Source organism: Streptacidiphilus carbonis (assembly GCF_000787775.1).
In the GTDB taxonomy this organism is placed as follows: Bacteria; Actinomycetota; Actinomycetes; order Streptomycetales; family Streptomycetaceae; genus Streptacidiphilus; species Streptacidiphilus carbonis.
Window position 1 is genome coordinate 1 of sequence record NZ_BBPM01000007.1, and the last position, 57671, is coordinate 57671.

General features: G+C 70.9%; 49 protein-coding genes, 1 tRNA gene and 2 pseudogenes (1 of these 52 running past the window's edge). 31 read left to right on the top strand and 21 right to left on the bottom strand.

Annotated features, from left to right (window positions below; all coding sequences use genetic code 11):
• From TR46_RS42115 to TR46_RS07365, 3 genes and pseudogenes are all read left to right on the top strand, one after another.
• A pseudogene (locus TR46_RS42115) lies at nt 1-800 on the top strand (hypothetical protein); the annotation flags it as partial.
• Nucleotides 797-1744: a sortase gene (locus tag TR46_RS07360; RefSeq protein WP_052432604.1), complete on the top strand. Its 948-nt coding sequence runs from the start codon at nt 797-799 to the stop codon at nt 1742-1744. The pseudogene TR46_RS42115 and the gene TR46_RS07360, both read left to right, overlap by 4 nt.
• Before the next feature lie 35 nt (nt 1745-1779).
• Nucleotides 1780-2637, top strand: coding sequence for a phosphate ABC transporter ATP-binding protein (locus TR46_RS07365; protein ID WP_084718058.1), 858 nt, complete (start codon nt 1780-1782; stop codon nt 2635-2637).
• Between the two features lie 35 nt (nt 2638-2672).
• Here the strand turns inward: TR46_RS07365 and TR46_RS07370 are convergent, their stop codons facing one another.
• The 3 genes from TR46_RS07370 to TR46_RS37730 form a co-directional block, all read right to left on the bottom strand.
• Nucleotides 2673-3305 (bottom strand): TIGR03085 family metal-binding protein, encoded by a 633-nt coding sequence (locus tag TR46_RS07370; protein WP_042395722.1) that lies wholly within the window; start codon nt 3303-3305, stop codon nt 2673-2675.
• 81 nt (nt 3306-3386) lie between these two features.
• On the bottom strand, nt 3387-3956 hold the full coding sequence (locus tag TR46_RS07375) for a hypothetical protein (protein WP_042395725.1): 570 nt from the start codon (nt 3954-3956) through the stop codon (nt 3387-3389).
• A 28-nt stretch (nt 3957-3984) separates the two neighbouring features.
• Nucleotides 3985-4851 carry a hypothetical protein gene (locus tag TR46_RS37730; protein ID WP_052432605.1) on the bottom strand — a complete coding sequence of 289 codons (867 nt, stop codon included), beginning with the start codon at nt 4849-4851 and terminating at the stop codon, nt 3985-3987.
• A 152-nt stretch (nt 4852-5003) separates the two neighbouring features.
• Here TR46_RS37730 and hisI point away from each other — a divergent pair, with 152 nt between their 5' ends.
• The 12 genes from hisI (at nt 5004) to TR46_RS07435 (ending at nt 14356) form a co-directional block, all read left to right on the top strand.
• Nucleotides 5004-5396 (top strand): phosphoribosyl-AMP cyclohydrolase, encoded by a 393-nt coding sequence (gene hisI, locus TR46_RS07385; protein ID WP_042395728.1) that lies wholly within the window; start codon nt 5004-5006, stop codon nt 5394-5396.
• A gap of 28 nt (nt 5397-5424) precedes the next feature.
• On the top strand, nt 5425-7035 hold the full coding sequence (locus tag TR46_RS07390) for an anthranilate synthase component I (protein WP_084718060.1): 1611 nt from the start codon (nt 5425-5427) through the stop codon (nt 7033-7035).
• Nucleotides 7032-7721, top strand: a complete 690-nt coding sequence (locus TR46_RS07395) for a TIGR02234 family membrane protein (protein ID WP_042395732.1) — start codon at nt 7032-7034, stop codon at nt 7719-7721. Before TR46_RS07390 ends, TR46_RS07395 begins: the two co-directional genes overlap by 4 nt.
• Nucleotides 7722-7808: 87 nt before the next feature.
• Complete coding sequence (locus TR46_RS07400; protein WP_042395736.1) at nt 7809-8063, top strand: HGxxPAAW family protein; 255 nt, start codon at nt 7809-7811, stop codon at nt 8061-8063.
• Nucleotides 8064-8065: 2 nt separating this feature from the next.
• On the top strand, nt 8066-8509 hold the full coding sequence (locus TR46_RS07405; RefSeq protein ID WP_236655244.1) for a DUF2752 domain-containing protein: 444 nt from the start codon (nt 8066-8068) through the stop codon (nt 8507-8509).
• A gap of 133 nt (nt 8510-8642) precedes the next feature.
• Nucleotides 8643-9449, top strand: coding sequence for an indole-3-glycerol phosphate synthase TrpC (trpC, locus tag TR46_RS07410; protein ID WP_042395741.1), 807 nt, complete (start codon nt 8643-8645; stop codon nt 9447-9449).
• 22 nt (nt 9450-9471) lie between these two features.
• Nucleotides 9472-9729 (top strand): tryptophan biosynthesis modulator TrpM, encoded by a 258-nt coding sequence (trpM, locus tag TR46_RS45530; RefSeq protein WP_152626338.1) that lies wholly within the window; start codon nt 9472-9474, stop codon nt 9727-9729.
• Nucleotides 9730-9857: 128 nt separating this feature from the next.
• Complete coding sequence (gene trpB / locus TR46_RS07415; RefSeq protein ID WP_042395744.1) at nt 9858-11078, top strand: tryptophan synthase subunit beta; 1221 nt, start codon at nt 9858-9860, stop codon at nt 11076-11078.
• Nucleotides 11078-11884, top strand: coding sequence for a tryptophan synthase subunit alpha (gene trpA / locus TR46_RS07420; RefSeq protein WP_042395748.1), 807 nt, complete (start codon nt 11078-11080; stop codon nt 11882-11884). The genes trpB and trpA overlap by 1 nt, the downstream gene beginning before the upstream one ends.
• A 160-nt stretch (nt 11885-12044) precedes the next feature.
• Nucleotides 12045-12887: a DsbA family protein gene (locus TR46_RS37735; RefSeq protein WP_052432606.1), complete on the top strand. Its 843-nt coding sequence runs from the start codon at nt 12045-12047 to the stop codon at nt 12885-12887.
• Nucleotides 12888-12930: 43 nt separating this feature from the next.
• Nucleotides 12931-13446: a MauE/DoxX family redox-associated membrane protein gene (locus TR46_RS07430; RefSeq protein WP_236655245.1), complete on the top strand. Its 516-nt coding sequence runs from the start codon at nt 12931-12933 to the stop codon at nt 13444-13446.
• A gap of 58 nt (nt 13447-13504) precedes the next feature.
• Nucleotides 13505-14356, top strand: coding sequence for a DsbA family protein (locus TR46_RS07435; RefSeq protein WP_042395751.1), 852 nt, complete (start codon nt 13505-13507; stop codon nt 14354-14356).
• Between the two features lie 22 nt (nt 14357-14378).
• Here the strand turns inward: TR46_RS07435 and TR46_RS07440 are convergent, their stop codons facing one another.
• Together TR46_RS07440 and TR46_RS07445 are read right to left on the bottom strand one after the other, a co-directional pair.
• Nucleotides 14379-15038, bottom strand: coding sequence for a response regulator (locus TR46_RS07440; protein ID WP_042395753.1), 660 nt, complete (start codon nt 15036-15038; stop codon nt 14379-14381).
• Complete coding sequence (locus TR46_RS07445; RefSeq protein ID WP_236655246.1) at nt 15035-16216, bottom strand: sensor histidine kinase; 1182 nt, start codon at nt 16214-16216, stop codon at nt 15035-15037. Before TR46_RS07445 ends, TR46_RS07440 begins: the two co-directional genes overlap by 4 nt.
• 59 nt (nt 16217-16275) lie before the next feature.
• On the opposite strand from TR46_RS07445, the gene TR46_RS07450 reads away from it, so the two are divergent.
• The 7 genes from TR46_RS07450 (at nt 16276) to TR46_RS07480 (ending at nt 26665) form a co-directional block, all read left to right on the top strand.
• Nucleotides 16276-17439: an FtsX-like permease family protein gene (locus TR46_RS07450; RefSeq protein WP_236655247.1), complete on the top strand. Its 1164-nt coding sequence runs from the start codon at nt 16276-16278 to the stop codon at nt 17437-17439.
• Nucleotides 17436-18107 carry an ABC transporter ATP-binding protein gene (locus TR46_RS07455; RefSeq protein WP_042395760.1) on the top strand — a complete coding sequence of 224 codons (672 nt, stop codon included), beginning with the start codon at nt 17436-17438 and terminating at the stop codon, nt 18105-18107. Before TR46_RS07450 ends, TR46_RS07455 begins: the two co-directional genes overlap by 4 nt.
• A 41-nt stretch (nt 18108-18148) precedes the next feature.
• Nucleotides 18149-18700, top strand: coding sequence for a Uma2 family endonuclease (locus tag TR46_RS07460; protein ID WP_042395763.1), 552 nt, complete (start codon nt 18149-18151; stop codon nt 18698-18700).
• 48 nt (nt 18701-18748) lie between these two features.
• A complete protein-coding gene (locus TR46_RS07465) occupies nt 18749-19399 on the top strand; it encodes a nucleotidyltransferase domain-containing protein (RefSeq protein WP_042395766.1) in 651 nt (216 codons plus the stop codon).
• Nucleotides 19400-19553: 154 nt separating this feature from the next.
• Nucleotides 19554-20261: a VIT1/CCC1 transporter family protein gene (locus tag TR46_RS07470; RefSeq protein ID WP_042396132.1), complete on the top strand. Its 708-nt coding sequence runs from the start codon at nt 19554-19556 to the stop codon at nt 20259-20261.
• A 337-nt stretch (nt 20262-20598) separates the two neighbouring features.
• A complete protein-coding gene (gene gltB / locus TR46_RS07475) occupies nt 20599-25209 on the top strand; it encodes a glutamate synthase large subunit (RefSeq protein WP_042395770.1) in 4611 nt (1536 codons plus the stop codon).
• Nucleotides 25202-26665 carry a glutamate synthase subunit beta gene (locus tag TR46_RS07480; protein WP_042395773.1) on the top strand — a complete coding sequence of 488 codons (1464 nt, stop codon included), beginning with the start codon at nt 25202-25204 and terminating at the stop codon, nt 26663-26665. The genes gltB and TR46_RS07480 overlap by 8 nt, the downstream gene beginning before the upstream one ends.
• A gap of 184 nt (nt 26666-26849) precedes the next feature.
• Here TR46_RS07480 and TR46_RS07485 read toward each other — a convergent pair whose 3' ends face one another.
• The 3 genes from TR46_RS07485 to TR46_RS07495 all read right to left on the bottom strand — a co-directional run bounded on the left by TR46_RS07485 (nt 26850) and on the right by TR46_RS07495 (nt 31333).
• Complete coding sequence (locus TR46_RS07485) at nt 26850-28712, bottom strand: phospholipase C (RefSeq protein WP_042395776.1); 1863 nt, start codon at nt 28710-28712, stop codon at nt 26850-26852.
• A 156-nt stretch (nt 28713-28868) separates the two neighbouring features.
• Nucleotides 28869-30128 (bottom strand): iron uptake transporter deferrochelatase/peroxidase subunit, encoded by a 1260-nt coding sequence (gene efeB, locus TR46_RS07490; RefSeq protein ID WP_042395778.1) that lies wholly within the window; start codon nt 30126-30128, stop codon nt 28869-28871.
• Nucleotides 30128-31333 carry an EfeM/EfeO family lipoprotein gene (locus tag TR46_RS07495; RefSeq protein ID WP_052432624.1) on the bottom strand — a complete coding sequence of 402 codons (1206 nt, stop codon included), beginning with the start codon at nt 31331-31333 and terminating at the stop codon, nt 30128-30130. The genes efeB and TR46_RS07495 overlap by 1 nt, the downstream gene beginning before the upstream one ends.
• Nucleotides 31334-31567: 234 nt before the next feature.
• Here TR46_RS07495 and pyk point away from each other — a divergent pair, with 234 nt between their 5' ends.
• Entirely contained in the window at nt 31568-33013 is a 1446-nt protein-coding gene (gene pyk, locus TR46_RS07500; RefSeq protein WP_042395782.1) for a pyruvate kinase, read from the top strand.
• Nucleotides 33014-33108: 95 nt separating this feature from the next.
• On the opposite strand, the gene TR46_RS07505 is transcribed toward pyk, so the two are convergent.
• The 4 genes from TR46_RS07505 to TR46_RS07520 form a co-directional block, all read right to left on the bottom strand.
• The gene (locus TR46_RS07505) at nt 33109-34752 is read right to left on the bottom strand and encodes an APC family permease (protein ID WP_042395783.1); all 1644 of its coding nucleotides are present in this window, start codon (nt 34750-34752) and stop codon (nt 33109-33111) included.
• Between the two features lie 391 nt (nt 34753-35143).
• Entirely contained in the window at nt 35144-35929 is a 786-nt protein-coding gene (locus tag TR46_RS07510; RefSeq protein ID WP_042395785.1) for a hypothetical protein, read from the bottom strand.
• Nucleotides 35930-36080: 151 nt separating this feature from the next.
• Nucleotides 36081-36842 carry a helix-turn-helix domain-containing protein gene (locus TR46_RS07515; RefSeq protein WP_042395788.1) on the bottom strand — a complete coding sequence of 254 codons (762 nt, stop codon included), beginning with the start codon at nt 36840-36842 and terminating at the stop codon, nt 36081-36083.
• A gap of 109 nt (nt 36843-36951) precedes the next feature.
• Nucleotides 36952-37026: transfer RNA gene (locus TR46_RS07520), tRNA-Leu, on the bottom strand.
• 95 nt (nt 37027-37121) lie between these two features.
• Between TR46_RS07520 and TR46_RS07525 the strand changes: the two genes are divergently transcribed.
• Complete coding sequence (locus tag TR46_RS07525; protein ID WP_042395790.1) at nt 37122-37787, top strand: ANTAR domain-containing response regulator; 666 nt, start codon at nt 37122-37124, stop codon at nt 37785-37787.
• Between the two features lie 74 nt (nt 37788-37861).
• Here TR46_RS07525 and TR46_RS07530 read toward each other — a convergent pair whose 3' ends face one another.
• The 7 genes from TR46_RS07530 to TR46_RS07560 all read right to left on the bottom strand — a co-directional run bounded on the left by TR46_RS07530 (nt 37862) and on the right by TR46_RS07560 (nt 45148).
• Nucleotides 37862-38578, bottom strand: coding sequence for an ABC transporter ATP-binding protein (locus TR46_RS07530; protein WP_042395793.1), 717 nt, complete (start codon nt 38576-38578; stop codon nt 37862-37864).
• On the bottom strand, nt 38575-39504 hold the full coding sequence (locus TR46_RS07535) for an ABC transporter ATP-binding protein (protein WP_042396135.1): 930 nt from the start codon (nt 39502-39504) through the stop codon (nt 38575-38577). The genes TR46_RS07530 and TR46_RS07535 overlap by 4 nt, the downstream gene beginning before the upstream one ends.
• Nucleotides 39505-39509: 5 nt before the next feature.
• The gene (locus TR46_RS07540; RefSeq protein ID WP_042396138.1) at nt 39510-41273 is read right to left on the bottom strand and encodes a branched-chain amino acid ABC transporter permease; all 1764 of its coding nucleotides are present in this window, start codon (nt 41271-41273) and stop codon (nt 39510-39512) included.
• A gap of 5 nt (nt 41274-41278) precedes the next feature.
• Entirely contained in the window at nt 41279-42208 is a 930-nt protein-coding gene (locus TR46_RS07545; protein ID WP_042395795.1) for a branched-chain amino acid ABC transporter permease, read from the bottom strand.
• A gap of 156 nt (nt 42209-42364) precedes the next feature.
• Nucleotides 42365-43612: a branched-chain amino acid ABC transporter substrate-binding protein gene (locus TR46_RS07550; RefSeq protein ID WP_042395798.1), complete on the bottom strand. Its 1248-nt coding sequence runs from the start codon at nt 43610-43612 to the stop codon at nt 42365-42367.
• A 243-nt stretch (nt 43613-43855) separates the two neighbouring features.
• On the bottom strand, nt 43856-44566 hold the full coding sequence (locus tag TR46_RS42120; RefSeq protein ID WP_052432607.1) for a hypothetical protein: 711 nt from the start codon (nt 44564-44566) through the stop codon (nt 43856-43858).
• 117 nt (nt 44567-44683) lie between these two features.
• The gene (locus tag TR46_RS07560; protein ID WP_042395801.1) at nt 44684-45148 is read right to left on the bottom strand and encodes a PaaI family thioesterase; all 465 of its coding nucleotides are present in this window, start codon (nt 45146-45148) and stop codon (nt 44684-44686) included.
• A 166-nt stretch (nt 45149-45314) separates the two neighbouring features.
• Here TR46_RS07560 and polA point away from each other — a divergent pair, with 166 nt between their 5' ends.
• From polA to pgfA, 3 genes and pseudogenes are all read left to right on the top strand, one after another.
• A complete protein-coding gene (gene polA, locus TR46_RS07565) occupies nt 45315-48080 on the top strand; it encodes a DNA polymerase I (protein ID WP_042395804.1) in 2766 nt (921 codons plus the stop codon).
• A 175-nt stretch (nt 48081-48255) separates the two neighbouring features.
• Complete coding sequence (locus tag TR46_RS40765; RefSeq protein WP_152626340.1) at nt 48256-48390, top strand: SPW_0924 family protein; 135 nt, start codon at nt 48256-48258, stop codon at nt 48388-48390.
• A gap of 15 nt (nt 48391-48405) precedes the next feature.
• Nucleotides 48406-49371: pseudogene (gene pgfA, locus TR46_RS39190) on the top strand (cell envelope lipid trafficking protein PgfA); the annotation flags it as partial.
• 3 nt (nt 49372-49374) lie between these two features.
• Here pgfA and TR46_RS07575 read toward each other — a convergent pair.
• Nucleotides 49375-50259 carry a class I SAM-dependent methyltransferase gene (locus tag TR46_RS07575; RefSeq protein WP_042395807.1) on the bottom strand — a complete coding sequence of 295 codons (885 nt, stop codon included), beginning with the start codon at nt 50257-50259 and terminating at the stop codon, nt 49375-49377.
• Between the two features lie 384 nt (nt 50260-50643).
• Between TR46_RS07575 and rpsA the strand changes: the two genes are divergently transcribed.
• The 4 genes from rpsA (at nt 50644) to TR46_RS07595 (ending at nt 56813) form a co-directional block, all read left to right on the top strand.
• Nucleotides 50644-52158, top strand: a complete 1515-nt coding sequence (rpsA, locus tag TR46_RS07580) for a 30S ribosomal protein S1 (RefSeq protein WP_042395810.1) — start codon at nt 50644-50646, stop codon at nt 52156-52158.
• Between the two features lie 227 nt (nt 52159-52385).
• A complete protein-coding gene (locus TR46_RS07585) occupies nt 52386-54599 on the top strand; it encodes an MMPL family transporter (protein ID WP_052432608.1) in 2214 nt (737 codons plus the stop codon).
• A gap of 34 nt (nt 54600-54633) precedes the next feature.
• A complete protein-coding gene (gene coaE / locus TR46_RS07590) occupies nt 54634-55242 on the top strand; it encodes a dephospho-CoA kinase (protein ID WP_042395813.1) in 609 nt (202 codons plus the stop codon).
• A 176-nt stretch (nt 55243-55418) separates the two neighbouring features.
• Complete coding sequence (locus tag TR46_RS07595; RefSeq protein ID WP_439654345.1) at nt 55419-56813, top strand: nucleobase:cation symporter-2 family protein; 1395 nt, start codon at nt 55419-55421, stop codon at nt 56811-56813.
• 100 nt (nt 56814-56913) lie between these two features.
• Here TR46_RS07595 and treZ read toward each other — a convergent pair whose 3' ends face one another.
• A protein-coding gene (gene treZ, locus TR46_RS07600) for a malto-oligosyltrehalose trehalohydrolase (RefSeq protein WP_042395818.1) crosses the window boundary here: on the bottom strand, nt 56914-57671 show its 3' portion. 1012 nt of this gene lie beyond the right edge of the window; only the last 758 of its 1770 coding nucleotides appear in the window; the start codon falls outside the window, past its right edge — the gene reads right to left on this strand; it ends in the stop codon at nt 56914-56916.

The window sequence follows — 57671 nt, forward strand, 5'->3', positions numbered from 1 at the left end:
AGTCAACCCCTGCCCCGGCCGGGACCACCCCAGCCGCGGCCGCAACAACCGCCGCCTCCGGCGCGGCGAAGGCCGCAGCCGCCGGCACGGTGCTGCTGCTCGCTGTCGGCCTCGCAGTCTTCGGCGCTGGTGCCGGCGGGGTGGACCGGGCCTGGGCCGACCCGTCCGGTCCCGCGTCCGCGCAGTCGGCGGGTGCCGCGCTCGGCACCCTGGCCTTCGACTATCCGTCCGGCCATGACGACGACCCGATCGACACGCTGACCTCCGGGGCCTGCCCGCACACCACCGACCAGCTGATGGCCTCGATCAAGGGCGCGGGCTTCCCGGCCGCAGGCTCCTCCCTGCTGGGCCTGACGCCGGTGTCGATCTTCCCCAAGGCCGCCAACGGCGGCTATGTCGTACCGCTGCCGCAGACGCTGAGGCAGACCGCCAGCGAGACCGGAGTCACCCTCCGCGGCGGCTACACCGTGGACGTCTACTGCCGGACCCGGTTCAACCCCGCCCACCTCAGGGACTTCAGCGGCACCCTGGACTTCTCCGCACCACGGATCTGGAAGGCCAAGGACGTGGCCCCGGCCGGCTCGATCCACGCCGCGGTCAAGGCCGCCGCGACGGTGGCCCCCGCCCCCGCGCCGACCTCGACCGCCGTGGCGGAACCGGCCGCGGCCCCCGCCGCCCCTTCGGCCGGCACCCCGGTGGGTTCGGTGCTGGCGATGGTCTGCGGCGGTCTGCTGCTGGCCGGCCTCGGCGCAAGTTCGCTGCGCCGGCAGCGGGCCCGGGCCAAGGCGGCCGGACGATGACCATTACCGCGCCCCCGCCCGCCGCCCCGCAGGAACCCGCCCCGGCCGCCGAGCCGGTGGTGCCGCCCAAGCCCCCGCACACCCGGCGTCCGGGCCGTCCGGACGCCGCCGGCGCTTACGGCACCGCCCTGCTCCTCCTGGCCGCACTGGTCTTCGGCCTGCTGCTGGACATCGGCCCGATCGGCGACGTCCGGCACGCCAGGGACCGGGAGACCGGCTACGCGGCCCTGCGCAAGGACCTCGCCGAGGGCACCGTCCCGGTGGGACAGACCGATGGCAGCGGCGCCCCAGTACGGCAGGGGCAGCCAGTGGCCCTGCTGACGATCCCTCAACTCGACCTGAAGGAAGTCATCCTGGAGGGCACCACGTCCGGAGTGCTGGCCACCGGCGTGGGCCACCGCCGGGACACCCCGCTGCCGGGACAGGCCGGTACCAGCGTGCTGATGGGGCGTCAGTCTGGCTTCGGCGGCCCCTTCGGCCACCTGGCCGACCTGCGTCCCTCGGAGACCTTCACGGTGCTCACCGGCCAGGGCACGCAGACCTTCCGGGTGCTGGACATACGCCGGGCCGGCGACCCGGTGCCGCCGGTCGTCAAGGACGGCGCCGGACGACTGGTCCTGGTCACGGCTGACGGCCCCGCGTTCACCCCGGACGGACTGCTGCTGGTCGACGCCGACCTGGTCGGCAAGTCCGTCCCCGCTCCCGCGCGTCCGCTGGGCAGTGACGGGCTCTCGGCCGCGGAGAAGCCGATGGGGACCGACCCCTCGGCCTGGGTGCCGCTGGTGCTGTGGGCCGAGGCGCTGCTGCTGGCCGCCGTGGGGGTGACCCTGGCCCGGCTGCGCTGGGGCCGCTGGCAGGCCTGGATCTGCGGGGTCCCGGTGCTCGGCGCACTGGGGCTGTCCGTCGCCGACCAGGTGGTCCGGCTGCTGCCCAACCTCATCTGAACCGTCCGCGATCGTCCGAAGTCTGAAAGGCCATCATGTCCGGTACCCCCAGCAGCGCAGAGACCGTGGAGTTCCCCGCCGTCGCGGACGGCCCGGGCCCGGGCCGGGCGGCCGCGCGGCCCGGTGGCCTGGAGGCCCTCGCGGTCTCGGCCTGGTTCGGCGACCACAAGGTGCTGCAGCAGGTCTCGCTGCAGATGCCGGCCGGCCAGGTCACCGCCCTGATCGGCCCCTCCGGCTGCGGCAAGTCGACCTTCCTGCGCATCCTCAACCGGATGCATGAGCTGGTCCCGTCCGCCACCCTCAGCGGCGAGGTGCTGCTGGACGGCGAGGACGTCTACGCCCCCGGCCGCCGCCTGACCGACGCCCGGCGCCGGATCGGCATGGTGTTCCAGAAGCCCAATCCCTTCCCCGCGATGTCCATCTACGACAACGTCACCGCCGGGCTCAAGCTCACCGGCGTCAGGACCGGGCGCGGCGAGCGGGACCAGCTGGTGCAGGAGTGCCTGACCAGGGCCGGTCTGTGGCAGGAGGTCAGGGACCGGCTCCGGCAGCCCGGCGGCGCCCTGTCCGGCGGCCAGCAGCAGCGCCTCTGCATCGCCCGTTCTCTGGCGGTCCGCCCGCAGGTGCTGCTGATGGACGAGCCCTGCTCGGCCCTGGACCCCACCTCGACCCGGCGCATCGAGGAGACCATCAGGGAACTGGTGGACGAGGTGACCATCGTCATCGTCACCCACAACATGCAGCAGGCGCAGCGGGTCTCCGACCGCTGCGCCTTCTTCCTGGCCTCCCAGAACACCCCGGGCGGCATCGTCGAACACGGCCCCACCGAGGCCATGTTCGAGTCCCCCCAGGACCCCCGCACCGCCGACTACGTTAACGGCCGCTTCGGCTGAGCCGGGCCACTTCCCGGCCCGGCCGGGCCCGTCGGCTACATCCCCAGTTCGGCGTGCTGGACCTTTTCGACGGCTTCCTTGTCGCCTTCCAGTTCGACCTGGGCCTGGTTCTGCCGGCCCATGACGAAGAGCAGCAGCTCGCCGGGCTCGCCGGTGGCGGTGACCACCGGGGTGCCCTTGCGGGCGACCGCGGTCTGGCCGTCCGGGCGGCGCAGTACCAGCCCGGAGGGGGAGCGGCGGCCGTTCATCGAGGCGGACTGGGCCAGCCGCTTCCACAGCTGGTCGGCGAAGTCCTGGTCCAGCACCCGGGGCGCCCAGCCGTCCTGGGCCCGGCGGACGTCCTCGCCGTGGACGAAGAACTCCACGGTGTTGGCCAGTTCGTCGGCGCCGGGGATGCCGAACAGGGACAGCCGCGGCGGCCCGGTGCGGATCAGCTCCAGCAGTTCGGGATAGGGCTTGGCGGCGTACTCGCCCTGGACCTTGGCGAGCCGCGCGGCCAGCGGCTTGATCATGATGCCGCCGGCGGCGTCCGGGCGGCGCTCACGGACGACGACATGTGCGGCGAGGTCCCGGGTGGTCCAGCCCTTGCAGAGGGTGGGCGCGTCGGGGCCGGCGCTCTCCAGTAGGTCAACCAGCAGTAGGCGTTCGCGTCGGGCATGGTTCGGCATGTGTTCAGCCTACGTCTGATGGGGCGTCAATGCGCGGCCCGGACGGTGGGCCCGGACGGTGGGTCCGGACGGTGCTGCGGCTCAGCGCAGCGGCGCGGTCAGCCGGGGGCCTGCCGGGTCGTGCTCGATGGCGCAGGTGGCGGTGCGCCGTCCGGCCCGGTAGGAGGCCAGGTCCGGCCAGATGACGCCGCCGGAGACCAGCGGTTTGAGGGTCTGCCGGGCGCGGACCGGGGCGGTGACCGGGTAGCAGAGGCTGTTGGCCTTCTCGACCAGGGCGACCCCGCTGGTCAACCCGCCCGGGAGCTGCAGCAGCCCGATCACCTGGCCGTCGTGCGGCTGGTGGCAGTCCTGCTCGGTGTAGCGGGAGGCTGCGCCGGTGTGCCCGGGGGCGTCGAAGCAGTCGCCGGGGCGCAGCAGCAGGTACGACAGCGTCTGCGGGAGGGGGGAGGGAGACGGCGCGGGCGGGATGCTGGTCGCCGTGGTGGGGCTGGGCGTGGGGCTCGGGGAGGCGGAACCGGCGGCGGCCGCGGGCTTGCCGTGGCCGCTGCCGCTGCTGAGGACCATCGCGAGGACGGCGGCCAGCACCAGCGCCAGCAGCCCGGCGGTGATCGCGAGCGTCCGCCGCCGGGGCCGGGGCTGATTCGGGCTCATGTTCCCCAGGATGCCCGGTGATGGGGTCTCACCGCAGGGCCGCGGTCAGTTTGGGGTCGCCGACGTCGATGGTGAGGGTGCAGTAGGCCTTGTGGTCGCCGCCCTGGTACCCGTCGAGGAGCGGGTAGAAGACGCTGCCCGACAGATGCAGGCTGCTCGACTGCCGCTGGTAGACGGCGGAGTTGAGGGGGTGGCAGAGGCTGTCCGCCTTGTTGCTGATCTCGTCGCTCGTGGTCAGCCCGCCGGGCAGCGCCACCACCGCGGTCACCTCGCCGTCGTGCGGGCTGCTGCAGCCGCGCTTGGTGATGTCGTTGATGGTGAGGGTGACGGCCGGGTCGCTGTAGCACTCACCCTGCGTCATCGTGACCGCGTTGTAGGTGAGGCTGCTGGACGAGGCGCTGGGCGTCACGCTCGCCAGATCGCTGGGCAGATCGCTGGGCAGATCGCTGGGCAGGTCGGAGGGGAGGGCGGAGGGCAGTGTGTCCGAAGGCAGGGCGAAGGGCGAACTCGACGACGCGACCGGGCTCTTGGAGTGCGAGCCGCCGGAAGCGACGGCTATCACCGTGCCGACGATGCCCAGGGCGACTATCGAGCCGACGACGATGGCGACGACCTTCCCCCGGCCGCCGCCCCCGCCGGGCGGCGTCGGCCCGTACGGGGACTGCGGCTGGCCCTGGTAGGGCTGCGGCGGACCGGGGTACTGGGGAGGCTGTCCGCCGGGGTACTGCGGCTGGTCCCCGTACTGGGGCTGGTCCCCGTACTGGGGCTGGTTGGGGAAGTTCTGGTACTGCGGCGGCCCCGGATAGGGCTGCGGCGGTCCATAGCCCTGCGCAGGCTGCTGTGGCGGCTGGTCCTGGCCACCGTAGGGCGGTTGCTGTGGAGGCGGGTAACTCATGGCGTACACAATGCCGGTAGGTAAGGGGGCGATGAGAGTCGGGTCGAACAAAAAGGCCTATCAACCTCGCCGAAGTCGGAGAAATCGACTGAATCCTTCCCATCTGTCCGCCCTGATGCCCTCACGCCCCGCCGCCTTGGCACAATGGACGCATGCCCGCATCTCCCGCCGCCCCCGGCAGCACCGCTCTGGACCCGCAGGTCGCCGCACGTCTCAAGCGCGACCCGCAGGGGCTCGTCCCCGCCGTCGCGCAGCAGTACGACACCGGGGAGGTGCTGATGATGGGTTGGATGGACGACGAGGCCCTGCACCGAACCCTCACCACCGGGCGCTGCACCTACTGGTCCCGCAGCCGCGGCGAGTACTGGGTCAAGGGCGACACCTCGGGCCACCTGCAGCTGGTCAAGTCCGTCGCCCTGGACTGCGACGGCGACACCCTGCTGGTCCAGGTCGACCAGATCGGCGCCGCCTGCCACACCGGCGACCGGACCTGCTTCGACGCCGGATCGCTGCCGGTCTCGGGGCCCGGCGCGGCCACGGCCTGAACCCCCTCATCGGATACGCTGCGGAGCCATGACCACCGGCATCGTCAGCCCCGATCTCGAGACCTTCCGCAAGCTCGCCGTGGACCGCCGGGTCATCCCGGTGGTCCGTCGGCTGCTGGCGGACGGCGACACCCCTGTCGGCCTGTACCGCAAGCTGGCCGCCGAGCGCCCCAACACCTTTCTGCTGGAGTCCGCCGAGCAGGGCCGGTCCTGGTCCCGGTACTCCTTCGTCGGCGTCCGCTGCAGCGCGGCGCTCACCGTGGACGGCGAGGGGCAGGCCCGCTGGCTCGGGGACCCGCCGGTCGGGGTGCCCACCGAGGGGGACCCGCTGGCCGTGCTGCGCGCCACGGTGGAGACCCTGCACACCCCCCGGGACCTCCACCGCGCGGGTGAACTCCCGCCGTTCACCGGCGGAATGGTCGGCTACCTCGGCTACGACGTGGTCCGCCGGCTGGAGCGCCTGCCCGAGCTCGCCCCGGACGACCTGGGCCTGCCCGAGCTGACCATGCTGCTCGCCACCGACCTGGCCGTGCTCGACCACGCCAACGGCAGCGTCATCCTGATCGCCAACGCGGTGAACCACGACGACCGTCCCACCGGCGTCGAAGCCGCCCACGCCGACGCCGTGGCCAGGCTGGACGCGATGACCGCCGACCTGGCCCGCCCGGTCGACACCGGCGCCGCCGTGCTCACCCCGGTGACCTCGGTGGACGCCCACTCGCCCTTCGGCGGTGCCCCGTACCGGGCCGCGGTCGAGGACGTCAAGGAGCGGATCAGAGCCGGCGAGGCCTTCCAGGTGGTGCCCTCGCAGCGGTTCGAGGTGCCCTGCGAGGCGAGCTCCCTGGACGTCTACCGCGTGCTGCGCACCACCAACCCCAGTCCCTACATGTACCTGTTCCGCTTCGCCGGCACCGCCGGGAACCCCGACTTCGACGTGGTCGGCTCCAGCCCCGAGGCGCTGGTCAAGGTGGAGGACGGGCGCGCCATGGTGCACCCGATCGCCGGGACCAGGCACCGCGGCGCCACCCCCGAGGAGGACGCCGACCTCGCCGCCGAGCTGCTGGCCGACCCCAAGGAGCGCGCCGAGCACCTGATGCTGGTGGACCTGGGCCGCAACGACCTGGGCCGGGTCTGCGCCCCCGGCAGCGTCGAGGTGGTGGAGTTCATGACCGTGGAGCGCTACAGCCACGTCATGCACATCGTCTCCACCGTCACCGGCCGGGTCGCCGCCGACCGCACCGCCTTCGACGTGCTCACCGCCTGCTTCCCGGCCGGGACGCTGTCCGGGGCGCCCAAGCCCCGCGCCATGCAGATCATCGAGGAGCTCGAACCCACTCGGCGCGGCCTCTACGGCGGCTGCGTCGGCTACCTGGACTTCGCCGGGGACTCCGACACCGCGATCGCCATCCGCACCGCACTGATCCGCGACGGCAGGGCCTACGTCCAGGCCGGCGCGGGAGTGGTCGCCGACTCGGTGCCGGAGAGCGAGGACGCGGAGTGCCGCAACAAGGCGGCCGCCGTGCTGCGCGCGGTGGCGAGCGCGAGCACGCTGCGCCCGACGGCCCAGAGCCCGACGGCCCAGAGCCCGACGACCCTGCGTCCGGCCGCTCCCGGCGCTCAGGGCACACTGGAACGGTGACCGCGCTGCCCGAGACCGAACCGACCGAGACCGAACCGACCGAGACGTCCGCCGACGACACCCCTGCGGCCCCCGCGGCCCCCCGCCGCCCGGACCGGCGCAGCCTCGCGCTGATGCTGCTGCTCACCGTCCTCGGTGCGGCCGTGGTGCTGCTCGCCGCCGGGCAGACCTGGGCGCACGGCAGCGTCGCCTTCCAGGGCACCCGGCTGAAGGTCTCCGCCAGCGGCTCCGAGACCAGCGGTCTGCCCGGGGCGCTCGCGCTGGTCGCGCTGGCCGCCGCGGTGGCCGTGTTCTCGGTGCGCGGCGCCGCCCGGGCCGCGGTCGGCGCGCTGCTCTCGCTGGCCGGAGCCGGGGTGGCGGCGTCCGCCCTGGTCGCCGCCACCGGGGTCGGCGCCCTGAACGGCAAGGCCGCCCGAGCCATCGGCCTCACCAGGGCCGCCGCGACCGGTGTCGAGCACACCCTCTGGCCCTGGGCCGGCGCCCTGGGCGGCGTGCTGCTGATCCTCGGCGGCCTGCTGGTGCTCGCCAGGGGCCGCGACTGGCCCGGGATGTCCTCCCGCTACGACGCCCCGGGCAGCGCCGCGGGACGGCCCCGCGCGGCCGCCGCCAAGCGCGCCACGCCCGACCGGGAAAGCCCCGCCGACCTGTGGAAGGCCCTGGACCGGGGTGAGGATCCGACACGTTGAGACGGCAGTGTGCCACCCCGCACGGCGGCACGGACCGGCGTACGGAACAATGTCCAGCGAGAGTCAACGTGCAACCTAGGAGCAGCAATGTCGGGTAGTGCCCACGGACACACCACCGCCGCCTGGACCGGTGTGACCATCTCCTTCGTCGGCTTCATGATCGCCGGTGTGGCCATGGTCGTCCCGATGCCGATCCTGGTCATCGTCGGACTCGTGCTGGCTCTCGTCGGCCCGGGCGTCGGCAAGATGATGTCGGCCGCCGGCTACGGCAAGAAGGTCGACCCGGCCCCGAAGGCCGACGCCGCCAAGAAGACCCCGGTCGGCTCGGGCGCCTCGAACTGACCATGGCGGATGCGGCGGGACGCCCCGCCCCCCGGTCCCTCACCGCGCCGGCGGCCGCGCTCGCGGCGGTCGGCGCGGCGACGGCGTACGTGGCCGAGGTCGACCCGGACCGCCCCGGCCACTACCCGACCTGTCCGTTCCTGCTGCTCACCGGCTGGTGGTGCCCGGCCTGCGGCGGCCTGCGCTGCGTCCACGAGCTGACCCGCGGCGACCTCTCGGCCGCGCTGCACGACAACGTCCTGGTGGTCGTCTCGGTGGTGCTCGCCACGGCGTTCTGGGCCCGCTGGACCTACCGCGCGGCCCGCGGGCGGCGCAGCCCGGTGCCGGCGATCCCCCGCCGCCGGGTGTGGGGACTGATCGCCGTCCTGGTGGCCTTCACGGTGTTCCGCAACCTCCCGGCCGGCTCCTTCCTGGCCCCGCCCTCGGTACCGCTGCCGGGCCTGTGACCAGCGATATCGTGTCCGCTCAACGAGACCGGGCGCGGTTCGATGCGAGCCGCGCGGGTTCTGGCGGATACCATCGACAGTGGCTGGAGGCAGCCGCACCCGCCATCCACACCTGCAGAAGGGGGCGTCCAGCGTGAGCGTGCTCGACGAGATCATCGCCGGAGTCCGTGAGGACCTCGAAGAGCGCCAGAAGCTGGTGTCCCTGGACGAGCTCAAGGAACAGGCCGCCCGCGCCCCGCTGGCCAAGGACGGCGTCGCCGCACTGCGCGGCGACAGCGTGCGGGTCATCTGCGAGGTGAAGCGCTCCAGCCCCTCCAAGGGCGCCCTGGCCGCGATCGCCGACCCGGCGGCCCTCGCCGCCGACTACGCCGCGGGCGGGGCGGCGGCCATCTCGGTCCTCACTGAGCAGCGCCGCTTCGGCGGCTCGCTGGCCGACCTCAGGGCGGTCCGCGCGGCGGTGGACACCCCGCTGCTGCGCAAGGACTTCATCGTCACCGCCTACCAGCTGTGGGAGGCCCGCGCGGCCGGCGCCGACCTGGCGCTGCTGATCGTCGCCGCGCTGGAGCAGCCCGCGCTGGAGTCGCTGATCGAGCGGGCCCAGTCGATCGGGCTGACCCCGCTGGTCGAGGTGCACGACGAGGAGGAGGTCGCCCGCGCGGTGGACGCCGGCGCGCGGATCATCGGCGTGAACGCCCGCAACCTCAAGGACCTCAAGGTCGACCGGGACACCTTCGCCAATGTCGCGCCGTCCATCCCGGACCACATCGTCAAGGTCGCCGAGTCCGGCGTCCGCGGCCCGCACGACCTGATCGCCTACGCCAACGACGGGGCGGACGCCGTCCTGGTCGGCGAGTCCCTGGTCACCGGCCGCGATCCGCGGGCCGCGGTGGCCGACCTGGTCGCCGCGGGGGCGCACCCGGCGATCCGGCACGGGCGCTGAGGAATCCGCTAGTCTCATGGCCATGTCCCCCCGTCTCCAGCCCGGATGCAAGCCGCATCGAGGGTCGGCCGCAGCCGCTGCTCCACTGCGGGCGGGTACCGGGCACTCGTTCCTCGCACCCGATCCCCACCCTCCGGTGCGCATCGGCTACGTCCTCCAGCGCGGCTGCCGCGCGCCTGCCCGCAGGGTGCTGGGGCGGCGGGTGCGGTATGTGATCGGTGCGGAGCCGGGGCAGGTGCCGGGGCGGCGATGGCGTTGCCGCAGTAGGGGTTCGCTCTAGCGGTGTCGCCTTGGTGCGGGTCTGTTGCGGTTGCTGTTCGCGCAGTTCCCCGCGCCCCTGGGTCTCCTCTGGCTGGGCTCCTGCTGTTGGTCGACGTCTCTGTCACAGCTATGTTCTGAGGACCAGTCATGTCTTCGCACGACCTCACACCTGACCCCCGCGGCTACTTCGGGGCCTACGGCGGCCGCTTCATCCCCGAGGCCCTCGTCGCCGCCGTGGAGCAGGTCGCCGACGAGTACGAGAAGGCCAAGGCGGACCCCGCCTTCGGCGCCGAACTCGCGGCCCTGCTCAAGGACTACACCGGGCGTCCGAGCCCCCTCACCGACGTCCACCGCTTCTCCGCCGAGGCGGGCGGAGCCCGCATCCTGCTGAAGCGCGAGGACCTCAACCACACCGGCTCGCACAAGATCAACAACGTGCTGGGCCAGGCCCTGCTCACCCGCCGGATGGGCAAGACCCGGCTGATCGCCGAGACCGGCGCCGGCCAGCACGGGGTGGCCACGGCCACCGCCGCCGCGCTGTTCGGCATGGACTGCACCATCTACATGGGCGAGGTCGACACCCGGCGCCAGGCGCTGAACGTCGCCCGGATGCGGATGCTCGGCGCCGAGGTGGTCCCGGTCACCTCCGGCAGCCGCACCCTCAAGGACGCCATCAACGAGGCCTTCCGCGACTGGGTCGCCAACGTCGACTCCACCCACTACCTGTTCGGCACGGTCGCCGGACCGCACCCGTTCCCGATGATGGTCCGCGAGTTCCACCGGGTGATCGGCATCGAGGCCCGGGCCCAGGTGCTGGACCGCACCGGCGCGCTCCCGGACGCCGTGGTGGCCTGCGTCGGCGGCGGCTCCAACGCGATGGGCATCTTCTACGACTTCATCCCGGACGCCGGCGTCCGCCTGGTCGGCATCGAGGCCGCGGGCGAGGGCGTGGACACCCCGCGCCACGCCGCCACACTGACCAAGGGCGACCCGGGGGTGCTGCACGGCTCCCGCACCTACGTCCTGCAGGACGAGGACGGCCAGACCATCGAGAGCCACTCCATCTCGGCCGGTCTCGACTACCCGGGCGTCGGCCCCGAGCACGCCTACCTCAAGGACTCGGGCCGCGCCGAGTACCGCCCCTGCACCGACGACGCCGCCATGCAGGCGCTGCGGCTGCTGTCCCGCACCGAGGGCATCATCCCGGCCATCGAGAGCTCCCACGCCCTCGCCGGGGCGCTGGAGCTGGGCCGCGAGCTCGGCCCGGGCGCGACCATCCTGGTCAACCTCTCCGGGCGCGGCGACAAGGACATGCACACGGCCGCCGAGTACTTCGGCCTGCTCGACCAGAACGAGGCGGGGAACTGATGAACACCAAGCTCAGTGGAGTCCTCGCGGCGGCGAAGGCCGAGAACCGGGCCGCCCTGATCGGCTACCTCCCGGCCGGGTTCCCGACCATCGACGGTGCGGCCCAGGCCGTGCAGGCGCTGCTCGACGGCGGCGCGGACGTGGTCGAGATCGGTCTGCCGCACAGCGACCCGGTGCTGGACGGGCCCACCATCCAGACCGCCGACGACATCGCCCTGCGCAACGGCGTCCGCACCAGGGACGTGCTGGAGACGGTCCGTCAGGTCACCACCGCCAACCCGGCCGTGCCGGTGCTGGTGATGACCTACTGGAACCCGGTGGACCGCTACGGCGCCGCCCGGTTCGCCGCCGACCTCGCCGCCGCCGGGGGAGCCGGCTGCATCCTGCCCGACCTGCCGGTCGAGGAGGCCGGCCCGTGGCTGGCGGCCGCCGAGGAGCTGGGTCTGGCCACGGTCTTCGTGGTCGCCCCGTCCAGCAGGGACCAGCGGCTCGCCACCATCACCGCCAGCGGGACCGGCTTCGTCTACGCGGCCGCGGTGATGGGGGTGACCGGCAGCCGCAACCAAGTCGGCGAGATGGCCGAGGACCTGGTGAAACGCACCAGGGCCACCACCGACCTGCCGGTCTGCGTCGGCCTCGGGGTCTCCACGGCGGCGCAGGCCGCCGAGGTCGCGGCCTTCGCCGACGGGGTGATCGTCGGCTCCGCCTTCGTTCAGCGCATCCTGGACGCGGCCTCCCACGAGGCCGGCTACGCCGCCGTGCGCGAGCTCGCGGCCGAGCTCGCCGAGGGCGTCCGCAAGCGCTAGCTGCAGGCCCCGCACCGAACCGCCACGCGGTCACTCGTTCAGGTGAGTGGCCGCGTGGCGCGTATCCGCAGGGGTGCCCTCCTCGTTGATGATCCGGCAGGTGGCTCCTTTCCGGGCCGCCCGTGCGCGCATGCACGAACGCGATCCGAGGAGGTCCACCGTGGCTGCTTCCACCCGTGCCCGGGCGACCCGGGCGGCTGTTGCCGTCGTCGCGCTCGCTGTGGCCGTGGGCGGCGAGGCCAGCGTGGGCAAGGCCCTCTCCGAGGGCGGCCGGCAGCGGTTCGTCGCCGAGCAGACCGGCTACGACCGCAGCGCCCCCATCGTCGCCAGCCGCAGCGTGCACCGTCCTGCGCTGATCGCCGACGTCGCCCAGCGCAAGGACCTCAGCGGACTGCCGGCGCGGCTGGCCCCGGACGGCGCCGGCATCGACGTCGGCTATCCGGACGCGCCGGTCGTGCTGACCCTCTTCGAGGACTTCCGCTGCTCCTCGACCCGTGACTTCGAGCGCGCCCAGGGCGCCGGGCTGGCCGCCCTGACCGCCCGTCACCAGGTGCTGCTCCGCTACGTCATGGAGTCATCGCTGGACCAGCGGCTGCCCGGTCCCGGCGCGCTGCTGGCCACCAACGCGGCCCGCGCGGCCCTGTCCCGAGGCCGGTTCCCGCTGTTCCACGCGCTGCTGTTCGCCAACCAGCCGGGCGAGCAGGTGAACGGCTTCACCGTGCCCCGGCTGCTGGACGTCGCCGGCAGCGTGCCCCACCTGCGCGGCCAGGCCTTCGACACCGAGGTCCGCACGGTCTGGTACCGGGACTGGGTCAAGGCGGCGCAGACCGCCTACGACGACGCACCCGTTCCGCGCGGAACGCCCTCGATGCTGCTGGACGGCGCCCCGGTGGACCTCGGCGCACAGCCCGCACTGCTGACGAGTCCCGCGGCGCTGGGCGCCTTCGTCGCGCACGCGGCCGCGCACAAGGCCGCGCAGAAGGCCGCGGCGGAGCAGTACTGAGGCTGCGGCCTCACACAACTAAATCGCAGGGAGGCGATAGCGGATGGCCACGGATCAGATGAGCCGGACGGACGGGAAGGAATCGGGAAGGGGCCGCCGCACCGCGGTGGTCACCGGGATCGGCACGGCCGCCCGGCTGGGCCTCGCGGTCGTCTGGGCCTGGGCCGGGCTGGCCAAGATCTCCGACCCGGAGGCCGCCGCGCAGGCGGTACGCGCCTACCGGCTGCTGCCGGAGTCGCTGGTGAAACCGTTCGGCTACGGCCTGCCCTTCCTGGAGCTGGCGCTGGCCCTGCTGCTGCTGGTCGGCCTGGGCACCCGGATCGCGGCCGGGCTCTCGGCGCTGCTGCTGGTGGTCTACATCGGCTCCATCGCCTCGGTCTGGGCCCGCGGGATCTCCATCGACTGCGGCTGCTTCGGCGGCGGCGGCGCGGTGAGCGCCTCGCACACCGCCTACCTCCAGGAGATCCTGCGCGACATCGGCTTCCTGCTCCTGGCCGGCTGGCTGATCAGGTGGCCGCGCACCTGGGTCTCGCTGGACGGCCTGCTCGCAACGGACTGACCCACCGCAGTACCGCAGTTGTTCAACCTGTCCCCGGATATTTGGTGATGAAGCAGCAATGAGCCAGAAGAACAGCAGTGAGGCCAAGCGCACCGCGCGCGAACGCATGCAGGAGGAGCGGGCCGCGCAGGAGGCCAAGGCCCAACGGATCCGCAAGTTCAGCATCATCGGCACGGTGCTCGCCGTGATCGTGGTGGCTGTGGTGATCGGCCTGGTGGTGCAGAACAGCCGCACCAGTTCCTACAACGCCTCGCAGGCCCCGGCCGGCACCATCGGCGCCAACAAGCTGGTGATCCCGGTGGGTTCGACGGCGGCCCCGTCCACGCTCACCGTCTACGAGGACCTGCGCTGCCCGGCGTGCGGCTCCTACGAGAAGAGCTTCCACACCACGGTCAACCAGCTGATGGCCCAGGGCAAGGTCCAGGTCCAGTACCACGTGGTCTCGTTCATCGACCGCAACGACAACGGCACCGGCTCCAAGAACGCCGCCAACGCCGTGGCCTGCGCGCAGAACGTCGGCAAGTTCCACGGCTACCACGACGTGCTCTACGCCAACCAGCCGGACGAGACCGACGACGCCTGGGCGGACAAGTCCAAGCTGATCACCCTGGCCAAGCAGGTCCCGGGGCTGGACACGCCCGCCTTCGAGTCCTGCGTGAACAGCAACAGCTTCGGCGCCTGGGTCACCGCGGTGCAGAAGGACTTCGACAAGTCCGGCCACACCTCCACGCCGACCATCCTGCTCAACGGCACCTCGGCCTACCCCACCTACAACGGGGAGCAGATCAGCACGGCCAACCTGATCAAGTGGGTGGACGCCGCCAACAAGGGCAAGACCCCGGCGTCACTGGCCCCGTCGGCCTCGGCCGCCCTGGTCTCGCCGAACGCGTCGCCCAACGCCTCGGGCTGAGCCGCCGCGAGGCCGTCGCAGGTCAGCGGGACCGTCGCAGCAGGCCGCCCTGGTGGGCGGCGGCGATCGCGGCGGTCCTGCTGTCCACCCCGAGCTTGTCGTAGACGTGGACCAGATGCGTCTTCACCGTGGCCTCGCTGATGAACAGCCGCCGGGAGATCTGACGGTTCGCCAGGCCTTCGGCGACCAGCTCCAGGATCTCGGTCTCGCGGGGGGAGAGCGTGGGACCGCCCGAGCGGACCCGGCCCAGCAGCCGAGCGGCGACCGGCGGGGCGAGCACCGTCTCGCCGCGCGAGGCCGCCCTGATCGCGGCGGCCAGTTCCTCCGGCGGGGCGTCCTTGAGCAGATAGCCGGTGGCCCCCGCCTCGACGGCGGCCAGGATGTCCCCGTCGGTGCTGTAGGTGGTCAGGATCAGCACCGACGGGGGATCGGGCAGCGCGGTGATCCGCCGGGTGGCCTCGACCCCGTGCATCCCGGCGCCCATCTGAAGGTCCATCAGCACCACGTCCACCCGGTCCGCGCCCGCCTGCGCGGCCTCCGCCAGGAAGCGCAGGGCGGCGGCCCCGTCGGCGGCCTCGCCCACCGGCTCCAGTTCGGGCAGCTCCTCCAGCAGGGCGCGCATTCCGCGCCGCACCACCGGATGGTCGTCCACCAGCAGCACCCGGATCATCGGACCGGTCATCGGGCCGCCCCCTGCAGCGCGGTCAGCGGCAGCGACGCCGCGACGACGGTGCCCTCGCCGGGGGCGGACTCGATCTCCAGGCGGCCGCCGAGGTCGGTGATCCGCTCCCGCATCCCGTGCAGGCCGAAGCGGCCACCTCGCGGCGTCCCGTCGCCGCCCGCGCTGAAGCCCTTTCCGTCGTCGTAGACGTCCAGGGTGACCTGGTCGTCCAGGTACGAGAGGGTCACCGCGGCGCGGTGCGCGTCGGCGTGCCGGCGGACGTTGGCCAGCGCCTCCTGGGCCAGCCGCAGCAGCGCCACCTCGGCCTCGACCGGCAGCGGGCAGGCGTCCCCGTCCTGGTGGAAGGAGACCTCGGGGACCGGCCCGTACCCGGCGGCGACCCGGCGCAGCGCCTCCGGGAGGGTGGCGTCCTGGAGCGACGGGGGAGTCAGGGCGGCGACGAAGCGCCGTGCCTCGGCGAGGTTGTCGGCGGCGGTCGCGCCGATCTCCCTGATCCGCTCCCTGGACGACTCGGCCCCGTCCGGCAGCGAGCTCTCCGCCGACCGCGACAGCAGCACGATGCTGGACAGGCCCTGGGCCAGGGTGTCGTGGATCTCCCGGGCCAGCCGGCCCCGCTCGGCCAGCCGCCCGGCCTCGCGCTGGCTGGCGGCGAGCTCGTCCCGGGTCCGGACCAGGTCGTCGATCAGCCGCTGCCGGGTGGCACTCTCGCGGTACAGCACCGAGTAGCCGTAGGCGGTGAGCACCGCGACCAGGGCGCCCACGCACGGCCCTATCACCTTGGCCGGCGTCAGCCCGCCCGGCGTGGTCGCCTGCGCCGCCACCACCACGCCGGTGAGCAGCACGATCACCGGCAGCGACCAGCGGGTCGGCAGCAGGTGCAGGCACAGCAGGTACAGCGGGAACACCACATAGCCGGCCGCCGGGTCCAGCACGGCCAGCGCCACCCACAGCGCCGCCACCCCGGCCAGCCAGAACCGTGAGGCCTGACGCGAGACCCGCACCGCCGACAGCCCGCCGCAGGCGTACGCGGCCCCCAGCAGCACTCCGAGCACGATCGCCCCAGGTCCGGCGCCGTTCAGCAGCCCGGCCACCAGCAGCGCATAGAACATCACATGCAGGGCGGCGCTCATCACCCGCAGCGCGGGCAGATGGACGGGCGGGGCGTCGGTACTGGTCACAGCCGTCGAGCCTACGGCCGTCCGGGCCGGTTCCCGGGGCATCCGGCATTAACCTTTCGATGGATCGGGGACCGCTCCTCTCCCTGATGGCACCGGGCGCCGACTCCAGGAGCGTGGGAGCCGTACCGGCCCACCCCTGGAGGATCCCGTTGTTCGTCGCCCTGCGTGACATCCGCTTCGCCCGTGGGCGGTTCGCCCTGATGGGCGCTGTCGTCACGCTCATCACCATGCTGGTCGCCTTTCTGTACGGGCTGACCGGCGGGCTCGCCGCCGACGCCTCCTCGGCGGTGGCGCGGCTCCCGGCCGCCTCGATCGTCTTCGGCTCGCCCCAGGGCACCGCCCTCGAGGTCTCGTTCAGCAACAGCAGCATCGGTCCGGCCCAGCTCACCGCCTGGCAGTCCGCCCCCGGGATCGGCACGGTCGCCCCGCTGGGCATCGCCATGTCCCGGCTGACCAGCCAGGACACCGCGGCCTCGGTCAGCGTCCTGGGCACCGGCGCGGCCCTGCTCCCGCCGCTGGTGTCCGGCCGCGCGCCCGCCGAGGGCCAGGTCGCCGTCGGCGCGAAGACCGCACGGGCGGACCGGATCACCGTCGGCAGCCGCGTCACCGTCGGCGCGCAGACCCTCACCGTCTCCGGCATCACCGCCGACCGCTCCTACGGCCACGCCGCGAGCGTCTGGACCACCGAACCCACCTGGCAGCGGGTCAGCGGAGCCACTGCCCCCAGCGCCCTCGCCGTCCAACCGGGAAGCGCGGACACCGCGGCGCTCGACCGGGCCCGGAACACCCGTACCGTCAGCCGCGGCGGCGCACTGGCCGGTATCGACGGGTACTCCGCCGAACAAAGCAGCCTGCGGATGATCCAGGGCTTTCTCTTCGTCGTGAGTGCCCTGGTGGTGGGCGCCTTCTTCACTGTCTGGACCGTACAGCGCGGCACTGACATCGCCGTCCTCAAGGCCGTCGGCGCCTCCAGCGGCTACCTGGTCAGGGACGCGCTGGCGCAGGCACTGGTGCTGCTGCTCGGCGGCACCCTCACCGGCGCGGCCGTCGGCGTCGCCGGCGGCGCGCTCCTGAGCGGCGGCGGCCTGCCCTTCGCACTCAGCGGCGCCACGGTCGCCGTCCCGGTGCTGGCCATGGTGGCGCTCGGCCTGGCCGGAGCCGGCCTGGCCGTCCGCCGGATCACCTCCGTCGACCCCCTCACCGCACTGGGAGCCAGCCGATGAACGGCCTCACCCTGGACGACGTCGTCCTCAGCTACCCGGACGGCGACCGCCGCCTCACCGCCCTGGACCGGGTCAGCCTGGACGTCGACCCCGGCGGCTTCACCGCGATCGCGGGTCCCTCCGGCTCCGGCAAGTCCAGCCTGCTCGCCGTCGCCGCGACGCTGCTGCGACCCGATTCGGGACGGGTGCTGATCGCCGGGCAGGACACCGCCGCGCTCAGCCCCCGCCGCGCCGCCGAACTGCGCCGGGACCGCATCGGCATCGTCTTCCAACAGCCGAACCTGCTGCCCTCGCTGACCGCCCTGGAGCAGCTCCAGGCCGTGGCGCACCTGCGCGGCGACAGTCCGAAGGCCGCACTTCCGCGCGCCGCCCAGCTGCTCACCGCCGTCGGCCTCACCGACGCCCAACAGCGCCGCCGCCCGCACCAGCTCTCCGGCGGCGAGCGCCAGCGCGTCAACATCGCCCGCGCCCTCTTCACCCGACCCGCCGTCCTCCTGGTCGACGAGCCCACCTCCGCCCTCGACCGCACCCGCGGCGCCGCCGTCGTAGACCTCCTCGCCACCGTCACCCGCGACCACGCCACCGCCACGGTCATGGTCACCCACGACCTCACCCTGGCGGCCCGCGCCGACCAGGTCCTGCACATAACCGACGGCCGGCTGCGCTGATCCGACCGGTTCGGACGCTTCTCGCTTGGTACCGTGCGGACATGGCGCCCGAACCCTCCACACCGAGCAACCGGCTCGTCCAGGCCTGGCGCGATCTGGAAATCCCGGCAGGACTGTATGTCGAACTGCTGGACGGCGAGCTCGTCATGCAGGCGAACCCCGGATCGATCCACGACCTCCCCGGGCGTGCCTTCGTCCGCCGGACGCCGGAGCCGTTCGCCGCCTGGTCCGAGCGCGGTGTCTTCCTGGCCGACGACTACCGTCCCAGGGCCGACGCCGTCGTGGTGAGGGCCGAGGACACCCCGCTGACCATGGATGACTGGCCGTCCCAGATCCTGCTCGCTGTCGTCGAAACGGTCTCCACGACCCGGGCGGCGATCAAGCGCGACTGGGAGGACAAGCGGCTCGCCTACGCGGCGGCCGGCATCCCGGTGTACGTGATCGTCGACCCCAACGACGCGGGCTGGCATGTCCTGGAGCTGGACGGCAGCCGCTATGTCGAGACCACGCAGGGCGTCTTCGGGCAGCCGCTGAGAATGCCGGACCCCATGGACTTCACCATCGACACCCACGGCTGGCACCCCTACGCCTGAGCGGTAAATCGTTGGCCCGGCCCGTGTCAGCCCGGGCAAGCTCGTCGTATGAACGTACTGCTGGCCGGTGTTGTCGGCTCGACCGCCTACGGGCTCGCGCACGAGGGCTCGGACGTCGATGTGCTCGGGATGTTCGCGGCGCCCACCGTGGAGCTGTTCGGGCTGCACGGTCCGCAGGAGTCGGTGGTGAGGACCAACCCGGACAGCACCTTCCACGAGGCGCGCAAGGCGGTGCGGCTGATCCTGAGCAGCAATCCGACCGCGAGCGAGATCCTCTGGCTGGACCGGTACGACACCCGCACCGCGCTCGGCGACGAGCTGATCGCGCTGCGCGGGTCGCTGCTGTCGGAGCGCGGGGTGCGCAACGCCTATCTCGGCTACGCCACCCAGCAGTTCCGCAAGCTGCTGACCCGCGACCCCGCGCAGCACGCCCGGGCCGCAAAGCACGCCCGCCATCTGGTGCGGCTGCTGCGGCAGGCGGAGGAGCTGCACACCACCGGGCAGCTCACGGTCCGCCTGTCCGACCCGGACGAGGTGCGGCGGCTGGGCGAGTGGATCGCCGAGCAGCCGGAGCGCGCCCAGCCGCTACTGGCCCGTGCAGAGTCGGTGCTGGACGGCCCGGGGGTGCTGCCGGTCGCGCCGGACGAGGCCGCCGCCGATGCCTGGCTGCGCCGGGTCCGGCGTGCCTTCTACGCGTGAAGGCAAGGCTGACCTTGCAGGTCAGAGGTGCGGTAAGGCAGTACTTCCTTACTGGAACAAAACTTGGACACAGTCTAGTTTTAGTGACGTGACCAGTACCGCAGCAGCTCCCCACGCCCAAGGCGGCTCCGCCGCCGTCCCTTCTGCCGAGTCCATAGCCGCCACCGCCGAGGCGTACGCGCACACCCACCGCGACGTCAACGGCGGCTGGTTGCGTCCGGCCGTGTTCGGGGCGATGGACGGACTGGTGTCCAACTTCGCGCTGATGGCCGGTGTGGTCGGCGGCAATGTGGGCCACCAGGCGATCGTGCTCACCGGCCTGGCGGGGCTGGCGGCCGGCGCCTTCTCCATGGCGGCTGGGGAGTACACCTCGGTGGCCTCGCAGCGCGAGCTGGTCCAGGCCGAGCTGGAGATCGAGCGGTTGGAGCTGCGCCGCAACCCCAACGAGGAGCTGGCCGAGCTGGCGCAGCTCTACGTGGAGCGCGGGGTGGAGCCCAAGCTGGCCTTCGAGGTCGCCCAGCAGCTGACCGCCGACCCGGAGAAGGCCCTGGAGGTGCACGCCCGCGAGGAGCTGGGCATCGACCCGGACGACCTGCCGTCGCCGCTGGTCGCCGCTGCCTCCTCGTTCGCGGCCTTCTCCGTCGGGGCGCTGCTGCCGCTGCTGCCCTACCTGCTGGGCGCGACCAGCCTGCTCCCGGCGCTCGGACTGGCCATGGCCGGGCTCTTCGGCTGCGGCGCCGTGGTCAGCAAGGTGACCGCGCGCAGCTGGTGGTTCAGCGGGCTGCGGCAGCTCGCCCTGGGCACCGCGGCGGCCGGGATCACCTTCGCCCTGGGCCACCTGATCGGGGCGCACGTCGGCTGACCTGCGGGGGTCTGCCCAGGGCCGCAGCAGGTCCGGGTGGTGTTACTCACACCATGCGGACGCATGAACCCTCTGTTTCGCACGCCTGTCGTTCGGGCACACTTGCGAGGACGTCCGAGCTCTCCCCACCCCACGAGATCCGGGCGGTTCCGGTATCGCCGCGCATGCCACACCTCTGGCCTGACCTGCTGCGTTGTCCACATCGTGGACTCAAGAATCCACTTTGTGGAATCCATTGCATCATGTAACCTGCACGAAATCGCAGAGGGCCAGCGTCGTCCCGGATGCGCATGTGAATTGTGACCATGCCGAACACGACGACACGACGGGAGAGCCGATGCTGTCTGCGTCCCCGCAGAATTCCCCCAAGCCCTACTGGGCTCTGGCGGACGCGCGCCCCGCTCAGCAGGGCCTGTACGACCCCAGCAATGAGCATGACGCCTGCGGCGTCGGCTTTGTGGCGACGCTCACCGGCAAGGCCGAGCACCGCATCGTCGAGCAGGCACTCACGGTTCTGCGCAATCTCGAACACCGCGGCGCGACCGGTGCCGAGCCCGACTCCGGCGACGGCGCGGGCATCCTCACCCAGGTCCCGGACGCGTTCCTGCGCGGCAAGGTCGCGTTCGAGCTCCCCGCCGCCGGCTCCTACGCGGTCGGCATCGCCTTCCTCCCCGACGCGGACGAGGCCGAGGCCGCCGCCGTCTCGACCATCGAGACGGTCGCCGCCGAGGAGGGCCTCACCGTCCTGGGCTGGCGCGACGTCCCGGTCACCCCCGACCTGCTGGGCGTCACCGCCCGCTCGGTCATGCCCCGCTTCCGCCAGCTCTTCGTCGCCGACGCCACCGGCGGCGCCGACGCCCGGAGCGGCCTGGAGCTGGACCGCATCGCGTTCGTGCTGCGCAAGCGCGCCGAGCGCGAGGCCGGCGTCTACTTCCCCTCCCTGTCGGCGCGCACCCTGGTCTACAAGGGCATGCTCACCACCGGCCAGCTGGAGCCGTTCTTCCCCGACCTCTCGGACCGCAGCTTCGCGTCCGCGATCGGCCTGGTGCACTCGCGCTTCTCCACCAACACCTTCCCGAGCTGGCCGCTGGCCCACCCGTACCGGTTCATCGCCCACAACGGCGAGATCAACACCGTCAAGGGCAACCGCAACTGGATGACGGCGCGCGAGTCCCAGCTCGCCACCGACCTGTTCCCGGACAGCCGGACCGGCCAGGGCCTGGACCGGATCTTCCCGATCTGCACCCCGGACCACTCCGACACCGCGTCCTTCGACGAGGTGCTGGAACTGCTGCACCTGGGCGGACGCTCGCTGCCGCACTCGGTGCTGATGATGATCCCGGAGGCGTGGGAGAACCACGCCACCATGGACGCCCAGCGCCGCGCCTTCTACCAGTTCCACTCCAACCTGATGGAGCCCTGGGACGGCCCGGCCTGCGTCACCTTCTCCGACGGCACCCAGATCGGCGCCGTGCTGGACCGCAACGGCCTGCGCCCGGCCCGCTACTGGATCACCGAGGACGGCCTGGTCGTGCTCGCCTCCGAGGTCGGTGTGCTGGACATCCCGCAGGACCAGGTGGTCCGCAAGGGCCGGCTGCAGCCCGGCAAGATGTTCCTGGTCGACACGGCCGCCGGCCGGATCGTCGAGGACGAGGAGATCAAGGCCGAGCTGGCCGCCGAGCACCCGTACCAGGAGTGGCTGCACGCCGGCTCGATCACCCTGGACGCGCTGCCCGAGCGCGAGCACATCGCGCACACCCACGCCTCGGTGACGCGCCGTCAGCAGACCTTCGGCTACACCGAGGAAGAACTCCGGGTCATCCTCGCGCCGATGGCCAAGACCGGCGGCGAGCCGCTCGGCTCGATGGGCACCGACTCGCCCATCGCCGCGCTCTCCGACAAGCCCCGGCTGCTGTTCGACTACTTCACCCAGCTGTTCGCGCAGGTCACCAACCCGCCGCTGGACGCCATCCGGGAGGAGCTGGTCACCTCGCTGTCCAGCAACCTCGGCCCCGAGGGCAACCTGCTGCACGCCGAGGCGGCCTCCTGCCGCTCCGTCACCATCCCCTTCCCGGTGATCGACAACGACGAGCTGGCCAAGCTCGTCCACATCAACGCCGACGGCGACCTGCCCGGCCTCAAGGCGGTCACCCTCTCCGGCCTCTACAAGGTCTCCGGCGGCGGCCCCGCCCTCGCCGCGCGGCTCACCGAGATCGCCGCCGAGGCCGACGCCGCGATCGCCGACGGCGCCCGCATCATCGTGCTGTCCGACCGGCACTCCGACGCCGAGCACGCGCCGATCCCCTCGCTGCTGCTCACCGCCGCCGTGCACCACCACCTGATCCGCACCAAGCAGCGCACCCACGTCGGCCTGATCGTCGAGGCCGGCGACGTGCGCGAGGTGCACCACGTGGCGCTGCTGATCGGCTACGGCGCCGGGGCGGTCAACCCGTACCTGGCCATGGAGTCGGTCGAGGACATGGCCTCGTTCGGCAACTTCGTCGACGGCGTCGAGCCCGAGAAGGCCATCCGCAACCTGATCTACGCGCTCGGCAAGGGCGTCCTCAAGGTGATGTCCAAGATGGGCATCTCCACCGTCGCCTCCTACCGCGGCGCCCAGGTCTTCGAGGCCATCGGCCTCGCCCAGGAGCTGGTGGACACCTATTTCGCCGGCACCACCACCAAGCTCGGCGGCGTCACCCTGGACCAGATCGCCCAGGAGACCGCCGCCCGGCACGCCCAGGCCTACCCGGTCTCCGGCATCTCCCCGGCCCACCGCCGGCTGGAGATAGGGGGCGAGTACCAGTGGCGCCGCGAGGGCGAGCCGCACCTGTTCGACCCGGAGACGGTGTTCCGGCTCCAGCACTCCACCCGCACCAAGCGCTACGACATCTTCAAGCAGTACACCGGGCGGGTGAACGAGCAGTCCGAGCGGCTGATGACGCTGCGCGGACTCTTCAAGTTCAACGGCGAGGGCCGCACCCCGATCTCCATCGACGAGGTCGAGCCGGTCTCCGAGATCGTCAAGCGGTTCTCCACCGGCGCCATGTCCTACGGCTCCATCTCCATGGAGGCCCACGAGACCCTGGCCGTCGCCATGAACAGCATCGGCGGCAAGTCCAACACCGGTGAGGGCGGCGAGGACCCCGAGCGCCTCTACGACCCGCAGCGGCGCTCGGCGATCAAGCAGGTCGCCTCCGGCCGCTTCGGCGTCACCAGCGAGTACCTGGTCAACGCGGACGACATCCAGATCAAGATGGCCCAGGGCGCCAAGCCCGGCGAGGGCGGCCAGCTGCCGGGCCACAAGGTCTACCCCTGGGTCGCCCGCACCCGGCACTCCACCCCCGGCGTGGGCCTGATCTCCCCGCCGCCGCACCACGACATCTACTCCATCGAGGACCTCGCCCAGCTGATCCACGACCTCAAGAACGCCAACCCGGCCGCCCGCATCCATGTGAAGCTGGTCTCCGAGGTCGGCGTCGGCACGGTCGCGGCCGGCGTCAGCAAGGCCCACGCGGACGTCGTGCTGGTCTCCGGCCACGACGGCGGCACCGGCGCCTCCCCGCTCACCTCGCTCAAGCACGCGGGCGGCCCCTGGGAGCTCGGCCTCGCCGAGACCCAGCAGACGCTGCTGCTCAACGGCCTGCGCGACCGCATCGTGGTGCAGACCGACGGCCAGCTGAAGACCGGCCGGGACGTGGTCGTCGCCGCGCTGCTGGGCGCCGAGGAGTTCGGTTTCGCCACCGCGCCCCTGGTCGTCTCCGGCTGCATCATGATGCGCGTCTGCCACCTGGACACCTGCCCGGTCGGCGTCGCCACCCAGAACCCGGTGCTGCGCGAGCGCTTCAGCGGCAAGCCCGAGTTCGTGGTGAACTTCTTCGAGTTCATCGCCGAGGAGGTCCGTGAGATCCTCGCCGAGCTGGGCTTCCGCACCATCGAGGAGGCCGTCGGCCACGCCGAGCTGATCGACGCCACCAAGGCCGTCGACCACTGGAAGGCCAACGGGCTGGACATAGCGCCGCTGCTGCATGTGCCCGCGCTGCCCGAGGGCACCGCGCTGCACCGCACCACCGAGCAGGACCACGCCCTGGACAAGGCCCTCGACAACCAGCTCATCGAGCTGGCCGAGCAGGCCCTGCAGCACGGCGAGGCGGTCCGCGCCCAGGTCCCGATCCGCAACGTCAACCGCACCGTCGGCACCATGCTCGGGCACGAGGTGACCAAGCGGTACAAGAGCGAGGGCCTGCCCGAGGGCACCATCGACATCACCTTCAACGGCTCGGCCGGACAGTCCTTCGGCGCCTTCGTCCCGCGCGGCATCACGCTGCGTCTTGAGGGCGACGCCAACGACTACGTCGGCAAGGGCCTGTCCGGCGGCGTCGTGATCGTCCGCCCGGCCCGGGACGCCGCCGCCATCGGCGCCGACGCCCAGGCCCACGTCATCGCCGGAAACACCATCGGCTACGGCGCCACCGCGGGCCGGATCCACCTGCGCGGCAAGGCCGGCGAGCGCTTCGCCGTCCGCAACTCCGGCGCTACCCTGGTCGTCGAGGGCGTGGGCGACCACGGCCTGGAGTACATGACCGGCGGACGGGTCGTCATCCTCGGCGAGACCGGGCGCAACCTCGCAGCCGGCATGTCCGGCGGCATCGCCTACGTCCTGGACATGCGACCCAACAACGTCAACACCGGCATGGTGGGCATCGAGGCCCCCGACGCGTCGGACCGCGAATGGCTGCGGGAGACCGTCCAGCAGCACTACGAGGAGACCGGCTCCACCGTGGCCGCCGAACTCCTCGCCGACTGGGGCAGCGGCGTCTCCCGCTTCTCCAAGATCATGCCCCGTGACTACAAGGCCGTGCTCGCCGCCAAGGACGCCGCCGAGCGAGACGGGCTCTCCGAGTCCGCGACCACCGCGAAGATGATGGAGGCTGCCAACCGTGGCTGACCCCAAGGGCTTCCTCACCACGCCCAAGCAACTCGCCGAGCGCCGCCCCGTCGACGTCCGCATCAAGGACTGGAACGAGGTCTACGTCGAACGCAGCCTCCTGCCCGTCATCACCAAGCAGGCCGGCCGCTGCATGGACTGCGGCATCCCGTTCTGCCACAACGGCTGCCCGCTGGGGAACCTCATCCCCGAGTGGAACGACCTGGCCTACCGGGACGACTGGAACGGCGCCATCGAGCGCCTGCACGCGACCAACAACTTCCCGGAGTTCACCGGGCGGCTGTGCCCCGCGCCCTGCGAGTCGGCCTGCGTCCTGGGCATCAACCAGGACCCGGTGACCATCAAGAACGTCGAGGTCACCATCATCGACAAGGCGTGGGACAACGGCGGCGTCGCCCCGCAGCCGCCCGAGCGCCTCTCCGGCAAGACCGTCGCCGTCATCGGCTCGGGGCCGGCCGGACTGGCCGCCGCCCAGCAGCTCACCCGGGCCGGCCACACCGTGGTCGTGTACGAGCGCGCGGACCGCATCGGCGGCCTGCTGCGCTACGGCATCCCCGAGTTCAAGATGGAGAAGCGGCACGTCAACCGGCGGGTCGAGCAGATGCGCGCCGAAGGCACCCGGTTCCGCACCGGCGTCGAGGTCGGCGTCGACATCACCGGCCGCCAGCTGCGTGAGCGCTTCGACGCGGTCGTGGTCGCCGCCGGCGCCACCACCGCCCGCGACCTGCCGGTCCCCGGCCGCGAGCTCAAGGGCATCCACCAGGCGATGGAGTACCTGCCGCTGTCCAACAAGGTGCAGGAGGGCGACTACGTCGACTCCCCGATCAGCGCCAAGGGCAAGCACGTCATCGTCATCGGCGGCGGCGACACCGGCGCGGACTGCCTCGGCACCGCGCTGCGCCAGGGCGCGGCCTCGGTCACTCAGCTGGAGATCATGCCCCGCCCCAGCGACGACCGCCCGGCCCACCAGCCCTGGCCGACCATGCCGATGACCTACAAGGTCACCTCGGCCCACGAGGAGGGCGGCGACCGCGTCTACGCGGTCAACACCACCCGCTTCACCGGCGACGAGGACGGCAACGTCCAGGAACTGCACCTGGTCGAGGTCGAGTTCAAGGCCGGGAAGTTCGAGCCGGTCCCCGGCACCGAGCGCGCCATCCCGGCCCAGCTGGTCACCCTCGCCATGGGCTTCACCGGCACCGACGTCCAGAACGGCCTGGTCGAGCAGCTCGGCGTCGACCTGGACGCCCGCGGCAACGTCGACCGGGACGGGAAGTTCGCCACCAACGTGGACGGCGTCTTCGTGGCCGGCGACGCCGGCCGCGGCCAGTCGCTGATCGTCTGGGCCATCGCCGAGGGCCGCTCGGCCGCCAAGGCGGTCGACAGCTACCTGTCCGGCCGCCCCTCGACCCTGCCGGCCCCGATCCGTCCCACGGACCGCCCGGTCACCGTCTGACCTCCGGGGCGGCTCGTCAGAACCGCCCCGGTGATCCCGGGAGCCACATCCTCCGGGATCCGCACCACCGCGTCCCCGCCAGCGTCGCCGGATCGCACGCGGAGAACAACAAAGGCACCTGCCTCTCGTCCCCGACCAAGGTTGAGAGGCAGGTGCCGCCGTGTTCTGGGCCCTCAGGTCCGGATCAGACCTTCGCCGCGCGGGCCTTCCGGTTCCGGCGCGACACGGTGAAGCCCGTGCCCATCGCGGCCAGCGCCGCCGCACCGAGACCGAAGGACAGCACCGCGGAGTCGCTCGACCCCGCAGGGCTCGTGGACGCCGCGTCGCCGACGGCGAAGCTGGTGACGGTGTCGCGGTCGTCACGGCCGCCGATCGGCTTCACCGACGCCACCGAACCGTCGGCGTTCAGCAGCACCTGCTTGTTGTTCGGGTCCCAGAAGTCGAACGCCGAGGCCAGCGAGCCGGCCGAGGCGTCGAAGGACGCGTCGCCGAGGCGGCCCGTCCTCCAGTTGTCCTCGATGAACCTGGTGATCGAGGCCTGGGTGGTGAAGGTGTGGTCGACGCTGTTGGTCTTCGCGTAGGGCGAGACCACCAGCAGCGGCTGACGCGGGCCGGGGCCGCAGCGGTCGGCGTAGCCGCCGAGCGGAGCGGTCTTCTTGGCGGAGGCCGCCGCCACGCACGCCGCGGCGTCCTGCGCGGTGTCCGCGGAGCCGTTGGTGGGCGTGTGGTAGACGTGGTCGTACCAGCCGTCCGAGTCGTCGTAGGCGATCACGACGGCGGTCGAGGACCACTCCGGCGACTTCTGCAGCGTGTTGATCTGCTTGACGAGGAAGTTCTGCTCGTCGGTCGGGTCCGAGTAGCCCGCGTGGCCGTCCTGGTACTCGGCGGCCTTGACGAAGCTCACCGCGGGCAGCTTGTCCGCGGTCACGGCCTGGTCGAAGTACGACAGGTCGTAGTTGTGGTTCGCCTGCCCGTTGTGGCCGATCTCGTCGATGCCGGCCGGCAGGGTGTGGTGCGGGTTGGACGTCGAGGCGTAGTACGCGAACGGGTTGTGGTGCGGGCTGTAGTCCTCGACCGCCGCGCCGCCGACGTTGGTGTGGGTGGCGCCCGCGCACTTGGCGTACGTGCCGGCCTTGCCCGTGTAGGCGGTGCTGGGGGAGAAGCCGCCCTGGAACCAGCCCCAGGTGACGTTCTTCCGGTTCAGCAGGTCGCCGATGTTGGCGCCGGTCATCTCACCCAGCGCGCTGGTGCTGGTGTGGTCGCCGTCCGCGCAGTCGTCGTACGCCGGGTCCGGGTCGCCGATGACCGTGCCCACGCCCTGGGCGTTCGGCGAGTGCACCGTGTAGGAGTCCGGGGTGGAGGTCTGCACCGGCTTGGTGGTGCTGCCGGTGCCGCTCACCGAGATCACGCCGTGCGTCTGACCGGCGATCAGGTTCAGCGCACCCGGGGTGGAAGGACCGTAGGTGTTGCTGAACGAGTTGTCGTTCAGGGTGTAGTTCTGCGCGTAGTTCCACAGCGCCGTGACGGTGTTGCCGTCGTAGTAGTCCATGCCCAGACCGGGCGTCCCGTAGAGGCCGCCGGAGCAGGTGTCCTTGTCCGTGTTCTGGACGAACAGGTTGGCCTTGCCGCTGTTGTAGGCCAGCTGCTCCGGGCCGTAGTTGTGGTTCTGGTCGCACGTCATAGCCTGCGCGGAGGTCAGCCGCTGCGGCGCGTACAGGTTCGGGTTGGACGTCAGCAGCCCTGAGTTGGTCAGGTTGTTGACCTTCTTGGGGGTGTGCTTGGAGGCCTTGAACGTGGTGCCGTCGGTGTTCGCCGCCATCGGGTAGGTACCGAAGTAGTGGTCGAAGGAGACGTTCTCGTCATAGATCACAACAAGGTGCTTGATCGGGGTCGCCGTCGACACATGGGTCGGCTGCGAGCCGCCGCCGTGGCCATGGCCCCCGTCCCATGCCCAAGCCGGAGAGGTCCCCGCAGCCGCCACCAGCGCTGCCGCGCCCGCGAGGGCCGCCCAACGGGCGCCCCTCCTGCCACCAGTCACTATCGCCATTACCGGTCCCTCCGCAGGACATCAAGACTGAGTCGTTCGCCCCGCATCCTCCGCCGCACGCACGTCCGGATGCGTGCCCGCGGATGACCGGAACGTGAACGCCGTATGAGAAGACGGTGAGTCAGTGCGCGTAGACCGTACCCCTCAGGGGTCCCGCTAGAGCATCAGCCTGCTGCCGAAAACGTCGCTGGAATCACGCACCCCGGGCAGCGCGAAGAAGTACCCGCCGCCGAACGGCGTGATGTAGTCGACGAGCGGCTCACCCGCCAACTTCTTCTGCACGGCGATGAACTGACGGTCCAGATCCTGTTGGAAGGCGCAGAAGACCAGACCCATGTCCAGGTTGCCGTTGCTGTCGGTACCCCGGTCGTAGTTGAAGCCGCGACGCAGCATCCGCAGCGAGTCGGACCCCGCGGTACGCGGGTTCGCCAGCCGCATATGGCTGTCCATCGGGATCACGTCGCCGGTCGGATCCGCGGCGTAGCGGGGGGCGTCCGTCTCCACCTGGCCGTCCAGCGGAGCCCCGGACACCTTGGCCCGGCCGAACATCCGCTCCTGCTCGTTCAGCGACACCCGGTCCCAGAACTCCACCAGCATCCGGATCAGCCGCACCGCCAGATACGAGCCGCCCTCCGCCCAGGCCGGCTCGCCCTGGGCCGGGGTCACCCAGACGACCTGGTCCATCGTCCGGGAGTCGGTGACCGCGGGGTTGGCGGTGCCGTCCCGGAAGCCCAGCAGGTTGCGCGGCGTGCCGGAGGGCCGCGGCGGCGAGGAGAAGCCGTCGATCCGCCAGCGCACCTGCATCGCACCCCGGGTGTGCTGGGCCAGGTCGCGCAGCGCGTGCGCCACCGTGTCGGCGTTGTCCGCCCCCAGCTGCAGCAGCAGGTCGCCCTGGCACCAGGCCGGATCCAGGTCGTCATCCGGGAAGGACTCCATCGGGCGCAGCAGCTTGGGCTTGCGCGCCGACAGCCCGAACCTGCCGTCGAACAGCGAGGAACCCACCGCCACCGTCACCGTCAGGCCGTCCGCCGGGACCACCGGGCCCAGCACGCCGGAGTCCGAGGGCGGCGCGCTGATGCCCAGCGGCTCCGGCACCCCGCCGGCCATCAGGAACCTGACCCGCTCGGTCAGCGTCTTCAGCAGCGCCGACAGGCCCGCCCTGTCCTTCGCCGTCACATCGAACGCGACGAACGCCGCACAGCGCTGCTTGGCCGTCAGAATGCCGCTCTGATGCACCCCGTGGAAGTCGAAGACGCCGTCGGCACTCTCGCTCCCGCTCCCGCTCCCACTTCCGGTCGACGGCGACGACGGTGACGCCGCCGCTCCCGACAGCCCCACCGCGGTCGCGCCGGCGGCTCCCGCCGCCACCGCACCGCGCAGCACCGACCGCCGGTCCACCTGTCCCGACCCGCCCATCACGACGTCCTCCGCACATCACACACAGCCGCCACCGGCGCCAGTTCCGTCACCAGTTCGCCGAACACCGCGTTCACCTGCTCGCGGTCGGTCACCGACAGCCCCGACAGCGGCACCGGCCCCAGTGCGGTCAGCTCCGCCGACGCCGCCTTCATCGCCGCGTCGATCGCCGGCAGCGAGGGCATCCTGGTCACCAGCAGCGGCCGCAGCAGCGCCAGCGACTCCGCGGTCCCCTGCAGGTTCGCCTGCGCCGTCGCCAGGTTCGACCCGCTGCCGTAGTCCGTGCGTGCGGTCAGCTCGAACTGGATGGTGTTCTCCACGATCTCGTGCGCCCGCAGACCCAGGGCCAGCGGATCCATCTGCGCCTTCGCCCAGTCCGAACGGAGCTTCTCGACGTCCTTGGTCAGCTGCGCCGCGACCGGTCGCAGCGAGGCCGCCGGCCGCCCGTGCCACAGCCCGTACTCCAGCCGGTGGAAGCCCACGAAGCCGGGGTCGGCCAGGCCGCCCGGCAGGCCCTTGGTGGTGCCGTTGATGCTGCCGTCGAGGTCGCCGAAGGTCCCGTAGGCGGCGCCGAGGCGCTCGTAGTCCAGGTGTGCCGGCAGCCAGGCCTTCCTGGCCGCGGCGGTGTCGCCGCCGTCGACGGCGGACTGCAGCGACTGCACGGCGGTGACCAGCGCGGGGAGTTGGGCGGCGACCCACTTCTGGTAGGCCAGCGTCGGCGGGATCAGGTCCTGCTGGGTCACCGGGACGACGGCCGGCGTGCCCGCCGCGCTGCCGTCCGTCACCACGACGGTGGGGCCGGTGATGGTGTCGATGTCCTGCGGCAGGCAGGAGAAGGCGTACTTCCCGGCGGACAGCCGGACCACCATCGGGCGCGAGGTGCCCGGCGCCAGGCCCTCGACGTCGCCCAGGACCGCGCCGGTGGCCGGGTTCTTGAGGTAGGCCTCCTCGGGCTGGCTGCCGGTGTTGCTCACCTCGAACACCTGCAGACCCGCCTTCGGCTCGGTCCACCCCGTACCGCAGCCGCCCGGCGACACCTGCACCGTGGTGTGCGGCAGGTCCGGGTAGTCGCCCGCCGCGCTCGCGCCCTTCCTGGGCGCCGGACCACCGCACCCGCCGACCGCCGCGAGGACGACCACCGTCCCGGCTATCAGCCAGGGCCGGATCGACCCCAGCGGCCCTGTCGGCCCCGTCGGCCTCCGCACCACGCACCCCACAACCTGACAACCGCTCCGACCAGCATCTCGACGCCGATGCTAGGCAAGCCGGACACCTGCCCGATACCCCGGACAGGAACCGCTCCCAAGGTTCCCCCGGTGTTCACCTCCCGTACGCGCGCGAGGACGCTGCGAATTGTTCAAGGAACCGTCATCCGCACGCCATCTGACGCTCCATGAGGGCTTCTTCACTACTCACCGGTAAGACCTACGCTCGGTGTTATGCGCCGAGCAAAAATCGTCTGTACTCTAGGGCCCGCCACCGATTCGTACGACCAGATCAAGTCCCTGGTCGACGCCGGTATGGACGTGGCCCGCTTCAACCTCAGCCACGGCTCCTACGCCGAGCACGAGGAACGCTACCGCCGGGTCCGCAAGGCGGCCGACGAGACCGGCCGCAGCGTCGGCATCCTGGTCGACCTGCAGGGACCCAAGATCAGGTTGGAGACGTTCGCCGAGGGTCCGGTCCTGCTGGAACGCGGCGACGAGTTCACCATCACCACCGAGGACCACCCCGGGGACCGCAACGGCTGCGGTACCACCTACAAGGGCCTGTGCGGCGACGTCTCCCCGGGCGAACGCATCCTCATCGACGACGGCCGGGTAGCCATGGACGTCGTCGCGGTGGACGGGCCCCGGGTCCGCTGCACCGTGGTCGAGGGCGGCATGGTCTCCGACCACAAGGGCCTCAACCTCCCCGGTGTGGCCGTCAGCGTTCCCGCGCTCAGCGACAAGGACGTCGCCGACCTGCGCTGGGGACTCCGTATCGGAGCCGACATCGTCGCGCTCTCCTTCGTCCGCAGCGCCGCCGACATCGCCGACGTGCACGCGATCATGCGTGAGGAGGGACGTTTCGTCCCGGTCATCGCCAAGGTCGAGAAGCCGCAGGCGGTCGACAACCTCGAAGGGATCGTCAACGCCTTCGACGGCGTGATGGTCGCCCGCGGCGACCTGGGCGTGGAGATGCCGCTGGAGCAGGTCCCGCTGGTCCAGAAGCGCGCCATCAAGCTGTGCCGCCGCAACGCCAAGCCGGTGATCGTGGCGACGCAGATGCTGGACTCCATGATCAATGCCTCCCGCCCCACCCGTGCCGAGGCCTCCGACGTCGCCAACGCCGTACTCGACGGCGCCGACGCGGTGATGCTCTCCGGTGAGACCAGCGTGGGCAAGTACCCGACCGAGACCGTCCGCACCATGGCCCGCATCGTCTGCGCCGCCGAGGAGGACATCATCGAGGGCGGGCTGCCGCCGCTCACCGAGAACAACAAGCCCCGCACCCAGGGCGGCGCGGTGGCCCGCGCGGCCGCCGAGATCGGCGACTTCCTGGGCGCCAGGTACCTGGTCGCCTTCACCCAGTCCGGCGACACGGCGCGCAGGCTCTCCCGCTACCGCTCGCCGATCCCGGTGCTGGCCTTCACCTACGAGCCGGCGGTGCGGAGCCGGCTCTCGCTCAGCTGGGGCGTGGAGACCTTCATGGGTCCCTTCGTGGAGACCACGGACGAGATGGTCGCCCAGGTCGACAACGCCCTGCTGGCCATCGGCCGCTGCGAGCCGGGCGACATCGTCGTCATCACGGCCGGCTCCCCGCCCGGCCTGGCCGGCTCCACCAACCTGGTCCGGGTCCACCACGTGGGCGAGGACGACAGCCCGCGGGACGTGACCGTCTGAGCCCTCGGGCGGAGCCGCAGGACGGAGACAGCGTCAGCGGGCCCGGCCGGTGAGTACCCTCACCGGCCGGGCCCGCTGTGCGTGCTGACGACAGGTCAGTGACCGCCCTCGTCGACGACGGCGACCTCGTCGATGTTCCGCTCGATGTCCTCGCGCTTGAGGCCGACGGCAACGGCCCAGTAGTAGACGGCGAGCGCGAACACGGCGATCAGACCCATGTCCCACCACAGGTGGATGTGGCCCTCGGAGCCGACGCCGAAGCCGCCCTGCCATGAGATGACCCCGATGCCGATCAGGTAGACCGGCAGCCACTGTGCGGCCTTCCAGTCCAGCTGCGGGGCGTTCGGCAGGTTCTTGGAGCGGGCGTAGGCGGCGTACGAGCCGAGCAGGATGTAGCCGAGGATGATGGCCACGCCCAGGCGCCACAGCGTGGCCCAGCCGGCCCAGTAGATGATCAGGCTGGCGATCACGAACGACACCGGTGCGATGACCTGCCCGGCGGGAAGCCGGTAGGGGCGCTCACGGTCCGGCAGCCGGTTGCGCAGCACTCCGTAGGCGAGCGGCGCGCCCGCGTACATCAGCACGCTGGCGGAGGTGATGAAGCTGACCAGCTGCTGCCAGCTGGGGAACGGCAGGAAGCAGATCACGCCGGTGACGAAGGAGATGATCAGACCGAACCACGGCACGCCGCGCTTGTCGGTCGCCTCGAACAGCTGCGGCGCATAGCCGTTGCGGCTCAGACCGTAGGAGATCCGGGAGGTCGAGGTGGTGTAGATCAGGCCGGTGCCGGCCGGGGAGATGATCGCGTCCAGGTAGAGGATCCAGGCCAGCCACCCCAGGCCGATGACGGTGGCGAGACCGGCGAAGGGACCGCTGATGCCGGTGTAGGCGAGGTTCGCCCAGCCGTGGACGAAGGAGGAGCCGGGCAGCGCGCCGATGTAGACCACCTGCAGCAGCATGTAGATCAGCGCACCGATCGCCACCGAGCCGAGCACGGCGCGCGGGATGTCCTTCTTCGGGTTGCGGCTCTCTCCGGAGAGCTGGATCGCCTGCTCGAAGCCCAGCAGGGCGAAGATGATGCCGCTGGTGCTGATCGCCGCGAGGATGCCCTTCGCGCCGAACGGGGCGAAGCCCTGCGAGGTGAAGTTGCCGGTGTGGAAGTGCGTGATCGCCAGCACGAAGATGGCGAGCAGCGGGATCGCGATCTTCCACCAGGTCGCGGCGCTGTTGGTGTGCGCGAGCAGTCGCACTCCGAGGAAGTTCACCGCGACGAACACCGCCATCAGTACGACGGCGATGACGAACCCGGACGCGGTCAGCGTCCCGTTGGGGTGCTGGAACCCGGACGCCCAGGACCAGTGCTGGGCGTATCCGATCATGGCCTCGACCTCGATCGGCGCGACGGTGGCCGCCTGCAGCCAGGAGAACCAGCCGAACGACATCCCGGCCAGTCCGCCGAAGGTGTAGTGCGGGTACCTCGCGGTACCGCCGGCCACCGGGAACATCCCGCCCAGTTCCGCGTGTACCAGCGCCAGCAGGATGATCGCGACGGCGCCGATCCCCCAGGAGATGATCGCCGCCGGCCCGGCGACCACGACGGCCTCCTTGGCCCCGAAGAGCCACCCCGAACCGATGATCGACCCGACGGACGCCCACATCAGACCGATGAGGCCGATCTCCCGCCGTAGCGAGCGGGACCCGGTGTCGGGGGATTTGGGCAACAGATCAGTGGGTGCCATAGGGGCGCCACCTCTCGAAATATCTGACAGGGCAAGTAGGGCAGGGAGGAACAGGGGTCGAGACGGACCCGATGGGCGTCGGAGGGCTGCCTCAGATTAGGTGCAGATTGCGCTCATGCATAGATGGCGACGCTGAATACATGCGTTCTCTTGAGCTTCTTCACACGTGATCCCCGGCAGAATCACCGTCTCGATGCCGACCGGAACGGGGGGTATCGCCACAGGTGGGGGGCGTGTGGTAGGGCGCGACTCGATGGAATGTGGGCCAACTGAGAAATTTGAGCATTACTTGAGGAAGGCCGCCGAGGCGGGCCTTCCGGGCATGGATAGAGCTATTGAATGATCGTCAACCCTCATGCCCGCTTCGACGCAGAGCATTCCCGACGCGCGGTCAGTACTTGGCCCCGATGTGCTCGTCCATCAATGCGACAGAAGCCCTCCGGGCGACGGAGACGTGGTAGGGATCGGACCCGCGCCGGGAAGTCCGCCAGCCGACGCCGACGAAGTCGAGGGTGTCGCTGAAGATCCGCCGCACGTCGTCGGACTTGTTGGTGAAGATGTAGCGCGGGTACTCGTACCGCTTGGTGCTGCCGTCGGCCAGCGCCGCCGTGGTCCAGTTGGTGACACGGCACCCGTCGGAGTGGATCAGGCCACGGATGAGCGGCCAGGGATGCGCATCCACGATCTGCTGCTGCCAGCCGTCCAGGGCGATGACACGGGTGTGCTTCATCCCGGGACCGTGCTGCGGGAACAGGCACGGGAGGTGCTTGGAGTAGAGCTTCACACTGGTGCAGCCCCTGGCTCGGACGCGGCAGACCGAGTTGTGGGGGAACACCGCTCGCATCGCGGCCTCGGCTGCGTCCATGAGGCCGGGCCAGGTATCCGTGCAGGCGATCGAGAGGTTGTGCACGCGGTGCTTCTTAGGGAGGACGATGTGGCCGTCCCCGAGGTAAAGCCCGAGCAGGTATGCGTAGGCGGCGCCGTCGAGCTCGTCCCCGTCGCAGCGATGGCAGGTGGACCGGCGCGCCCCGGGCAGAGCGCCGCGTTCCGCACGATCCTGGTGGATCCACCAGGCGACTGTTCCCTTGGGAACGCCGAGCGCGCGAGCCACTGCGTTCGTCTTCCCGCTGCGACACGCTGTCAGGGCCCGATCACGGGTCTCCGGGGGCCAGTTCATGGATCCAGCGTGCGGCGGCTCCGGACCGGACTCCTCGCGAACCTCGATCAATCATTCGTTCGCGTGAACTGCGTCAATCCCGCTCCATCAACATCACTCCTACAGGGCTTGATCGCCTCGCCGGAGCCCGCGCTGTGAGGCCCGGAGGCGCTCAGTACTTGGCTCCGATGTGCTCGTCCATCAACGCGACGGAGGCTCTCCGGGCGACGGAGACGTTCAATGCGTTCGCCTGCTTCCACTCGACGCCCAGGGAGTCAAGGGTGGCTGTGTAGAGCCGACGGATGTCTGCGGATTTGTTGCTGAAGAAGTAGCGCGGGTAGTCGTAGCGCCGCACGCCGGCGGCAAGGCGCCGGGTGGTCCAGTTGGTCACACGGGCGCCGTCCGAGTGAATGAGGCCCCGCAGGAGCGGCCAGGGGTGGGTGTCGACGAGTTCTTGCTGCCAGGTCGTCAGTTCGATGCTGCGGGTGTGCTTGGGGCCCGGCCCGTGCTGCGGGAACAGGCACGGCCAGTGCTTGCTGTAGCTGCCGACGCTGGTGCACCCCTTGCACTGCGTCCGCCCCACCTTACTGGTCGGCATCACGCCGCTGAGCGCCTCAGCGCAGGAGTCGATCAAGCCCGGCCAGGCGTCGGCACAAGCGATGCGCATCGAGTGGACGCCCTTGCCGACGTGGCTGATGCAGCCGTCGCCGAGATAGAGGCCGAGGAGGTACGAGTAGGTGCTTGGTGGGACTTCGGGTGTGAGGCGGCCATCCGAAACCGGGCACTCGGCGCTGACTCCGGGCAACGGCTCGACGCGGACCGTCCAGGCGCGGATCGCGGCCCGGGAGATGCCCGTGCGATGGCTCACCTGGTTGAGGCTCATGCCCGCATCAACGAGAGAGAGGGCCTGATGGCGGGTGGCTCTGTCGTACATGGGGCCGACATTCGCGCCCGTGGCTCGATGGCGCGCTCAGAATGCGAGACAACCACTTGATGTGATGAAGATCGCCAGCGCGCCGTGAACCTTCGAATCGAAGGTGAAGTGCCCCGAGTCGGATTCGAACCGACACTGTATGGGTTTTGAATCCATTGCCTGCTGCCAATTGGGCTACCGGGGCCTACGGAATGAAGGTTCTCCCTCAACCGCCGCGCCTCAAACATACCGTGTCTAGGTAGGCTCTTGCACGTACCCCCCGCGTCAACGAGGAGCACCGTGACCGCCGCCGACGAGCAGCACGAGCAGCATGTCCCGCCGACGACGACCCGTGTGGTCATCGCCGAGGACGAGGCATTGATCCGCCTCGACCTCAAGGAGATGCTCGAGGAGGAGGGCTACACCGTCGTCGGTGAGGCCGGGGACGGTGCCGAGGCGGTGAAGCTGGCGACCGAGCTCCGCCCGGACCTGGTCATCCTGGACGTGAAGATGCCGATCCTGGACGGCCTGTCCGCCGCTGAGCAGATCCATGAGGCGCACATCGCGCCCACCCTGATGCTCACCGCCTTCTCGCAGCGCGAGCTGGTCGACCGGGCGCGGGACGCCGGCGCGATGGCCTACATCGTCAAGCCGTTCAACAAGAGCGACCTCGTGCCGGCCATCGAGATGGCCGTCTCCCGCTACAGCGAGATGCGCGCGCTGGAGGAGGAGATCGCCGACCTCAGTCTGCGCCTGGACACCCGCAAGCTGGTGGACCGCGCCAAGAGCGTGCTGCAGACCAAGTTCGGGCTGACCGAGCCCGCCGCCTTCCGCTGGATCCAGAAGACCTCCATGGACCGCCGGATGACCATGAAGGCCGTCGCCGAGGCGGTCATCGAGGAGGGTGCCGCCCAGGACGCCAAGAAGAAGGCCCCGGCGGACCCGGAAACGGCCCCGGAGGCCTGAGAACGGCGAATGCCGTTGCAGACCGGGAGCGACCCCGGCCTGCAACGGCATTCAGCGACGCCGACGTGCCCCCGTCAGTCCTCGCCGAGATAGGCCTTCCGCACGGACTCGTCCGTCAGCAGGTCGGACCCCGTCCCGGAGAGGACGATGCGGCCGATCTCCATCACATGGCCGGTGTCGGCCAGGGACAGGGCCGCCTGGGCGTTCTGCTCGACCAGCAGGATGGTGGTGCCCTGGTCGCGGAGTTCCACGATGGTGGACATGATCTTCTGCATCATGATGGGGGAGAGGCCCATGGAGGGCTCGTCCAGCATGAGCAGCTTGGGCTGGGACATCAGCGCGCGGCCCATGGCCAGCATCTGCTGCTCGCCGCCCGAGAGGGTGCCCGCCGCCTGCCTCCGGCGTTCGCCGAGGATCGGGAAGAGGTCGTAGGCCCGCTGGACGTCGACCTGGATGCCGTCCTGGTCCTTGCGGAGGAAGGCGCCGAGGAGAAGGTTCTCCTCGATGGTCATGCGCGGGAAGATGTGCCGGCCCTCGGGCGAGTGGGCCAGGCCCAGCGACACGATCTTGTGGGCCGGGACCGAGCCCAGCGGCTGCCCGTTGAACCGGATGCTGCCGCCGACGGGCTTGAGCAGTCCGGAGAGGGTGCGCAGGGTGGTGGTCTTCCCGGCGCCGTTGGTGCCGATGAGGGTGACGACCTGTCCGGCTTCGACGGTGAAGGAGATGCCCTTGACCGCTTCGATCTTGCCGTAGGCCACGCGGAGGTCCTCGACCTCTAGCAGGGCGGTCACTGCTCGTCCTCCTCGGGAATGGTGCCTTCGGCATCGCTCGCGCTGCCGGAGTCCGCGTCGGCGCGGGATCCTGCGTCAGCGCCGGATCCTGCGTCCGCGGTGGAGCCGGGCGCGGCCTCGTACGGGGTGCCGAGGTAGGCGGCGATGACGCGTTCGTCGGCCTGGACCACCTCCGAGGTCCCCTCGACCAGCTTCTCGCCCTGGACCAGGACGGCGACGCGGTCGCAGAGGTTGAAGATGAACCGCATGTCGTGCTCGATCACCAGCACCGCGATGCCGCGGTCGCGGATCGCGAAGACCAGTTCCTCGGTGGCCCTGGTCTCCTGCGGGTTCATGCCCGCCGTGGGCTCGTCGAGCAGCAGCAGGCCGGGTTCGCTGGCGAGCGCGCGGGCGATCTCCAGCTTCCGCTGCTCGCCGTAGGGCAGGTTGCGCGCCAGGTGGCTGGCCTTGCGGGCGAGGCCGGTGAACTCCAGCAGCGCCATGGCCTTCTCGCGGGAGTCGGCTTCCTCGCGGCGGTAGCCGGGCCCGCGCAGGATGGCGGAGACGATGCCTTCCTTGGTGCGGGTGTGCCGGCCGACGAGGACGTTCTCCAGGACGGACATGTTGTGGAACAGCCGGATGTTCTGGAAGGTACGGGCCATGCCGGCCTGGGTGACCTTGAACGGCTTGGGCGGCAGCACCGTGCCCTTGTAGGTGACCTGCCCCTCGGTGGGGATGTACAGCCCGGTCAGGCAGTTGAAGAAGGTGGTCTTGCCGGCCCCGTTGGGGCCGATCAGGCCGATGATCTCACCGGTGTTGACGGTGAGGTCGACGTTGTTGACGGCGGTGAGGCCCCCGAAGCGCATGATGACGCCGCGGGCTTCGAGCAGCGGGGTGCCGGGTGCGGGGGCGCTGCCGGTGCCGGGTGCGATGGTGGTGTCGGTCATCTGGTTCACGCCCCCGCGGTGCTGAGTTCGGCGGATTCGGTCTCGTCCTCGTGGAACTCCAGCCGGCGCTGCTTGTTGGCGATGAGGCCTTCCGGCCGGAAGCGCATGAACAGGATCAGTGCGATGCCGAACAGCAGCAGCTGGTAGCTCTGCAGGAACTGCAGCTTCGCCTGGAGCAGGTAGAAGAGCGCCGCGCCGATCAGCGGTCCGGTGACGGTTCCCATGCCGCCGATGACCACGGCGGCCAGCAGGAAGGCGGAGTTGGGCGGTACCGGACCGGCGAATACGAACGGGTCGGGGACGACGCTGAAGTTGACGTGGGCCATCACCGTCCCGGCGAGGCCGGCCAGGGTGGCGCCGAGGGCGAAGGCCAGCAGCTTGAACCGGAAGGCATTGATGCCCATGGCGGTGGCGGCGGTCTCGTCCTCGCGGATGGCGACCCAGGCGCGGCCGATGCGGGAGCTGCTGGAACGGCTGAAGATGAGCACGATGATGGCGATGAACACCAGCATCAGCTCGAAGTAGTTGGCGAACCGGCCGAGGGTGATGCCGCCGATGGTGTGCGAGTTCCCGAGGTTGAATCCGAAGATGGTCAGGTCGGGGATGTTGGGGATGCCGTTGGGGCCGCCGGTGACGTTGGGGCCGGAGACGCCGTCGAGGTTGTTGACGACGATACGGAAGATCTCACCGAAGCCGAGGGTGACGATGGCGAGGTAGTCGCCGCGGACCCGCAGGGTGGGCGCGCCGAGGATGATGCCGAAGATTCCGGAGATCGCCGCGCCGGTGAGCGCCGCCGCCCAGAACGGGAAGGTGACGTGCACCGACGAGGTGGCAGCGCCGGAGACCAGCGCCGCGGTGTAGGCGCCGACACCGAGGAAGGCGACGTAGCCGAGGTCCAGCAGGCCGGTGAGGCCGACGACGACGTTGAGGCCGAGGGCGGTGCCGCCGAAGATCAGCAGGTTGACGCCGATGGTGGCGTTGGCGTCATTGCTCTGGGTGAAGGGGAAGACCGCGGCGGCGACGAAGGCCAGGACCGCGCTGTAGACGCGGTGCCTGCCGGTGATGTCGGTGAGCCGGCCGAGTGCGCCGGAGCGGCTCAGCGCCCAGGAGGCGAAGGAGGCGGCGATGAGGAACCCGCCGAAGAGTTCGCCGTAGCTGGTGTCGATGCCGAAGGTGAAGATGCCCAGGCCGATGGCGACGGCCACGGCGATGACCAGGAGTTCGACCGCGGCGGGGAGGGCCGGGGCCGGGCTGAGGTCGGGCCGATTGCCCGGGTAGGCGAGGATGCGCTTGAGCGGGTTCTTCTCACCGCTCTCGGTCCTGTCCCGGGGCAGTCCCAGGGCGCCGAGCAGGCCGAGGAGGGACGCGATGCCGGCGATCCAGCCGCCGCTGGTGAGGTTCGCGAGGCCGCCGAGTTCGTCGGCGATGGCGATGAGGGTGAACCAGGTGGTCGCCAGGGCTCCGACGGCGACGATGACGGTGGCGCCGTCCGCGCCGCCGGGGGTGAGCCAGCGAAGGCCGCGGATGCGGTAGCCGCTGAGTGCGAAGAGGAGGACCAGCGCGCCCGCGACGAGGGTGACCCACTGCAGGCCGCCGGGGTAGCCGGTGACGGTGAGGTCGCCGGGGAAACTGGAGCTGTAGGTCCAGGAGAGGAACGCGGAGGCCGCGGTGGCCAGTCCGCCGACGGCGACGAGGCCGCGGGCGGCGGTCTCGGGCAGCGGGAGGGCGGGGCGCGGGGCCGTGGCCGGGGTGGTCGTGGTTTCGGTCATGTCGTTCACGCCCTGTCCGCGACGCGTTCGCCCAGCAGACCTTGTGGTCTGACCATGAGCACGAGGATGAGGATGACGAAGGCCCAGACATCCTGCCAGGCGGCACCGCCGAACTGGCTCATGCCGGGGATCTTCTCTATGTATCCGGCGGCGAGGGACTCGGCGACGCCGAGGACGATGCCGCCGAGCATGGCGCCGTAGATGTTGCCGATGCCGCCGAGGACGGCGGCGGTGAAGGCCTTGAGTCCGGCGACGAAGCCCATGTCGAAGGAGACCTGGCCGTAGCGCAGGCCGTGGGCGACGCCGGCTACTGCGGCGAAGGTGGCGCCGAGGATGAAGGCGATCACGATCACCCGGTCGGTGTCGATGCCCATCAGCTTGGCGGTGTCCGGGTCCTGCGCGGTGGCCTGCATGGCGCGGCCGGTGCGGGTGCGCTGCACGAAGTAGGCGAGGAAGAGCATCGACGCGATGGCGGCGACCACGACGAAGATGTCCGCGGACTGGAAGGTGATGGAGCCCAGGTGGAACGGGCCGCCGGGGAGCGAGGGGAATACGCGCGGCGACTTGGCCTTGGGGTAGAAGCCCCAGACGAGTTGCTGCAGGGTGATGGAGAGCCCGATCGCGGTGATCAACGGTGCCAGGCGCGGCGCGTTGCGCAGTGGCCGGTAGGCGAAGCGCTCGGCGAGGACGGCGATCACCGTCGCGGTGACGATGCCGCCGACCAGCATCAGTGGCAGTGCGATCCACATGGAGGTACCGGAGCCGAGGCCGAGGTACACCGTGAGGGCGCCGAAGCCCCCGGTCATGAAGATCTCGCCGTGGGCGAAGTTGATGAGTTGGACGATGCCGTAGACCATCGTGTAGCCGACGGCGATGAGTCCGTAGGTTGCGCCGAGGAGTAGGCCGTTGGCTAGGTTTTGCGGCAGTTCGTGCACCGCGGGCCTCCGTTGTCAGGGGGGCGGGTGAGCCGGAAATGGGCGTGGGCAGCGGGATGCTTGGTTCTGGGGAACGTGGGTTGATGCAACTCCGCGCGGGGGCGCTTGACCTGCTGCGCCCCCGCGCGGTGGTGGTGCGGTTCGGGAGGTGGTGCGTCAGCCGGAGAAGGTGCCGGTCTTGACGGTGGTCCAGGCGCCGTTCTTCACGCCGTAGACGGTGAGCTGCTTGTTGGTGGCGTCGCCGTACTGGTCGAAGGAGACCGTGCCGGTCACGCCGCTGAAGCTGACGCTGCTCATCGCGGTCTCGACGGCCTGGCGCGGGTTGGCCGGGAGCTTGCCCGAGTTGGCCGCAGCGACGGCCTTGACGGCCTCGATGATCGCCCAGGCGCTGTCGTAGGAGTAGCCGCCGTAGGCCGCGTAGGGGTCCTTGTAGCCGGCCGCGTTGTAGTCGGAGACGAACTTGGTGGCGGAGGGGAGGGTCTCCACCGGCGCGCCCACGGAGGTGGCGTAGTCGCCGTTGGCGGCGGCACCGGCCAGCTTGATGTAGGTCGGGTCGTACATGCCGTCGCCGCCGATGAGCGGGATGTTGTCGCCGGCCGCCTTGAGCTGCTTGGTGAGCGGGCCCGAGTCGGGGTACTCGCCACCGAAGTAGACGAAGTCGGCCTTGGAGTTCCTGATGGCGGTGACGGTGGAGGAGAAGTCGTTGGCGCCGCTGGTGACGTGGTCCTGGCCGACCACGGTGCCGCCGAGCTTGGTGAACTCGTCCTTGAAGGTGGCCACCAGGCCGACGCCGTAGGTCAGCTTGTTGTCGACCAGGAACACCTTCTTCTTGTTGAGGGTGCTGTAGGCGAACTGGGCCGCGAACGGGCCCTGGATGGCGTCGGTCGTGGCGGTGCGGAAGTACGACTTGAACGGACGGACCTTGGTGCCGGTCTGCCAGTTGGGGCCCTGGGTCAGGGTGGGGTTGGTGTTCGCGGGGGAGACCTCGACCAGGTTGGCCTCGTCGAAGATCTTCTGCATGGAGACGGCGACGCCGGAGTTGAGCGGGCCGACCACACCGACGACATTGCTGTCGGCGACCAGGGCGGTGGCGTTCTGCTGGCCCTGCTGCGGGGACTTCTTGTCGTCCAGCGCCGAGATCTTGAAGGTGACTCCGGGGACCTCATGGGTGGAGTTGGCGGTCTTGATCGCCAGATCCACGGAGTTCTGGATGCCCAGGCCCAGGGCGGACAGGGAACCGGTCAGAGGGGCGTCCACGCCGATGGTCACGGTGGTGGACCCGGCGGCGGCGCTGGAACTGCCACTCGGGGTGGAGTTGCTGTTGGCGCGCGATCCGCACGCGGTGAGGCTGAGGGCGCCTGTAACGGCAAGAGTGGTGACGATGAGCAGCGAACGGTTTCGCACGATCAGTCCTTTCCTCTGGGCGAGGGTCGAACCGCGCGCAGGCCCCGACCTGTCGATCCGATGGCGCGGTGACTGGCCGTGACTCTAGGCCTCTACCAGCGGCTTAGGCAGAGCTAACACGCTGTATGTGATGGTCTTGTTATGACCTGAGGAAAACTTGAGGCTTGATCCAGCCACCCCGGTCCGGGGTGCGGATCCGGCCCGATTCTCGCCGAGGGTCGGTTGATCGGATGATCGCCCAGGTCAGCCCGGGGAGGTCACCACTGTCGACGGAGCGGGCGGAAGGGACGCGGGAGTACGGCCGCAGCGTTCGGCGATCTCCCGGCCCAGATCATCGCTGTAACTTCCGCCGAGGATTTCGCTTTGCGTCTGTATTGCGCGCGCGTTACTCAACGTTACGTCAAGGAAAGGAAGATCGTCCCGCTCCGGGGTCCTGGCGCAGTCGCGGACCTCGGCCAGTACCCGCACGATCCGGGATTCGCCCGGGGCGACGCCGATGGGCAGTGGGTCCTCGGTGGTGACGGACAGTCCGGCGTAGGGCTGCGCTATGTGATGGATCGTCACCGGGCTGCGGTCCAGGTCGGCGATGGACAGCAGGAAGACGAACCGGCTGCTCCTCGGATCGTTGCCGGGGGCCAGGCCGGCGTAGTAGACGTCGGTGACCTGGGCGGGCCAGGGGGCGGGGGCCGGCGGCTGCGCGGGCCCGGCCCGGTGCGGGGGTGCGTCGGAGACGGCGGTCAGGATCAGGGCGGCGGCCGCGCCGAGGCCGGCGGCCGCGAGCAGGCCGCGGCGCACCGGCCGGGGCAGCCCGCGCCACCAGCCGCTCAGCCGCCGTTCGACGGCGAGGCCGTCGGCTTCGCTGATCTGCAGTTCCGTCAGCGCGGTTGAGTCGCCGTCAGGTTCCGGCGGACCTACGTCGCCGACCCGGCCGGGCCGCTCGGGACCACCGGTCATCGCCCGCACCCCCTTGTCGAGGCGGGCGATGCCCGGAGCCGCAGCGGGTCAAACCCGTCCCAGGCGTCCTTCGGATGTGCCAGGTGCCGTGCCAGGTGTCGTGCTCAGCTGTCGTGCTCAGCTGTCGCGGAGCATGCAGGTGAGGCGGCAGCTGGTGATGCGGCGGCCCTGGTCGTCGGTGACGGCGATCTCGTAGGTGGCGGCGGTGCGGCCCTTGAAGACCGCGGTGGCGACCCCGGTGACCAGTCCGGAGGTGGCCGAGCGGTGGTGGGTGGCGTTGAGGTCGACGCCGACGGCGTACCGGCCCGGACCCGCGTGCAGCATCGCGCCGACCGAGCCCAGGGTCTCGGCGAGGGCGGCCGAGGCGCCGCCGTGCAGCAGTCCGTACGGCTGCTGGTTGCCCTCGACCGGCATGGTGCCGACGACCCGGTCCGGGGAGGCCTCGACCACCCTGATGCCCAGCCGCTCGCCGAGGTGTCCCCCGGAGAAGGTGCTCAGGTCGACGCCCAGCTTGGCGAAGTGGTCGATCACGTCCTGCGGGATCTTGAAGTGGGGTCCAGGCTCAGGGTGCCGCTCGGACATGGTGCTCCTGACGTCGTTGTTCGGGACTGCCAGTGATCGTACGACTCCCCTTCGGCGGCGTGGGTGGGGGGCACTGTCAGTGGCGGGCCATAGGATTTCGTCTCGGCAGTGGCAGGCAGTGGGGCACGGACGACGGTGCCTACGAAAAGCGGGGCTGGTGGCAGTAATGGCGAGTACGACCGGAAACAGCGGCAAGGCGGCAGGCGGGGCGGCGCGGCCCAGGCTGCTGCTGCTCGACGGCCATTCCATGGCGTACCGGGCCTTCTACGCCTTCCCGGCGGAGAACTTCGCCACCTCCACCGGGCAGCCGACCAACGCGGTGTACGGCTTCGCCTCGATGGTCGCGAACATCCTCCGCGACGAGGCGCCTACGCACTTCGCGGTGGCCTTCGACGTGTCCAGGAAGACCTTCAGGGCCGGGATCTACCCCGAGTACAAGGCGACCCGCTCGGCCTCCCCGGAGGAGTTCCGCGGCCAGGTCGAGCTGGTGAGCGAGCTGCTGGACGCGATGCAGGTGCCGCATCTGCGGCTGGCCGAGTACGAGGCCGACGACATCATCGCCACCCTGGCGACCCGGGCCGCCGCCGACGGCTTCGAGGTGCTGATCCTCACCGGCGACCGCGACGCGCTGCAGCTGGTCTCCGAGGACGTCACGGTGCTCTACCCGACCAAGGGCGTCTCCGAGATGACCCGCTACACCCCCGACAAGGTGTTCGAGAAGTACGGGGTCACCCCGGCCCAGTACCCGGACCTGGCGGCGCTGCGCGGCGACCCGTCCGACAATCTGCCCGGCATCCCCGGGGTGGGCGAGAAGACCGCCGCCAAGTGGATCAGCCAGTACGGCTCCTTCGCCGAGCTGGTCGAGCACGCGGACGAGGTCAAGGGCAAGATCGGCGAGAAGCTGCGGGCCGGGCTGGACGCGGTGAAGCTCAACCGCGAGCTCACCGAGCTGATCCGCAACGTCGAACTGCCAATCGGCTTGGACGAGTTGGGGCGGAAGCCGTACGACAGGGACGCCACCCTGCTGCTGCTGGACACCCTGGAGTTCCGCAACCAGGCGCTGCGCGACCGGCTGTTCGCGGCGGACCCCGGCGCCGGCGAGGGCAGCGAGGGCGCTCCGGCCGCGACCGGTCCCGGCGTCGAGGTCGAGGGCGAGCTGCTGACCGACGACGGTGCGCTGACGGCCTGGCTGGCCGAGCACGCCTCCGGCGCCGCCCGCACCGGGCTGGCCGCCGACTACACCTGGGCGCTGGGCGAGGGCAGCGTCAGCGCGGTGGCCCTGGCCGTCGAGGGCGGTCCGGCCGCCTGGCTCGACCCGGCGGTGCTGGCGGAGGCCGACGAGCAGGCCTTCGCGGCCTGGCTGGCCGACGCCGAGCGCCCCAAGGCGCTGCACATCGCCAAGCAGGTGATGCGGGCCTTCGCCGAGCACGGCTGGCGGATCGAGGGCGTCGCCGCGGACAGCGCCCTGGCCGCCTACCTGGAGAAGCCGGGCCGCCGCACCTTCGGCCTGGACGTGCTGGCCGAGGAGTACCTGGGCCGCCAGCTGGGCTCCGCCACCACCGCCGACACCGGGCAGCTGGCCTTCGGCGACGAGTCCGGCGACGCCGACGACCAGGCCCTGGCCGCGGCCCAGGCACTGATGGTGCAGGCCCGCACCGTGCTGGACCTGTCCGAGGTCTTCGAGAGCCGGCTCGACAAGGACGGCGCGCTGCGGCTGATGCGGGACGTGGAGCTGCCGATCGCCGCTCTGCTGGCCCGGATGGAGCGGTCCGGCATCGCCGCCGACCTGGACTGGCTCACCCAGCTGGAGATCCAGTTCGGCGCCGCGGTGCAGCAGGCCGTGAAGGAGGCGCACGCCGCCGTCGGCCACGAGTTCAACCTCGGCTCGCCCAAGCAGCTCCAGGAGATCCTCTTCACCGAGCTGGAGCTCCCCAGGACCAAGAAGATCAAGACCGGCTACACCACCGACGCCGACGCACTGACCTGGCTGGCCGCACAGACCACCCATGAGCTGCCGGTGATCCTGCTGCGCCACCGGGACCAGACCCGGCTGCGCAGCACCGTCGAGGGCCTGATCAAGACGGTCGCCGCGGACGGCCGGATCCACACCACCTTCAACCAGATGGTCGCCGCCACCGGCCGGCTCTCCTCCACCGATCCCAATCTGCAGAACATCCCGGTGCGGACCGAGGAGGGCCGGATGATCCGCCGGGCCTTCGTCGTCGGCCCCGGCTACCAGGAGCTGCTGACCGCGGACTACAGCCAGATCGAACTGCGGATCATGGCGCACCTGTCCGAGGACACGGCCCTGCTGGCCGCCTTCTCCAGCGGGGAGGACCTGCACACCACGGTCGGCTCCCAGGTGTTCGCGGTGGAGCCGGCCCGGGTCGACGCGGAGATGCGGCGCAAGATCAAGGCGATGTCGTACGGGCTGGCCTACGGTCTGTCGGCGTTCGGCCTGTCCCAGCAGCTGAACATCGCCACCGGCGAGGCGCAGCGGCTGATGGACACCTACTTCGAGCGGTTCGGCGGGGTGCGGGACTATCTGCGCCGGGTGGTCGACGAGGCCCGCAACACCGGGTACACCGAGACCGTCCTCGGCCGCAGGCGCTATCTGCCGGACCTGACCAGCGACAACCGGCAGCGCCGGGAGATGGCCGAACGGATGGCGCTGAACGCGCCGATCCAGGGCTCGGCGGCGGACATCGTGAAGATCGCGATGCTGAAGGTGGACGCGGCGCTGACCGCAGCCGGGCTGCAGTCGCGGATGCTGTTGCAGGTCCACGACGAAATCGTGCTGGAGGTGGCTCCGGGGGAGCGCGAGGCGGTGGAGGCGCTGGTCCGTCGTGAGATGGCGGACGCGTATCCGCTGACGGCGCCGCTGGACGTCTCCGTCGGTGTCGGCAGGGACTGGGAGACGGCGGCGCACTGACGGGTTCTGAGGGATGCCGTGGTGCAGACCGTAGTTGGCTTGTCGCGCAGTTCCCCGCGCCCCTATGGGGCTGCAACTGAATGCAGGCGCCGCACCCGAGAGCATTGGTAGAACCTGTTCTCATTTCGCCGCCCCCGCGTTACGGTGCGGGGCGGCGGGACGAGGGAGGTGGCCGATGCGTGCACTGGTGGCTGCGGCGGTCGGGGTGCTGGTCGCCCTGGTGGTGGGTCTGGTGATGGTGCCGCTTGCGCACCAGGGCGGTCCGACCTCGCCCAAGCCCCTGCTGACCAGCGCTCCGGCGCATCCGTAGGGGGCGGGTTCCGCGATGCATCGCCGACTGAGCCTGGTGCTGGTCGCCCTGGCCGCCTTTCTGGCGACCCTGGGGCCGATGATGCGCTGGTACGACTACCCCCGGGTGGTCGAGGTGCCGGCAAGCCAGTACCAGGCCGTGGTGCTGCAGGCGAAGGACGCCACGCTGATCGACTACGGCACCCTCACCGGCGTCCCGCACCAGACCGTCACCATCGTGCAGACCCTCAAGGGCGACACCGCCGCCGCGGCCGCCGAGAAGAAGCGCACCGGCCGCGATGTCGTGGTCTGGGACGGCCTCTCCTATGTGCTGGGCACCGACGGCAAGATGATCTCCAGCATCCCCGAGGTCTACGTCTTCGACGCGCACAGCCAGGAGCCGGTGCACTGCTGCGGCGAGAGCGTGGACGGCGACCCGGTGACCCGCACCGGCATCGAGTACAAGTTCCCCTTCGACACCCAGCCCAGGGACTACCAGTACTACGACCCGCAGACCCGGACCTCCGCGCCCATCCACTACCAGGGCACCCGCGACTACCGGGGGATGACCGTCTACTACTTCGAGCAGACCATCCCCTGGACCCAGGTCGTCTTCCCCAAGACCATGCCGGCCGGGATCACCGGACTGACGCCGGCGACCATCACCGCGCTCGGCTACCAGCGCTGGTACACCACCACCCGGGAGTTCTGGGTGGACCCGGTCACCGGCGCTCCGGTCAACGGCGAGGAGCAGCACCACGAGGAGCTGCGCTTCGCCAAGGGCAGCGGAAGGGCGCCGGTCACCGTCTTCCAGGGCGATGTGAAGATCCGCTCCGACTACCTGGACGCGACCTTCGGACAGGTCCGCTCGCAGCGGCAGCTGGTCCTGGCGCTGAGCACCTACATCCCGTGGGGTGCGCCGCTGCTGGGCGCGGTCATGCTGGGGCTCGCCTTCCTGTTCGAGGTGCGCGGCCGGAAGAGGCCGGCCCGGAACGGGGGCCCGGACTCAGTCGGCGACGGTGACGAAGACGGCGGTGCCCGGCAGGTGCCGCCCCCGGAGCGGGCTCCAGCCGCCCCACTCCTGGGTCAGCCCTTCGGGCCACTCGGGTTCGACCAGGTCGACCAGTCGGAAGCCCGCTGACGTCAGCTCCCGCACCCGGTCGCCGAGGGTGCGGTGGTGCTCCACATAGACGGCCCGGCCCTGTTCGTCCTGCTCCACGTACGGGGTGCGGTCGAAGTAGGAGGAGAGCGCGGTCAGCCCCTCGGGGCCCGGCTCGTCCGGGAAGGCCCAGCGGATCGGGTGGGTGACCGAGAAGACCCAGCGGCCGCCGGGCCGCAGCACCCGGCGCACTTCGCGCATCAGCCGCGCGGTGTCCGCGGCGAAGGGCACCGCCCCGTAGGCGGAGCAGGCCAGATCGAAGGCGGCGTCGGCGAACGGCAGCACGGCGGCGTCGGCCTGCACCAGCGGGACCGGCGCCAGCCCGAGCTGCTGGTCGATCCGCAGCGAGTGCTGCAGCTGGCGGTGCGAGAGGTCGAGGGCGACCGGCTTCGCCCCCTGCGCGGTCAGCCAGCGCGAGCACTGCGCGGCGCCGGCGCCGATCTCCAGCACGGTACGGCCGCGGAGCGCGTCCGGGTCGCCGAGGAGGCGGGCCTCGGACTCGTCCAGGCCCTCGGGGCACCAGGTGAAGCGGGCGTCGCCGAGGAAGGAGCCGTGCTCGTCCTGGTACTCGTCGGCGTTGCTGTCCCACCAGTGGCGGTTGGCGCGGCTGCTCTCGGCGGTGCCGGCCTGGCGGCGGACGGCCTCGCCGTCGTCCCCGTCATCCCCGTCGAGCCGGCCTGAAAGGCCGTCAGGAGATTCGACGGCTGGGTTGCTTGCCTGGTGCGTACTCATCTCACAGGTAGCGTAGCCTTGGTCCTGTAGCGTCCGGGCGTCGCCGGAAAGGTCGCCAGCTCGATCCTGGAGCTGGGAGAGTGCTGTTCAGACCGGTCTGTCCGGTCTGTGTGGGGCTCTCCCGCACTGCGGCATCCCGCATTGACCGTGCATGGCTGTCCCCGTATGCTACAAGTTGCGCTGCGGGCCTGCGCGCCTCGGACGGAGCAGGTCGCGCTCGCATCTGTTGAAGACCCCACAGTCACAGCCCGGGGTATCGGCTTCCAGTAGATCTGGATGCGGCGATACACCGGCTCAACCCTGTCTGGTCCTTGGTGGAGCGATAACGGGTCCCCGGCGCAGTAGTACCTACGACTTCATGTCCGTACCGGAGCCCTTTTCCTAATGACGACCAGCAGCACCGAGGCCCGTACCACCCCGCAGGTGGCGGTCAACGACATCGGCGACGCAGACGCTTTCCTCGCGGCGATCGACGAGACCATCAAGTACTTCAACGATGGCGACATCGTCGAGGGCATCATCGTGAAGGTCGACCGTGACGAGGTCCTCCTCGACATCGGTTACAAGACCGAGGGCGTCATCCCCTCTCGCGAGCTGTCCATCAAGCACGACGTCGATCCCCATGACGTCGTCAAGGTCGGCGACAACATCGAGGCCCTGGTTCTCCAGAAGGAGGACAAGGAGGGTCGTCTCATCCTGTCCAAGAAGCGCGCTCAGTACGAGCGCGCCTGGGGCACGATCGAGAAGATCAAGGAAGAGGACGGCATCGTCACCGGTACCGTCATCGAGGTCGTCAAGGGTGGTCTCATCCTCGACATCGGCCTCCGTGGCTTCCTGCCGGCCTCGCTGGTCGAGATGCGTCGGGTCCGCGACCTCCAGCCCTACGTGGGCAAGGAGCTCGAGGCGAAGATCATCGAGCTGGACAAGAACCGCAACAACGTGGTCCTGTCCCGCCGTGCCTGGCTGGAGCAGACCCAGAGCGAGGTCCGCCAGACCTTCCTCACCACCCTGCAGAAGGGCCAGGTGCGCTCCGGCGTCGTCTCCTCCATCGTCAACTTCGGTGCCTTCGTGGACCTGGGCGGCGTCGACGGCCTGGTGCACGTCTCGGAGCTGTCCTGGAAGCACATCGACCACCCGTCCGAGGTCGTCGAGGTCGGCCAGGAGGTCACCGTCGAGGTCCTCGACGTGGACATGGACCGCGAGCGCGTCTCCCTGTCGCTGAAGGCGACCCAGGAGGACCCGTGGCAGCAGTTCGCCCGGACCCACCAGATCGGCCAGGTCGTCCCGGGTAAGGTCACCAAGCTGGTTCCGTTCGGTGCGTTCGTCCGCGTGGACGAGGGGATCGAGGGCCTGGTCCACATCTCCGAGCTGGCCGAGCGCCACGTGGAGATCCCGGAGCAGGTCGTCCAGGTCGGCGACGAGATCTTCGTCAAGGTCATCGACATCGACCTCGAGCGCCGCCGCATCAGCCTCTCGCTGAAGCAGGCCAACGAGTCCCTCGGTGCCGACCCGGCCTCGGTCGAGTTCGACCCGACCCTCTACGGCATGGCTGCCTCGTACGACGACGCCGGCAACTACATCTACCCGGAGGGCTTCGACCCCGAGGCGAACGACTGGCTGCCCGGCTTCGAGAAGCAGCGTGAGGAGTGGGAGCGCCAGTACGCCGAGGCGCAGACCCGCTTCGAGCAGCACCAGGCCCAGGTCATCAAGAGCCGCGAGGCCGACGCCGAGGCCGCTGCCGCTGGTGAGGGCGCTGCCCCCGAGGCCGCTGCCGCCGGTGGCGCCGGTGCGATCTCCGGTGGCTCGTACTCCTCGAGCAGCGACGAGACCTCGGGCGCCCTGGCGACCGACGAGGCCCTCGCCGCGCTGCGCGAGAAGCTCGCGGGCGGCCAGAGCTGATCCGCTCGGCTCTGCGTGTGAACGCCGGCTGAGTATTCGGCCGTGAAGGACCCCGTCCGGGAGACCGGACGGGGTCCTTTCGCATGTCCGGACGGTCTGAGCGGTTCATAAGGGACATCAGGGTGTTCTCACGGTGATTCTGGCCATAGCTGGAAGAACTTCCTATTCATCTGGATATGGGCGAAAGTTCCAGGAACACCTCTTCCTGATGCAAGGCGCCCCCACTTATGCACGCACCCTTCTCCCGTGTCGGCGGACCGTTCGCCGCGGTGGGACGCTTCAGCCATCGGCGCCGGCGCTGGGTGCTGCTCGCCTGGGCCCTGCTGATCGCGGTCGGGCTGGTGTTCGGCACCAAGGTCTTCGACACCGCCGCCCCCACCGCGGCCGCCGCCGGCTCCGAGTCCGCGACCGGGAGCGCGCTGCTGGCCGCGGCCAGCGCCTCGGACTTGAGCATCACCGCGCTGGTGGACGGCAGGCCGGTGGACGACTCGGCGGTGAAGGCGGCGGTCACCGCCGCGGCCGCGGACCTCTCGCACATCGCCGGGGTCACCTCGGTCTCCGACGCCTACACCGGCGGCGGCTCCGCGCTCAGGTCCGGTGACGGGACCGCGAGCCTGGTCCAGGTCCAGCTCAGCACCGACAGCAGGAGCACGGTCGCCGAGGTCTCCCGGCGGCTGGAGGCGATCGAAGCCGCCTCGGGCACGACCGTCGACCTCGGCGGCACCCAGATCCTGAACGCGCAGGTGCAGCAGCAGACCCAGAAGGACACCGAACTGGGCGAACTGCTGACGCTGCCGATCACCCTGCTGGTGATGGTGCTGATCTTCGGCGGCTTCCTGGCCGCCGGGCTGCCGCTGATCGGCGCGGTCGGCTCGATCGCCGGGGCGTTCCTGGCCCTGCTGGGCTTCAGCCGGATCATGCCGATGGACACCAGCGTGCTGCCCATCGCCACCGTGCTGGGGCTGGGGCTCTCCATCGACTACGCGCTGCTCATGGTCAACCGCTTCCGCGAGGAGCGCGGCCATGGCGCGGACGTGGCCGCGGCGGTGGAGCGCAGCTGCGCGACGGCCGGGCGCACCATCGCCTTCTCGGCGGTGACGGTGGCCGCCGCGCTGTCCGGGCTGTTCGTCTTCGTCAGCCCGATCTTCCGGGCGGTGGCGGCCGCCGGGGTCAGCGTGGTGGTGATCACCGTGCTGTCCGGGCTGACCCTGGTTCCGGCGCTGCTGGGTTTCGTCGGCGCCCGGATCAAGCCGGCGGCGCCCGGCGGCGGCTCCGACGACGGGGTGTTCGCCCGTACGGTGCGCCGGGTGCAGCGCCGTCCGCTGCCGGTGGCGATCGGGGTCAGCGCGCTGCTGCTGGCGCTGGCCGCGCCGTTCGTGACCGCGCACGCGCAGAGCGCTGGGGCGGACGTGCTGCCGAAGTCGTTCAGCAGCCGGGCGGTCGCGGACGCGGTGGAGGGCCGGTTCCCGGCGCAGCGGCAGGCGGCGGTCACCGTCGCGGTGCAGGACGGCACCGCGCAGGCCGACCGCTACGCCGCCGAGGTGCGCACGCTGCCGGGGGTGACCGGGGCGACCGTGCAGTCCGTCGGCGACGGCCTGGTCCAGGTCGCGGTGAGCGTGGACGGCGGTGCTCAGGGCACGACGGCCCGGCAGGTCGTCGGCGAGCTGCGGGCCGACCGGGGCGGGTTGACCACCTGGGTGACCGGTGACGCCGCGACCGTGGTCGACTTCAAGCACGAGGTCTCGACCCGCGGGCCGTGGGCGCTGGCGCTGGTGGTGAGTGCGACCTTCGCGCTGCTGTTCATGATGACCGGCTCGCTGCTGGTGCCGCTGAAGGCGCTGCTGACCAATCTGCTGTCGCTGGGCGCCTCGCTGGGGGTGATGACCCTGGTGTTCCAGGACGGCTGGTTCAGCGGGCTGCTCGGCTTCACCCCGACCGGCGGCCTGGAGACCTGGATCCCGGTGCTGGTGTTCGCCTTCGCCTTCGGTCTGTCGATGGACTACGAGGTGTTCCTGCTGGCGCGGATCAAGGAGCTGCACGAGGAGGGGCACCGCTGCCGCAAGGCGGTGGAGCTCGGCGTGCAGCGCAGCGGGCGGATCATCACCTCGGCGGCGCTGCTGATGGTGGTGGTGTTCGCCGGGTTCTCCGCCGGGAGCATGCTCTACATCAAGGAGATCGGACTGGGGCTGGCCGTCGCGGTGCTGGTGGACGCCACGCTGGTACGGATGCTGCTGGTGCCGGCCACGATGACGCTGCTGGGGCGGGCCAACTGGTGGGCGCCGGGCTGGTTGCAGCGGCTGCACGCCCGGATCGGCCTGCGCGAGGGGCAGACGCTGCCGCCGCTGCGGGCGGGCTGGGGCGGAGCGCTCGGCAAGGTGCTGGTGCCGCCGCAGCGGCCGCCGCAGCGGGTGCCGAGGCCGGTGCGGGGCGGGTCGGTCTAGGACCACCACTCCGGCGAAGGCCTAAGCTGCCCGCATGCTGAAGGTGGGACTGACAGGCGGAATCGGTGCGGGCAAGAGCGAGGTGTCGCGGCTGCTGGCCTCCTACGGGGCGGTGCTGGTCGACGCCGACCTGATCGCCCGTGAGGTGGTGGCGCCCGGGACGCCCGGGTTGGCGAGCGTCGTCGCCGAGTTCGGGCCGGAGGTGCTGCTGCCGGACGGCGCGCTGGACCGGCCCAAGCTGGGGTCGATCGTGTTCGCGGACCCGGCGCGGCTGGCGGCGCTCAATGCGATCGTGCATCCGCTGGTGCGGGACCGCTCGGCCGAGCTGGAGGGCCGGGCCGGGCCCGGCGACGTGCTGGTCAACGATGTGCCGCTGCTCGCGGAGAACGGGCTGGCCGAGCTGTTCGACCTGGTCGTGGTCGTGGACGCGGCGGACGCGACCCGGCTGGACCGGCTGGTGCGGCTGCGCGGCATGGGCGAGGAGGAGGCGCTGGCCAGGATGGCGGCGCAGTCCTCGCGGGAGGACCGGCTGGCGGTGGCGGACCTGGTCATCGACAACGACGGGCCGCTGGCGGCACTGGAACCGCAGGTCCGTGAGGTATGGGTGGAGCTGCGGCGACGGGCGGCGGAACGGGAGGGGTAGTAGAAAGGTCCAAAAGAATAAACAATCTGTTGACGCTGCTCCTGGACGGTTCTACGTTTCGTTGAAACGCCGTCACGGATCGCCGTCCGGACGACTGTTCGACACCCCCTGCCCGCAGGCCGTCCCCTGCCTCAGGTTTCCCCCTTCTGTGGACCCACCTACCTGGAGGCATCAACGTGGATACCTCGTGCCCGGACGCAGCACCCGCACCAGCCGTTCATCCCGTGGACGAACTCCTGCCCGCGCCCAAGCTGACCGCCTATGCACTGCAGCACATCGCCGCGATGTACGCCGGGGTGGTCGCACCGCCGCTGATCGTGGGCGCGGCGGTGGGGCTCTCGGCCACCGAGATGACCGTGCTGATCGGCGCCGCGCTGCTCACCTCGGGGCTGGCCACCCTGCTGCAGACGCTGGGGGTGTGGAAGGTCGGCTCGCGGATGCCGTTCGTCAACGGGATCAGCTTCGCCGGGGTCGCTCCGATGCTGGCGATCGCCAAGACGACGGGCCACGGGCACGCGCTGCCGGTGATCTACGGCTCGATCCTCGTCGCGGGGGCGGTGACCTTCCTGGTCGCGCCGTTCTTCGGCAAGCTCGGCCGGTTCTTCCCGCCGGTGGTGAGCGGGACCGTCATCAGCCTGATCGGCCTGTCGCTCTTCCCGGTCGCCTTCGGCTGGGTGACCGGCAACGACGCGACGGCGAAGGACTACGCGTCGGTGTCGCGGGTGCTGCTGGCCGCGATCACGCTGCTGGTGGTGCTGGGACTGAACCGGTTCCTGACCGGGTTCCTGCGCAGTATCGCCATCCTGCTGGGGCTGGTCATCGGCACACTGCTGGCGATCCCGTTCGGGCTCTTCGACGCCTCGGCGCTGAGCAGCACGCCGGTGTTCGCGGTGCCGTCGCCGTTCCACTTCGGCGGCCCGGAGTTCCAGGCCGGGGCGATCGTCTCGATGCTGATCGTGATGCTGGTGTCGATGACCGAGAGCACGGCGGACATGCTGGCGCTCGGTGAGGTCGTGGAGATGCCGGTCACCGAGAACACCATCGCGGCCGGGCTCCGGGCGGACGGGGCGGCGACGTTCGTCGCTGCGGTCCTCAACGGCTTCGTGGTGTCGGCGTTCGCCCAGAACATCGGGCTGATCGCGCTCACCCGGGTGCGGAGCCGCTTCGTGGTCGCGGTGGGCGGGGGCATTCTGATCCTGCTGGGCCTGTTCCCGATCGCCGGGGCGATCGTCGCGATCGTGCCGCAACCGGTGCTGGGGGGCGCGGGGTTCGCGCTGTTCGGGACGGTGGCGGCGAGCGGGATCAAGACGCTGGCGCGGGCGGGGCTCGGGGACAGCAACAACCTGCTGATCGTGGCGGTGGCGCTGGGGTTCGGGCTGCTGCCCATCGCGTCGCCGAACTTCTGGGTGCACTTTCCGCAGGTGGTGCAGACGGTGATGGGTTCGGGCATCAGTGCCGGGTGCCTGGCGGCGATCGCTTTGAACTTGTTCTTCAACCATCTGGGCAAGCGCGGAGAGGTTTCGCCGGGGGAGCGTGTTGCCGCCGAGGCCGAGCCGACGCTGGTGCACTGACGGGTCCTGTCGGCGGGTGTGGGGGCTGCATGGTTCGTCGCGCAGTTCCCCGCGCCCCTGCGGGCAGCAACCGAACCGCTGTGGGTCCGGTTGCACCTGCTCAGGGGCGCGGGCGGCCAGGCTCCACGCCGATCCACGCGGCATGTGGCGGCAACGTGATTGACGGCCCGTCAGGAGCGGTGGCGGGAAAGGCGGCAAGGGTCTCCCATGACGCCGTGTCCAGGGGGACGGTGCGGGTCTCGTCGGAGAGGTTGACCGCGGTGCGGTAGGGGCCGCGGTGGAGGACGAGCCAGCGGGCCGCCTCGTCGAAAGCGACGTGGACGGCGGACAGGTCCGGGTCGGTGAACTGCGGGTGGGCGCGCCGCAGGGCGAGCAGCGTGCGGTACCAGCCGAGCAGTTCGGCGTGGGGCTTGCGGTGCGGTTCGGTCCAGTCGAGCTTGGAGCCGAGGAAGGTCGCGGGGGCCTGCGGGTCGGGGACCTCCTCGGGGCTCCAGCCGTGGCCGGCGAACTCGCGGCGGCGGCCGTTGCGCACCGCGTCGGCCAGGTCCGGGTCCTGGTGGTCGGTGAAGAACTGCCAGGGGGTGCGCGCCCCCCACTCCTCGCCCATGAACAGCATCGGGGTGAAGGCGGAGGAGAGCAGCAAGGCCGCACCCGCCGCCAGCAGGCCGGGGTCCAGCTCGGCCGACAGCCGGTCGCCGAGGGCGCGGTTGCCGATCTGGTCGTGGGTCTGCAGGTAGCCGAGGAGCCGGTGGGCCGGGGTGCGGTGCAGCAGCAGCGGCCGGCCGTGGGTGCGTTCCCTGAAGGAGGACCAGGTGCCGTCGTGGAACCAGCCCCGGGTCAGGGTCTTGGCCAGTCCCG

Bases quoted from the DNA above. Each gene is read 5' to 3' on its own strand.
- TR46_RS07360 (WP_052432604.1), top strand. From the start codon at position 797: ATGACCATTACCGCGCCCCCGCCCGCCGCCCCGCAGGAACCCGCCCCG.
- TR46_RS07365 (WP_084718058.1), top strand. From the start codon at position 1,780: ATGTCCGGTACCCCCAGCAGCGCAGAGACCGTGGAGTTCCCCGCCGTC.
- TR46_RS07370 (WP_042395722.1), bottom strand. From the start codon at position 3,305: ATGCCGAACCATGCCCGACGCGAACGCCTACTGCTGGTTGACCTACTG.
- TR46_RS07375 (WP_042395725.1), bottom strand. From the start codon at position 3,956: ATGAGCCCGAATCAGCCCCGGCCCCGGCGGCGGACGCTCGCGATCACC.
- TR46_RS37730 (WP_052432605.1), bottom strand. From the start codon at position 4,851: ATGAGTTACCCGCCTCCACAGCAACCGCCCTACGGTGGCCAGGACCAG.
- hisI (WP_042395728.1), top strand. From the start codon at position 5,004: ATGCCCGCATCTCCCGCCGCCCCCGGCAGCACCGCTCTGGACCCGCAG.
- TR46_RS07390 (WP_084718060.1), top strand. From the start codon at position 5,425: ATGACCACCGGCATCGTCAGCCCCGATCTCGAGACCTTCCGCAAGCTC.
- TR46_RS07400 (WP_042395736.1), top strand. From the start codon at position 7,809: ATGTCGGGTAGTGCCCACGGACACACCACCGCCGCCTGGACCGGTGTG.
- TR46_RS07405 (WP_236655244.1), top strand. From the start codon at position 8,066: ATGGCGGATGCGGCGGGACGCCCCGCCCCCCGGTCCCTCACCGCGCCG.
- trpM (WP_152626338.1), top strand. From the start codon at position 9,472: ATGTCCCCCCGTCTCCAGCCCGGATGCAAGCCGCATCGAGGGTCGGCC.
- trpB (WP_042395744.1), top strand. From the start codon at position 9,858: ATGTCTTCGCACGACCTCACACCTGACCCCCGCGGCTACTTCGGGGCC.
- trpA (WP_042395748.1), top strand. From the start codon at position 11,078: ATGAACACCAAGCTCAGTGGAGTCCTCGCGGCGGCGAAGGCCGAGAAC.
- TR46_RS07430 (WP_236655245.1), top strand. From the start codon at position 12,931: ATGGCCACGGATCAGATGAGCCGGACGGACGGGAAGGAATCGGGAAGG.
- TR46_RS07435 (WP_042395751.1), top strand. From the start codon at position 13,505: ATGAGCCAGAAGAACAGCAGTGAGGCCAAGCGCACCGCGCGCGAACGC.
- TR46_RS07440 (WP_042395753.1), bottom strand. From the start codon at position 15,038: ATGACCGGTCCGATGATCCGGGTGCTGCTGGTGGACGACCATCCGGTG.
- TR46_RS07450 (WP_236655247.1), top strand. From the start codon at position 16,276: ATGGATCGGGGACCGCTCCTCTCCCTGATGGCACCGGGCGCCGACTCC.
- TR46_RS07455 (WP_042395760.1), top strand. From the start codon at position 17,436: ATGAACGGCCTCACCCTGGACGACGTCGTCCTCAGCTACCCGGACGGC.
- TR46_RS07460 (WP_042395763.1), top strand. From the start codon at position 18,149: ATGGCGCCCGAACCCTCCACACCGAGCAACCGGCTCGTCCAGGCCTGG.
- TR46_RS07465 (WP_042395766.1), top strand. From the start codon at position 18,749: ATGAACGTACTGCTGGCCGGTGTTGTCGGCTCGACCGCCTACGGGCTC.
- gltB (WP_042395770.1), top strand. From the start codon at position 20,599: ATGCTGTCTGCGTCCCCGCAGAATTCCCCCAAGCCCTACTGGGCTCTG.
- TR46_RS07485 (WP_042395776.1), bottom strand. From the start codon at position 28,712: ATGGCGATAGTGACTGGTGGCAGGAGGGGCGCCCGTTGGGCGGCCCTC.
- efeB (WP_042395778.1), bottom strand. From the start codon at position 30,128: ATGGGCGGGTCGGGACAGGTGGACCGGCGGTCGGTGCTGCGCGGTGCG.
- pyk (WP_042395782.1), top strand. From the start codon at position 31,568: ATGCGCCGAGCAAAAATCGTCTGTACTCTAGGGCCCGCCACCGATTCG.
- TR46_RS07505 (WP_042395783.1), bottom strand. From the start codon at position 34,752: ATGGCACCCACTGATCTGTTGCCCAAATCCCCCGACACCGGGTCCCGC.
- TR46_RS07510 (WP_042395785.1), bottom strand. From the start codon at position 35,929: ATGAACTGGCCCCCGGAGACCCGTGATCGGGCCCTGACAGCGTGTCGC.
- TR46_RS07515 (WP_042395788.1), bottom strand. From the start codon at position 36,842: ATGTACGACAGAGCCACCCGCCATCAGGCCCTCTCTCTCGTTGATGCG.
- TR46_RS07535 (WP_042396135.1), bottom strand. From the start codon at position 39,504: ATGACCGACACCACCATCGCACCCGGCACCGGCAGCGCCCCCGCACCC.
- TR46_RS07540 (WP_042396138.1), bottom strand. From the start codon at position 41,273: ATGACCGAAACCACGACCACCCCGGCCACGGCCCCGCGCCCCGCCCTC.
- TR46_RS42120 (WP_052432607.1), bottom strand. From the start codon at position 44,566: ATGACCGGTGGTCCCGAGCGGCCCGGCCGGGTCGGCGACGTAGGTCCG.
- TR46_RS07560 (WP_042395801.1), bottom strand. From the start codon at position 45,148: ATGTCCGAGCGGCACCCTGAGCCTGGACCCCACTTCAAGATCCCGCAG.
- polA (WP_042395804.1), top strand. From the start codon at position 45,315: ATGGCGAGTACGACCGGAAACAGCGGCAAGGCGGCAGGCGGGGCGGCG.
- TR46_RS40765 (WP_152626340.1), top strand. From the start codon at position 48,256: ATGCGTGCACTGGTGGCTGCGGCGGTCGGGGTGCTGGTCGCCCTGGTG.
- TR46_RS07575 (WP_042395807.1), bottom strand. From the start codon at position 50,259: ATGAGTACGCACCAGGCAAGCAACCCAGCCGTCGAATCTCCTGACGGC.
- rpsA (WP_042395810.1), top strand. From the start codon at position 50,644: ATGACGACCAGCAGCACCGAGGCCCGTACCACCCCGCAGGTGGCGGTC.
- TR46_RS07585 (WP_052432608.1), top strand. From the start codon at position 52,386: ATGCACGCACCCTTCTCCCGTGTCGGCGGACCGTTCGCCGCGGTGGGA.
- coaE (WP_042395813.1), top strand. From the start codon at position 54,634: ATGCTGAAGGTGGGACTGACAGGCGGAATCGGTGCGGGCAAGAGCGAG.